This is a genomic window from Bradyrhizobium sp., assembly GCF_027451485.1.
Classification (GTDB): Bacteria; Pseudomonadota; Alphaproteobacteria; order Rhizobiales; family Xanthobacteraceae; genus Bradyrhizobium.
Genome location: NZ_DAIDJE010000019.1, coordinates 1 through 52,270, shown reverse-complemented (window position 1 = coordinate 52,270; position 52,270 = coordinate 1). Strand labels below are relative to the sequence as shown.

At 62.0% G+C, this 52,270-nt stretch carries 61 protein-coding genes; 34 read left to right on the top strand and 27 right to left on the bottom strand.

The genetic code is table 11. The features are described from left to right. The 7 genes from NEZ08_RS02850 to pqqA form a co-directional block, all read right to left on the bottom strand. Positions 1–563, bottom strand: a 563-nt coding sequence (locus NEZ08_RS02850) for a DUF4286 family protein (RefSeq protein ID WP_298103127.1), incomplete at its 3' end; no start/stop codon positions are given. Positions 564–704: 141 nt separating this feature from the next. Continuing rightward, positions 705–1,688, bottom strand: a complete 984-nt coding sequence (gene pip / locus NEZ08_RS02845; protein ID WP_298103124.1) for a prolyl aminopeptidase — start codon at positions 1,686–1,688, stop codon at positions 705–707. Continuing rightward, on the bottom strand, positions 1,678–2,877 hold the full coding sequence (pqqE, locus tag NEZ08_RS02840) for a pyrroloquinoline quinone biosynthesis protein PqqE (protein ID WP_298103122.1): 1,200 nt from the start codon (positions 2,875–2,877) through the stop codon (positions 1,678–1,680). Before pqqE ends, pip begins: the two co-directional genes overlap by 11 nt. Beyond that, a complete protein-coding gene (gene pqqD / locus NEZ08_RS02835; protein WP_298103119.1) occupies positions 2,874–3,185 on the bottom strand; it encodes a pyrroloquinoline quinone biosynthesis peptide chaperone PqqD in 312 nt (103 codons plus the stop codon). Before pqqD ends, pqqE begins: the two co-directional genes overlap by 4 nt. Before the next feature lie 9 nt (positions 3,186–3,194). Continuing rightward, on the bottom strand, positions 3,195–3,968 hold the full coding sequence (pqqC, locus tag NEZ08_RS02830) for a pyrroloquinoline-quinone synthase PqqC (RefSeq protein ID WP_298103117.1): 774 nt from the start codon (positions 3,966–3,968) through the stop codon (positions 3,195–3,197). 171 nt (positions 3,969–4,139) lie between these two features. Further along, positions 4,140–5,060 carry a pyrroloquinoline quinone biosynthesis protein PqqB gene (pqqB, locus tag NEZ08_RS02825; RefSeq protein WP_298103115.1) on the bottom strand — a complete coding sequence of 307 codons (921 nt, stop codon included), beginning with the start codon at positions 5,058–5,060 and terminating at the stop codon, positions 4,140–4,142. A 149-nt stretch (positions 5,061–5,209) separates the two neighbouring features. After that, positions 5,210–5,290 (bottom strand): pyrroloquinoline quinone precursor peptide PqqA, encoded by an 81-nt coding sequence (gene pqqA, locus NEZ08_RS02820; RefSeq protein WP_012029362.1) that lies wholly within the window; start codon positions 5,288–5,290, stop codon positions 5,210–5,212. A gap of 283 nt (positions 5,291–5,573) precedes the next feature. On the opposite strand from pqqA, the gene NEZ08_RS02815 reads away from it, so the two are divergent. The 9 genes from NEZ08_RS02815 (at position 5,574) to NEZ08_RS02775 (ending at position 14,242) form a co-directional block, all read left to right on the top strand. Beyond that, positions 5,574–5,846, top strand: a complete 273-nt coding sequence (locus tag NEZ08_RS02815) for a hypothetical protein (RefSeq protein ID WP_298103113.1) — start codon at positions 5,574–5,576, stop codon at positions 5,844–5,846. A 234-nt stretch (positions 5,847–6,080) separates the two neighbouring features. Further along, positions 6,081–7,349 carry a PQQ-dependent sugar dehydrogenase gene (locus NEZ08_RS02810; protein WP_298103109.1) on the top strand — a complete coding sequence of 423 codons (1,269 nt, stop codon included), beginning with the start codon at positions 6,081–6,083 and terminating at the stop codon, positions 7,347–7,349. Positions 7,350–7,429: 80 nt separating this feature from the next. Then, positions 7,430–8,008 (top strand): c-type cytochrome, encoded by a 579-nt coding sequence (locus NEZ08_RS02805; RefSeq protein WP_298103106.1) that lies wholly within the window; start codon positions 7,430–7,432, stop codon positions 8,006–8,008. Between the two features lie 62 nt (positions 8,009–8,070). Further along, positions 8,071–9,474: an amidase family protein gene (locus NEZ08_RS02800; protein ID WP_298103104.1), complete on the top strand. Its 1,404-nt coding sequence runs from the start codon at positions 8,071–8,073 to the stop codon at positions 9,472–9,474. A gap of 2 nt (positions 9,475–9,476) precedes the next feature. After that, positions 9,477–9,953 (top strand): glutathione peroxidase, encoded by a 477-nt coding sequence (locus NEZ08_RS02795; RefSeq protein WP_298103102.1) that lies wholly within the window; start codon positions 9,477–9,479, stop codon positions 9,951–9,953. Then, positions 9,950–10,213 (top strand): DUF3297 family protein, encoded by a 264-nt coding sequence (locus NEZ08_RS02790; RefSeq protein WP_298103099.1) that lies wholly within the window; start codon positions 9,950–9,952, stop codon positions 10,211–10,213. Before NEZ08_RS02795 ends, NEZ08_RS02790 begins: the two co-directional genes overlap by 4 nt. 321 nt (positions 10,214–10,534) lie before the next feature. After that, positions 10,535–10,774 carry a hypothetical protein gene (locus tag NEZ08_RS02785; RefSeq protein ID WP_298103097.1) on the top strand — a complete coding sequence of 80 codons (240 nt, stop codon included), beginning with the start codon at positions 10,535–10,537 and terminating at the stop codon, positions 10,772–10,774. 207 nt (positions 10,775–10,981) lie between these two features. Continuing rightward, positions 10,982–13,546, top strand: a complete 2,565-nt coding sequence (locus tag NEZ08_RS02780) for a TonB-dependent siderophore receptor (RefSeq protein ID WP_298103094.1) — start codon at positions 10,982–10,984, stop codon at positions 13,544–13,546. Positions 13,547–13,552: 6 nt separating this feature from the next. After that, positions 13,553–14,242, top strand: a complete 690-nt coding sequence (locus NEZ08_RS02775; protein ID WP_298103092.1) for a Fe2+-dependent dioxygenase — start codon at positions 13,553–13,555, stop codon at positions 14,240–14,242. Positions 14,243–14,245: 3 nt separating this feature from the next. Here NEZ08_RS02775 and NEZ08_RS02770 read toward each other — a convergent pair whose 3' ends face one another. Both NEZ08_RS02770 and NEZ08_RS25725 read right to left on the bottom strand, forming a co-directional pair. Then, positions 14,246–15,463 (bottom strand): malonyl-CoA decarboxylase, encoded by a 1,218-nt coding sequence (locus NEZ08_RS02770; RefSeq protein ID WP_367278361.1) that lies wholly within the window; start codon positions 15,461–15,463, stop codon positions 14,246–14,248. Beyond that, positions 15,453–16,187, bottom strand: a complete 735-nt coding sequence (locus NEZ08_RS25725; RefSeq protein ID WP_367278362.1) for a helix-turn-helix domain-containing protein — start codon at positions 16,185–16,187, stop codon at positions 15,453–15,455. Before NEZ08_RS25725 ends, NEZ08_RS02770 begins: the two co-directional genes overlap by 11 nt. A gap of 76 nt (positions 16,188–16,263) precedes the next feature. Between NEZ08_RS25725 and NEZ08_RS02760 the strand changes: the two genes are divergently transcribed. The 3 genes from NEZ08_RS02760 to NEZ08_RS02750 all read left to right on the top strand — a co-directional run bounded on the left by NEZ08_RS02760 (position 16,264) and on the right by NEZ08_RS02750 (position 19,126). After that, the gene (locus tag NEZ08_RS02760) at positions 16,264–17,571 is read left to right on the top strand and encodes an MFS transporter (protein WP_298103087.1); all 1,308 of its coding nucleotides are present in this window, start codon (positions 16,264–16,266) and stop codon (positions 17,569–17,571) included. A gap of 7 nt (positions 17,572–17,578) precedes the next feature. Continuing rightward, on the top strand, positions 17,579–18,226 hold the full coding sequence (locus tag NEZ08_RS02755) for a DJ-1/PfpI family protein (protein WP_298103084.1): 648 nt from the start codon (positions 17,579–17,581) through the stop codon (positions 18,224–18,226). Positions 18,227–18,385: 159 nt separating this feature from the next. Next, complete coding sequence (locus NEZ08_RS02750; RefSeq protein WP_298103133.1) at positions 18,386–19,126, top strand: transporter substrate-binding domain-containing protein; 741 nt, start codon at positions 18,386–18,388, stop codon at positions 19,124–19,126. Positions 19,127–19,204: 78 nt separating this feature from the next. Here the strand turns inward: NEZ08_RS02750 and NEZ08_RS02745 are convergent, their stop codons facing one another. Next, the gene (locus tag NEZ08_RS02745) at positions 19,205–19,996 is read right to left on the bottom strand and encodes a substrate-binding domain-containing protein (protein WP_298103081.1); all 792 of its coding nucleotides are present in this window, start codon (positions 19,994–19,996) and stop codon (positions 19,205–19,207) included. A gap of 299 nt (positions 19,997–20,295) precedes the next feature. Further along, positions 20,296–20,502 (bottom strand): hypothetical protein, encoded by a 207-nt coding sequence (locus NEZ08_RS02740; RefSeq protein ID WP_298103078.1) that lies wholly within the window; start codon positions 20,500–20,502, stop codon positions 20,296–20,298. Positions 20,503–20,659: 157 nt separating this feature from the next. Here NEZ08_RS02740 and NEZ08_RS02735 point away from each other — a divergent pair, with 157 nt between their 5' ends. The 5 genes from NEZ08_RS02735 to NEZ08_RS02715 all read left to right on the top strand — a co-directional run bounded on the left by NEZ08_RS02735 (position 20,660) and on the right by NEZ08_RS02715 (position 25,518). Further along, entirely contained in the window at positions 20,660–21,049 is a 390-nt protein-coding gene (locus NEZ08_RS02735) for a hypothetical protein (protein ID WP_298103076.1), read from the top strand. A gap of 134 nt (positions 21,050–21,183) precedes the next feature. Then, a complete protein-coding gene (locus NEZ08_RS02730; RefSeq protein WP_298103073.1) occupies positions 21,184–22,059 on the top strand; it encodes an AraC family transcriptional regulator in 876 nt (291 codons plus the stop codon). 71 nt (positions 22,060–22,130) lie between these two features. After that, entirely contained in the window at positions 22,131–23,057 is a 927-nt protein-coding gene (locus NEZ08_RS02725) for an SMP-30/gluconolactonase/LRE family protein (protein WP_298103071.1), read from the top strand. A 130-nt stretch (positions 23,058–23,187) separates the two neighbouring features. Then, entirely contained in the window at positions 23,188–23,781 is a 594-nt protein-coding gene (locus NEZ08_RS02720; protein ID WP_298103068.1) for a GNAT family protein, read from the top strand. 105 nt (positions 23,782–23,886) lie between these two features. Then, positions 23,887–25,518 carry a GMC family oxidoreductase gene (locus NEZ08_RS02715; RefSeq protein WP_298103066.1) on the top strand — a complete coding sequence of 544 codons (1,632 nt, stop codon included), beginning with the start codon at positions 23,887–23,889 and terminating at the stop codon, positions 25,516–25,518. Here the strand turns inward: NEZ08_RS02715 and NEZ08_RS02710 are convergent. Next, positions 25,515–26,357 (bottom strand): MoxR family ATPase, encoded by an 843-nt coding sequence (locus NEZ08_RS02710; RefSeq protein WP_298103063.1) that lies wholly within the window; start codon positions 26,355–26,357, stop codon positions 25,515–25,517. The genes NEZ08_RS02715 and NEZ08_RS02710 overlap by 4 nt on opposite strands. 189 nt (positions 26,358–26,546) lie before the next feature. Here NEZ08_RS02710 and NEZ08_RS02705 point away from each other — a divergent pair, with 189 nt between their 5' ends. The 3 genes from NEZ08_RS02705 to sseA all read left to right on the top strand — a co-directional run bounded on the left by NEZ08_RS02705 (position 26,547) and on the right by sseA (position 29,286). Beyond that, positions 26,547–27,722 (top strand): VWA domain-containing protein, encoded by a 1,176-nt coding sequence (locus NEZ08_RS02705; RefSeq protein ID WP_298103061.1) that lies wholly within the window; start codon positions 26,547–26,549, stop codon positions 27,720–27,722. Between the two features lie 182 nt (positions 27,723–27,904). Then, a complete protein-coding gene (locus NEZ08_RS02700) occupies positions 27,905–28,321 on the top strand; it encodes a rhodanese-like domain-containing protein (protein ID WP_298103058.1) in 417 nt (138 codons plus the stop codon). Positions 28,322–28,431: 110 nt separating this feature from the next. Continuing rightward, positions 28,432–29,286, top strand: a complete 855-nt coding sequence (gene sseA, locus NEZ08_RS02695; RefSeq protein WP_298103055.1) for a 3-mercaptopyruvate sulfurtransferase — start codon at positions 28,432–28,434, stop codon at positions 29,284–29,286. A gap of 5 nt (positions 29,287–29,291) precedes the next feature. Here the strand turns inward: sseA and NEZ08_RS02690 are convergent, their stop codons facing one another. Then, positions 29,292–30,257 carry a hypothetical protein gene (locus tag NEZ08_RS02690; protein WP_298103052.1) on the bottom strand — a complete coding sequence of 322 codons (966 nt, stop codon included), beginning with the start codon at positions 30,255–30,257 and terminating at the stop codon, positions 29,292–29,294. A 565-nt stretch (positions 30,258–30,822) separates the two neighbouring features. On the opposite strand from NEZ08_RS02690, the gene NEZ08_RS02685 reads away from it, so the two are divergent. The 3 genes from NEZ08_RS02685 (at position 30,823) to NEZ08_RS02675 (ending at position 33,806) form a co-directional block, all read left to right on the top strand. Further along, positions 30,823–32,076, top strand: a complete 1,254-nt coding sequence (locus NEZ08_RS02685) for a L,D-transpeptidase (RefSeq protein WP_298103048.1) — start codon at positions 30,823–30,825, stop codon at positions 32,074–32,076. A gap of 210 nt (positions 32,077–32,286) precedes the next feature. Beyond that, on the top strand, positions 32,287–32,922 hold the full coding sequence (locus tag NEZ08_RS02680; protein WP_298103045.1) for a hypothetical protein: 636 nt from the start codon (positions 32,287–32,289) through the stop codon (positions 32,920–32,922). Positions 32,923–33,053: 131 nt separating this feature from the next. Then, positions 33,054–33,806, top strand: a complete 753-nt coding sequence (locus NEZ08_RS02675; RefSeq protein ID WP_298103042.1) for a DUF4336 domain-containing protein — start codon at positions 33,054–33,056, stop codon at positions 33,804–33,806. Between the two features lie 47 nt (positions 33,807–33,853). On the opposite strand, the gene NEZ08_RS02670 is transcribed toward NEZ08_RS02675, so the two are convergent. Next, a complete protein-coding gene (locus NEZ08_RS02670) occupies positions 33,854–34,813 on the bottom strand; it encodes a D-2-hydroxyacid dehydrogenase family protein (RefSeq protein ID WP_298103039.1) in 960 nt (319 codons plus the stop codon). A gap of 158 nt (positions 34,814–34,971) precedes the next feature. Then, entirely contained in the window at positions 34,972–35,175 is a 204-nt protein-coding gene (locus NEZ08_RS02665; protein WP_298103036.1) for a hypothetical protein, read from the bottom strand. Between the two features lie 272 nt (positions 35,176–35,447). Between NEZ08_RS02665 and ettA the strand changes: the two genes are divergently transcribed. Both ettA and NEZ08_RS02655 read left to right on the top strand, forming a co-directional pair. Continuing rightward, positions 35,448–37,100 carry an energy-dependent translational throttle protein EttA gene (gene ettA / locus NEZ08_RS02660; RefSeq protein WP_298103033.1) on the top strand — a complete coding sequence of 551 codons (1,653 nt, stop codon included), beginning with the start codon at positions 35,448–35,450 and terminating at the stop codon, positions 37,098–37,100. 114 nt (positions 37,101–37,214) lie between these two features. Further along, positions 37,215–38,426, top strand: coding sequence for a lytic murein transglycosylase (locus tag NEZ08_RS02655; protein WP_298103130.1), 1,212 nt, complete (start codon positions 37,215–37,217; stop codon positions 38,424–38,426). 66 nt (positions 38,427–38,492) lie between these two features. Here the strand turns inward: NEZ08_RS02655 and NEZ08_RS02650 are convergent, their stop codons facing one another. Continuing rightward, entirely contained in the window at positions 38,493–38,759 is a 267-nt protein-coding gene (locus NEZ08_RS02650) for a hypothetical protein (protein ID WP_298103031.1), read from the bottom strand. A 267-nt stretch (positions 38,760–39,026) separates the two neighbouring features. Next, entirely contained in the window at positions 39,027–39,326 is a 300-nt protein-coding gene (locus NEZ08_RS02645) for a hypothetical protein (protein WP_298103029.1), read from the bottom strand. Between the two features lie 443 nt (positions 39,327–39,769). On the opposite strand from NEZ08_RS02645, the gene NEZ08_RS02640 reads away from it, so the two are divergent. Together NEZ08_RS02640 and bfr are read left to right on the top strand one after the other, a co-directional pair. After that, positions 39,770–40,036 (top strand): (2Fe-2S)-binding protein, encoded by a 267-nt coding sequence (locus NEZ08_RS02640; protein WP_298103026.1) that lies wholly within the window; start codon positions 39,770–39,772, stop codon positions 40,034–40,036. 142 nt (positions 40,037–40,178) lie between these two features. Then, positions 40,179–40,667 carry a bacterioferritin gene (bfr, locus tag NEZ08_RS02635; RefSeq protein WP_298103023.1) on the top strand — a complete coding sequence of 163 codons (489 nt, stop codon included), beginning with the start codon at positions 40,179–40,181 and terminating at the stop codon, positions 40,665–40,667. A 111-nt stretch (positions 40,668–40,778) separates the two neighbouring features. On the opposite strand, the gene NEZ08_RS02630 is transcribed toward bfr, so the two are convergent. The 4 genes from NEZ08_RS02630 to NEZ08_RS02615 form a co-directional block, all read right to left on the bottom strand. After that, positions 40,779–41,384: a pyridoxamine 5'-phosphate oxidase family protein gene (locus NEZ08_RS02630; RefSeq protein WP_298103020.1), complete on the bottom strand. Its 606-nt coding sequence runs from the start codon at positions 41,382–41,384 to the stop codon at positions 40,779–40,781. A gap of 245 nt (positions 41,385–41,629) precedes the next feature. Then, a complete protein-coding gene (locus tag NEZ08_RS02625; RefSeq protein WP_298103017.1) occupies positions 41,630–41,983 on the bottom strand; it encodes a hypothetical protein in 354 nt (117 codons plus the stop codon). A gap of 120 nt (positions 41,984–42,103) precedes the next feature. Then, positions 42,104–42,559, bottom strand: a complete 456-nt coding sequence (locus NEZ08_RS25720) for an MmcQ/YjbR family DNA-binding protein (protein WP_367278360.1) — start codon at positions 42,557–42,559, stop codon at positions 42,104–42,106. A gap of 51 nt (positions 42,560–42,610) precedes the next feature. Further along, positions 42,611–43,672: an alpha/beta fold hydrolase gene (locus tag NEZ08_RS02615; RefSeq protein ID WP_298103014.1), complete on the bottom strand. Its 1,062-nt coding sequence runs from the start codon at positions 43,670–43,672 to the stop codon at positions 42,611–42,613. An 82-nt stretch (positions 43,673–43,754) separates the two neighbouring features. Here NEZ08_RS02615 and NEZ08_RS02610 point away from each other — a divergent pair, with 82 nt between their 5' ends. Both NEZ08_RS02610 and NEZ08_RS02605 read left to right on the top strand, forming a co-directional pair. Next, positions 43,755–44,021, top strand: coding sequence for a DUF2277 domain-containing protein (locus tag NEZ08_RS02610; RefSeq protein WP_298103011.1), 267 nt, complete (start codon positions 43,755–43,757; stop codon positions 44,019–44,021). 14 nt (positions 44,022–44,035) lie between these two features. Further along, a complete protein-coding gene (locus tag NEZ08_RS02605; RefSeq protein ID WP_298103009.1) occupies positions 44,036–44,359 on the top strand; it encodes a hypothetical protein in 324 nt (107 codons plus the stop codon). Positions 44,360–44,530: 171 nt separating this feature from the next. Here the strand turns inward: NEZ08_RS02605 and NEZ08_RS02600 are convergent, their stop codons facing one another. Beyond that, positions 44,531–45,301, bottom strand: coding sequence for an SDR family oxidoreductase (locus NEZ08_RS02600; RefSeq protein WP_298103006.1), 771 nt, complete (start codon positions 45,299–45,301; stop codon positions 44,531–44,533). Between the two features lie 150 nt (positions 45,302–45,451). On the opposite strand from NEZ08_RS02600, the gene NEZ08_RS02595 reads away from it, so the two are divergent. Next, positions 45,452–45,943 (top strand): J domain-containing protein, encoded by a 492-nt coding sequence (locus NEZ08_RS02595; RefSeq protein WP_298103003.1) that lies wholly within the window; start codon positions 45,452–45,454, stop codon positions 45,941–45,943. 15 nt (positions 45,944–45,958) lie between these two features. Here the strand turns inward: NEZ08_RS02595 and NEZ08_RS02590 are convergent, their stop codons facing one another. Next, the gene (locus NEZ08_RS02590) at positions 45,959–46,309 is read right to left on the bottom strand and encodes an enhanced serine sensitivity protein SseB C-terminal domain-containing protein (protein ID WP_298103000.1); all 351 of its coding nucleotides are present in this window, start codon (positions 46,307–46,309) and stop codon (positions 45,959–45,961) included. A gap of 263 nt (positions 46,310–46,572) precedes the next feature. Here NEZ08_RS02590 and NEZ08_RS02585 point away from each other — a divergent pair, with 263 nt between their 5' ends. Then, a complete protein-coding gene (locus NEZ08_RS02585) occupies positions 46,573–46,992 on the top strand; it encodes a hypothetical protein (protein WP_298102997.1) in 420 nt (139 codons plus the stop codon). Between the two features lie 56 nt (positions 46,993–47,048). On the opposite strand, the gene NEZ08_RS02580 is transcribed toward NEZ08_RS02585, so the two are convergent. Together NEZ08_RS02580 and NEZ08_RS02575 are read right to left on the bottom strand one after the other, a co-directional pair. Further along, the gene (locus tag NEZ08_RS02580) at positions 47,049–47,516 is read right to left on the bottom strand and encodes a DUF6691 family protein (RefSeq protein WP_298102994.1); all 468 of its coding nucleotides are present in this window, start codon (positions 47,514–47,516) and stop codon (positions 47,049–47,051) included. A 21-nt stretch (positions 47,517–47,537) separates the two neighbouring features. Beyond that, positions 47,538–47,954 carry a YeeE/YedE thiosulfate transporter family protein gene (locus NEZ08_RS02575; protein ID WP_298102991.1) on the bottom strand — a complete coding sequence of 139 codons (417 nt, stop codon included), beginning with the start codon at positions 47,952–47,954 and terminating at the stop codon, positions 47,538–47,540. 156 nt (positions 47,955–48,110) lie between these two features. Here NEZ08_RS02575 and NEZ08_RS02570 point away from each other — a divergent pair, with 156 nt between their 5' ends. Next, positions 48,111–48,545, top strand: coding sequence for a hypothetical protein (locus tag NEZ08_RS02570; RefSeq protein WP_298102988.1), 435 nt, complete (start codon positions 48,111–48,113; stop codon positions 48,543–48,545). Between the two features lie 60 nt (positions 48,546–48,605). On the opposite strand, the gene NEZ08_RS02565 is transcribed toward NEZ08_RS02570, so the two are convergent. Together NEZ08_RS02565 and NEZ08_RS02560 are read right to left on the bottom strand one after the other, a co-directional pair. Further along, the gene (locus NEZ08_RS02565; protein WP_298102985.1) at positions 48,606–49,421 is read right to left on the bottom strand and encodes an arylamine N-acetyltransferase; all 816 of its coding nucleotides are present in this window, start codon (positions 49,419–49,421) and stop codon (positions 48,606–48,608) included. 101 nt (positions 49,422–49,522) lie between these two features. Next, positions 49,523–49,786 (bottom strand): hypothetical protein, encoded by a 264-nt coding sequence (locus tag NEZ08_RS02560; protein WP_298102982.1) that lies wholly within the window; start codon positions 49,784–49,786, stop codon positions 49,523–49,525. A 211-nt stretch (positions 49,787–49,997) separates the two neighbouring features. Here NEZ08_RS02560 and NEZ08_RS02555 point away from each other — a divergent pair, with 211 nt between their 5' ends. Next, a complete protein-coding gene (locus NEZ08_RS02555) occupies positions 49,998–50,513 on the top strand; it encodes a DUF2380 domain-containing protein (RefSeq protein ID WP_298102979.1) in 516 nt (171 codons plus the stop codon). A gap of 95 nt (positions 50,514–50,608) precedes the next feature. Beyond that, positions 50,609–51,208: a hypothetical protein gene (locus NEZ08_RS02550; RefSeq protein WP_298102976.1), complete on the top strand. Its 600-nt coding sequence runs from the start codon at positions 50,609–50,611 to the stop codon at positions 51,206–51,208. Positions 51,209–52,270: the final 1,062 nt, after the last annotated feature.

Sequence of the window (52,270 nt, the reverse complement as noted above, 5' to 3'; positions counted from 1 at the left end):
GTCTCGGCCGGCGTGTCTTCGGTTGCATCGATCAGGACAAACCAGTCGCCTGCGCCCGCGCCTGCCGCCGCGGGAATTTCCGTCGTCGGCCCGGACAGTCCCGGATCGCTCTCGATCACGTGCATCGAAATGATGCCGTCGGCCGATTGCGGATCGAGCGCGGTGCGTAGCGCCTTGCGCAAGGTGTCGTGCCCGCCGTTTGGGGGACGAATACGGACAATGCCGAGGAATGCGCCGCGGCCCTTGCCGTGGCTTATGGTGATGCGCGCGACGCTGCGAATCATGTTCTTGAAGCGCGCCATCGTCGTCTTCGACCACTCGGTCGGACTGGCGAGGCGGGCTCTGTAGGCAGGACTGTCGAGGACGTCGATCTTTTCCGTCGAGTACAGGCAAAGATATTTTGGCGCGCCGTCTTCGGCAACGTAGCGCCGCGCCTCGATGAAGCCTTCGATCGCGACACGCTCTTCCAGATGTTGGCGGTCATACCAGCGGTTGAAGTCGGCCTCGTGCTCGGGATCGACGTCCATTGACGTCAGCAGCATGCCCTTACCGGCGATCGGCATAGTCGAGCCTCCTTCAGAGTTCTCAACGCTTAAAGTCGGCTGTCGTTGCCCGGCTTGACGCGGCAACCCGTCCGCTTCGAAAAAGTTCTTTTTGGAACGATTTATGCGCGGGTCGAAGCCCACGCGTCACGCGGATGCCGATCACATCTCAATCCTCGACGCCACATCCGCAATTCCGCGCATCACCGCATCGCGTATGCCGGGATCATACAGCGTGTGGCCGGCGCCCTCGACGATGCGAAGCTGAGCATCGGGCCATTTCGCCGCGAGCGCATGCGACGTCGCCGGCGGGCACAACAGATCATAGCGGCCCTGCACGATGATCGCAGGAATGCCCTTGAGCTTGGCTGTCTCGTCCAGAAGCTGGTTGGGACGCATGAAGCAATCGTTGGCAAAATAGTGGGCTTCCATGAATGGCGTTGCGGGCAGAGGGCCGGTCGATCCCAGCGACGCGAGATCGAGCCGCGTGCGCGACGGCGAAACTTCCGACAGGATCCGCTCGGTATCATGCCAGGCACGGGCGAAGGGCCCATGCACGGCAGCATCCGGATCGAGAATGCGCCGCCAATATGCCGTCAGGGGCCGCCCGCGCTCGTCCTCCGGCAGTGCCCCGATGAAGTCCTCGCTCAGTCCGGGGTAAAAGCGCGGCAGCGTCTTCAGGAAGGCGGCGTCGAGTTCCTCGCGCGTACCGAGAAATGTCGCTCGCAGCACAATGCCTGAGACGCGGTTCGGATGGGCTTGCGCGTAAGCCAGTGCCAGCGTGGCGCCCCAGGAACCCCCGACCACCATCCAGCGCTCCAAGCAGAACTTCTCTCTGATCAGTTCCATATCCGCGATCAGGTGTTGCAGCGTGTTGTGCTCGCGGAGGCCCTTTGGGCGGCTGCGTCCTGAACCGCGCTGGTCGAAAAGTACCGCGTGGAAGCGCTCGGGGTCAAACAGCCTGCGGTGATCGGGCTGACAGCCGCTGCCGGGTCCGCCATGCAGATAGACGGCGGGAATGCCGTCTTTGCGGCCGACGCTCTCGACATGGATGCTATGGCCGTCGCCGACCGGCAGCAGTTCCGCGGTCAGCGGCGCGAAGGGATCAGCGCGTTGGACGATCGATTGGCCGGCATCAGGTGCCACTTTCCGTCTCCGGCGTGCCGCCCGCAAAATTTCGATAGATGAAGCGGCTGTGGTTGCCGGCGGCTTCCTCAGCCGCGACCTTGAAAATCCGATCGTGGTGCGGCGACAACGTGCAGGCCGGATCGGTGTTGCCGGCATCCCCCGTCAGCGCGAACGCCTGGCAGCGGCAGCCGCCGAAGTCGATTTCGCGGAATTCGCAGCTCCTGCAGGGCTCACTCATCCAGCTGGTGCCCCGATAGCGGTTGAAGGCTTCGGAGTTTTGCCAGATCCAGGCGATGGAATGGTTGGAGCGCACGGATTCGAACTCGAGACCGGTGATGCTCTCGGCCGCGTGGCACGGCAGGATCTTGCCGCTCGGCGAAATGTTGAAGAACTGCCGCCCCCAGCCGCCCATGCACTTCTTCGGCCGCAGCGCGTAGTAATCCGGCACGACGTAGTCGATGGCGAGGACGCCCTTCAGCCGCGCCTGCGCGTCCTCGACGATGCGGGTCGTTTCCTCGAGCTGCTCCAGCGTCGGCATCAAGGCCGCGCGGTTCTTCAGCGCCCAGCCATAATATTGCACGTTGGCGACTTCGAGCCGGTCGGCGTCGAGATCGACCGCCATCTGGATGATGTCGGGCAATTGATGCAGGTTCTGCCGGTGCATCACTGCGTTCACCGTCAGCGGCAGTTCGAGTTCGCGCGTCCAGCGGGCGACTTCGAGCTTCTTCGCGTGCCCCTTGAAGCCGGCGACGCGATCGGCCACCACCGGTTCGTTACCCTGAAAACTGATCTGCACATGACAAAGTCCGGCATCCGCCAGCGCTGCGAGTTTTTCGCGCGTCAGTAAAACCGCTGAGGTGATCAGGTTGGAATAAAGGCCGACGTCGCTTGCATGCTGGACCAGTTCGACCAGGTCCTTGCGCGCGGTCGGTTCGCCGCCGGAGAAGTGAATCTGCAACACGCCTATCTCGGCGAGTTCGGACAAGACCTTCTTCCATTCCCCGGTCGTCAATTCACTGCCGGCGCGGTCGAGTTCGACCGGGTTCGAGCAATATGGACATTGCAGCGGGCAGCGATGCGTGACTTCGGCGAGCACGGCCAGCGGGATGCCGTACGTCTCCGCCGTTGAACGGCGGGATTCCAGCGTCGCCAGCCCGTCAGCGGGATGGGCGACCGCCTGGCCGGCGTCGGTCAGCGTTGGACTCATGGCGTCTTCTCCCGTGCTTCGGTGAGAAAGCCCTTGTCGGCAAGATCTTGAAGCATGGCGATCACGTCGCTTGAGATCGCATCACGCGGTGCGGCATATTTGGCAGCGAGCTGATCGGCCATCTCTGCGACGCTGCGAATGCCATCGCACAGATGCAGCACTTCCACCGCAATCTCGTCGGGTGCCAGTACGCGCTCGGGGGCGAGGATGACCCAGACCTGCCGCGTCGCATCGAATTTCAATTTGGTGTGGCGCGGCAATTTCGGCCGACTCGCCTCGCTGACGGTGATGTTGCGGCCTGCTGGCATTACTTCTCTCTAGTTGCCACCCTTCGGTACAAAGGCGCCGGGGGGAATATGACCCTCAACATAGGCATGATACAGCGCATCGAGCTGGACCCATAGCACGTTGGTCTTGAAGATCAGCGCGTTGCAGACCGCCTCGCGTTGTTCCGGCGTATTGGCATGGGCCTTGACGTAGTCAAGCGCAAAGCCGGCGTCGCGTGGCGCCTGGGTCAGCCGGCGGCTGAAGTAGCTCATGATGTCGGGATTGACGAAATCGTAGTGCGCCAGCATGCCGGAGATGCGCTCTTCGTGCAGGTTCGGTGCGAACAGTTCCGTCAGTGAGGAGGCGATGGCCTCCAGTGGGCTTTTGTCGCGCACAAAATGCACATAAGCCTCGACCGCAAAACGTGTCGCCGGAAGAATCCCTTCCGTGGATTCGACGTAGGCCGTGTCCAGCCCCAGGCCTTCGGTCAGTTTCAGCCAGCGCTCGATGCCGCCCTCCTTGCCGGTATCGCCGTCATGGTCTTCGATCCGGTGCCGCCATTCCAGGCGCGTGTTGCGGTCGCGGAAGCGCGAGATCACGACCGCATCCTTGATCGGGATGGTGCTCTGATAATAGTAGCGGTTAAGCGCCCATGCCTGCACCTGGCCCTTGTTGAGCTTGCCGCCGTGCAGGAGCCGGTGGAAGGGGTGCAGGCTGTGGTAGCGCGTCTCGCCGATGTAGCGGAGCGCCGCTTCGAGTTCCTCGGCATTATTCAGCACGGTCCTGCCGCCGAGCGAAAGCGCCGTCATGCCTTCCAGCTTCATCTCTAGTGCCCACCTTCCGAAGCTCGTATACACCTCAGCGCCCACTTTCACGAACTTCGGAAAGTCCGTGGGCACCAGCAAACCTATCGCGTCTTATGCCGCATTCCTATTTGAAGTTCCTGGATCGAACCCGCCGCGTGTCGTGCAGGAACTTCAATTGGGCGGCCCCAGTCACAGGGCAATCTCCGTTCCGTCCGCGGGGATCTGCCATCCGGCTCGCTCAGCGGCCTTGCGTTCTGCGGAATCGTGCAGCCACACCGGGTTCGAGTTGTTGATATGCAAGAATATCTTTCGCTCGATGCCAAGACTTTCAAGGGCTGCGATCACGCCTCGTTCGCCCGACATCGAGATATGTCCCATGCTTTGTCCGGTCTTGGTCGAAAGGCCGGCGAGGATCATCTCGTCGTCCCGCCATACGGTGCCATCGAAGAACACAAGCGGCGCTCCCTTGAGCCTCGATTTGAGGTCCTCGGTGATCTCGGCGCAAGCGGCCAGAAAGTAAAAGAACTTGTCCGTGGCCTTTTCGCGGATGCGAAGGCCGAGCGTGTCGCCGGCGCGGTCGCTTTGCCGCTCGCCTTCAAGATACCACGCACTTTTGCCGGTAACCTCAAAGGGGACGATTTCGATGCCTGAAGGCGATCCGTCAGGGAGCGCCGGTTCGAACGATTCATCGATCGCGATTGGTCGCCGCTTGACGTTCTTTTCGCTCAGTACATTGAACACGCTGTTTGCATTCAAGGTCGCGAGCACCTTGGGGTGGGCATAGATCGTAAATGGCCAGCCTTCGCGCATCGACAGCAGGCCGGTAATCGCATCGATCTCGCCATTGGTCAGGATCACGCCTGATATCGGGGAGTGACGAAGCTTGCCAGCTGCAGGGTGAAGCTGGGGTGCCCTGATCAGCTGCTGGCGCAGGTCCGGGGAGGCGTTGATCAAAAACCAGTGGCGGCTGTCGGCGCTGACCGCGAGAGAGGCCTGCGTGCTTTGGAGTTCCGGATGGCTCGTCCGTGCAGCCTGACACACCCGACAACCGCAATTCCATTGCGGAACGCCACCGCCCGCCGCGGCGCCCAGGACGACGACATGCAACATGATCCGTCTCCCGGAAACTCTGAATCGGAATATCTGGAGAGAGATTATCTTGAAAACAACGAAGGTGGACGTTGGGGTGACAAACATCCCGAGGGACGCATCACACCCAGCGATCCACCTTGGTCAGACTAAAGCTTACGCGGTGCCGCTTACTTGCGGGCGGCGCAGGCATACATATTGATTTCCATGCCAACCGGCACTTCGACGATCTTCGGTGCTTTCCAGGCCATTTTGGCTCTCCTCGGGTGAAACCGGACGAAATCCGCCCTCGCTACAAGTTAATACAGATCGAAAAGTTCGCCAGCGGAATCTTGGCTGGACGCGATTCGCGCTCCAGATATTGCATCGCACAATATTTTCGGACCTTATAAGCGACGGCGCGTCAAACCAATGACGCATCAACGGGTTCATCTACCGGAATCTGCGTCGGGGATCGGTCGGTCCGCTCCGGCCGTTTGCGGATAAAGCAACTGTGAAAGACGGCGGGCACCCCCGCCGGTAACGGGTTCGATCATGCCGCGATACTTCTTCAATACGCGAATCGGCGACGAAGTGATCGCCGACCCTGAGGGCGAAGAACTGCGTAACCCCGACCGTGCCTGGGAAGTCGCGCGCGCCATGATCCACGAGCTTCTGCGGATCGAGGGCGTGGAGAACCTGATGCGTGCGGTTCTCGAGGTCACTGACGACGAGGGTGAGATCGTGCTGGAATTCCCGTTCGCCGAGGCCGTCCTCGACGACGAAATTGATGCAGATGACGGCGAGATACCCGTCACCAGGCATTGATGGACCGCGATAGCCCGGATCACGCCGGAGCCGAGCAAATACAAAAAAAATACAAAAAAGTGTCGCACCCGTGTCCGCCTCTCCACGTGGCGCTTCCACCGCGACCGCTCGAAAGATGTTTCCGATTGCATCCCTGCTTGGAAATATTCCACACTGTGGCATGAAGTCCGCCGTCGCCGGCCACGGGTTTGCCGCGCGCACGGATCGAAGACTTCCACAAAGGGAGAAGATTATATGAGGATCAGTTCATCGGCGTCGCGCAGCCTGTTGCTTGCGGGCGCCTTTATCGGCGTACTGAGTTATGGCGCGGCCGCGCAGACGGCCAGCCCCCCGGCCGCGGCGCCTGCCGCCGCCCCGGCGCTTCCGCCGGGTTCGCCGCTGATCGGCCGTCCTGACAATGAGGCGGCACAAAAGCTGGCGCCCGTTGCGGCCCCGCCGATCGCCGCCGCACCGGACAAGCTGCCCATGGACAAGCTGAAGGTGCCGGCCGGCTTCCACCTTGAGGTTTACGCCGCCGGAATGCCGAATGCGCGCTCCCTCGCGCTCGGCGACAAGGGCACGGTCTTCGTCGGCAGCCGCACGGTCGACAAGGTCTATGCCATTATCAACAAGGACGGCAAACGCGAGGTCAAGGTGATCGCTTCCGGCCTGTACCGGCCGAACGGCGTAGCCTTCAAGAACGGCACGCTCTACATCGCCGAACTCTCGAAAATATCCAAGATCGATAATATCGAGGACCACCTCGACAATCCGCCAAAGCCCACGGTGATTTACGACAACCTGCCGAAAGACGAAGCCCACGGCTGGAAGTTCATTGCGATCGGGCCGGACAACAAGCTCTACATTCCGGTCGGCCAGCCCGGCAACAACGTGCTGCATGACAAGGACCATGGCCAGATCCGCCGCATCAACCTGGACGGCTCCGGCGCGGAAGTCGTTGCGCTCGGCGTTCGCAACTCGGTCGGTTTCGACTGGAACCCGCAGACCAAGCAGCTCTACTTCACGGACAACGGCCGCGACTGGCTGTCCGAAGACGTACCGAATGATGAACTCAACCGTGTCACCAAGGTCGGCGAAGACTTCGGCGCACCCTATTGCTATCAGGGCAACATTCCGGATCCGGAGTTCGGCTGGGGTCACTCGTGCAGCGAATTCACCCCTCCCGTGGCTCTGATGGGGCCGCACGCGGCCTCACTCGGCATGCGCTTCTATACCGGCAAGATGTTCCCGGCGAGCTTCAAGGACCAGATCATCGTGGCGCGCCACGGCTCCTGGAACCGGACCCACAAGTTCGGCGGCGATGTCGTCGTGGTGCACCTCAATAAAGACGGCACGGTCAAGAACATCGAGCCGATCGTCACTGGCTTCCTTCAGGATAACAAGTATGTCGGCCGGCCGGTCGACGTGATGCAGCTGAAGGACGGCTCGATGCTGATCTCCGATGACTGGAACGGTGCGGTCTATCGTCTGAGCTACGGCAAGTCGAAGGTCGCCGCGCAATAAGCGCGAGCATTGCAATCGGGGGCGGCCGAACGGTTCGCCCCCGATTTTCGTTTTTAAAGGTGGCTCTGAAGGCAAGATTGATGCGGGCAATAACAAAGATAATGGCCGCGGTGGCGGTGGGATCGCTGGCTTCTTCGGTACAAGCGGCCGAAACCATTGAGCAGCGCGCGGCCGCCTGCTTCGGTTGTCACGGCGAGCACGGCCAATCGGAGACGGCGTACACTCCTTCGTTGGGCGCCCAACAGTCGCCCTATGCGCTGATCCAGCTGTTCATGTTTCGCGAAAAACTGCGCACCTTCGAGCCGATGAACGACATGACGAAATCATTCACCGATGATGATCTGCAAAAATTCGCCGATTTCGTCTCCAGGCTGCCGAAGCCGCAGCCACCGACTGATGTCGGCGATCCCGCGCGAATGCAGAAGGGACTGGCGCTGGCGCAAGCCAACCATTGCAACTCGTGCCACAACGCGGATTTCTCCGGCAAGGAGAACGTGCCGCGACTTGCCAATCAGCGCGAGGACTATTTGAACAAGACGCTCAATGAATACAAGGACAACACCCGTCATGGCTATGACGGCACCATGGCGGACGTGATGGGGTCGGTCTCTAAGGAGCAGATCGCGGCCCTCGCCTATTACATCTCGCATTACCGCTGAGCTCATGCGGCTGGTGCGGCAGTCCTGCTGCCGCTACAACATCTGGCAAGAAGGGGCTTAACATGAACGATATTTGGCGCCTGCCGGCCGAAGAGTTGGCCGGTCTGATCAAGTCGAGGAAGGTTTCGGCAAGGGAAGCCGCCACGGCGGCGCTCGAGCGGCTTGACGCCGTCAACCCCGCAATCAATGCGGTGATCGATCATCGCCCCGACGAAGTGATGTCGCAGGCAGCCGAGGTCGATGCCGCGATCGCGCGCGGCGAAGACCCGGGGCCGCTCGCCGGCGTGCCCGTGACCATCAAGGCCAATATCGACCAGGCCGGCTACGCCAACACCAACGGCCTCAAGATGCAGCGCGATCTCATCGCGCGCGACAACAGTCCCGTCGTGGACAATCTCCGCAAGGCGGGCGCCGTCATGCTTGGGCGAACCAATTGCCCCGCGTTCTGCTACCGCTGGTTCACCACCAACCTGGTCCATGGCAACACCAGGAATCCGCGCGACCCTTCCATCACGCCGGGCGGCTCGTCCGGTGGCGCGGGGGCAGCGGTCGCGGCCGGCATCGGTCACATTGCCCACGGCACCGACATTGCTGGCTCGATCCGTTACCCTGCCTATGCCAATGGCGTCCATGGGCTGCGCACGACGACGGGCCGCATTGCCGCTTTCAATGCCGCGCTGCCCGAGCGGGCCATCGGCCCGCAGATCGCCGCCGTTTCAGGACCGCTGGCTCGGACCATCGGCGACTTGCGGCTCTCACTCGCCGCGATGTCGGCGCCTGATGCGCGCGACCCCTGGTGGGTGCCGGCGCCGCTTGAAGGCCCGCCAATGCCGAAGCGCGCCGCCGTGTGCGTGAATCCGGACGGGCTCGATCCGGTCGCTGAAGTGAAAGCCGCGGTCGTCGATGCCGCCAAACGCCTGGAGCGCGCCGGGTGGATGGTGGAAGAGGTCACGTCGCTGCCTCCGCTGAAGGAAGCGGCCGAACATCAAACCAAGCTCTGGCTCGGCGACAATTATGAAGCGCAGCTTGCCGCCGCCGAGCGCGAGGGAGATCCCGGCGCGCTCGCCTGCCTGCGCGGCAACCGGTCGAAGGTCTATCCGTTCGATCATCTGACGCTGTCAAAGATCCTGACGCGGCGCGCGACGCTGGTGCGCGACTGGTCGCTGTTCCTGGAAAAATACCCGGTGCTGGTGATGCCGGTGTCGGGCGAGTTGCCGTTCGCTGACGAACTCGACACCAAGGATGACGTCTCCTTTGCGCGGGTCTGGCATGCTCAGTTGCCGCAGATCGCTATCCCCTTCATGGGCCTGCCGGGCCTGACAGTCACGACGGACCTGGTTGGCCGCGTGCCGGTTGGCGTGCATGTCGTGGCCGGTCGCTACCGCGAGGATCTCTGCCTCCTCGCGGGCGAGGCGATCGAGGCCGGCGGGGTACCACCGATGCCCGTCGATCCCTATCGGGGTTGAGCATGGGTTCGATCTACGATTTCAGCGCCAAGTCGCTTGCAGGCGAAGAAACGCCGCTCAAGCAGTTCGAAGGCAAGGTGCTCCTGGTCGTCAATACCGCTAGTGCCTGCGGTTTCACGCCGCAATACAAGGGACTCGAAGCCCTGCAGCAGAAATATGCGGAGCGCGGCTTTTCCGTGCTCGGCTTTCCCTGCAACCAGTTCGGACGCCAGGAGCCGGGGACTGCGGTGGAGATTGAAGAGTTCTGCGCGACGAACTATGCGGTGAGCTTTCCGATGTTCGACAAGATCGAAGTCAACGGAAGCAGCGCCCATCCGCTGTATCAATATCTCCGACGCGAAAAATCCGGATTGCTCGGCTCGGCGATCAAGTGGAATTTCACCAAATTCCTGGTCGACCGTTCAGGCAAGGTGGTCGGGCGCTATGCGCCGACTACGACGCCGGAGCAGCTTACCAGGGACATCGAGGCATTGCTGTGAACGAGAAGAACGAAACCCAATCCGATCAATTGCCGGACCGGCTCTCCGTCGATCCCAAGAGTCCCTATTACAATGAGGCGGTCCTGTCGCGCGATGTCGGCATTCGCTTCAAGGGCGTCGAGAAAAACAACGTCGAGGAATATTGCGTCAGCGAAGGCTGGATACGAGTCACCGCCGGCAACGCAAAGGACCGCCATGGCAATCCGCTGACCATCAAGGTGCACGGCCCGGTCGAACCGTACTTCCGGGACAAAAAGTAGCAACCTGTTGCCCTCGGCGGGGCCTGGCGTCCGGCGTCCGTGTAAGGGGCGCGGCTTGGGGGCTTATGCCGGACCCAAGCAAGCGACTACAAGGCGGCGCCCCGAGTGGCCTTCGGCAGAGTCATGCAAGGCCTCGTTCTCAAGGACGACTGCGATTCAAAGCCGCCCGTGCACCCTCCCGTGTTTTGCAGCGCGGGCGCGGTGCTCGCCTTTAGAATCCCTCGAAGAGTAAGCATTCCTCGATAGCGTATCCGCCTCGCCATGTTCTAAGGCGGAGCCACTGCACGCAAACACACGTGCAATGGTCGAGGTCGGCGCGCAATGGAAGAACTGAATGGACGCATGATCGCATGCCAGCTTCTGCTTGCCGGCCTGATTGCGCGTGTCGCCAATGATTCGAAAGATCCCCTGCGGTTTCTGACGGATTTTCGCGACGAGATCCGGGCCGTTGTGAACGGAATCAATATTGCGGGGACGAAAGATTCCGAACGCGCACGCCAGGTCGCAAAGTCGACCATCGACGAACTCTTCTCGCTGATGAAGCCGCCGAGCAGCGATTGAAGTCGCGCCGAACCACCGCAGGTGTTTTGTCGGTGCGCGCGCTTAGAACGACTCTTAGATCGATTCGAATTCAACATTAGAATTGGTTTGATCTAGGGAAGTTCAAATCGCCGTCGTGTTGACCGCAAATTCTTCACTCGGTAGCAACCGTCATCCGCTCACGCAGACGGACCGCGTGAGCAACACGATTGATGATGGGACGATGAGATGAATCCGGTGAGGGCACCGCGCTCGCTGCGAACGAATGCAGCGATCAATTCTGTCGACGAGAGGTCGAACGGCTACTCCGGCGGCAAGGTCTCAGCGGTGGCGGGCCTTGTGGCCGTTGCGTCATTCTCGAGCGCCGAAGCGCAGCAGACGGATTTGCCGCCAGTTTCGGTCGATGCTCCGGTGGCGCGTCCGAAGCCGGCAGCCAGCGCGCCGTCGCCGGATCAGATCAAGGCACGTAACGCGCTCCGCCGTGCGGCGAGGCGTCAACAGGCCAAGCCCGCGGCACCCGCGGCGCCTGCTCTGGCCGCGGATCGGGACCGCTATGCCGACCCGGCTGCGCCCTACAAGGTCGATCATTTGCAGGCTTCGGGCAAATTTCCGGAGCCCTTGCTGAACACGCCCAAGACAGTCACCGCGATTTCCAGGGAGGTGCTGGCGGACGAGAACGCCACTTCGCTAAAGCAGGCGGTTCTGAACGCCGCCGGCGTGACGCTTGGTACCGGCGAGGGCGGTAACGCCTTCGGCGACCGGTTTTTTATTCGCGGTTTCGACACCCGTAATGACGTCTTCATCGACGGCGTGCGCGATTCCGGCGTCAGTGTTCGCGAGAATTTCTTCACGGAGCAGATCGAGATCCTGCGCGGACCCGGCTCGTCATTTGCCGGTCGCGGCACGACCGGAGGTGCGATCAATATCGTCACCAAGCAGGCCAACACCGATCAGAGCTTTTACAATATGGATACGACGTTCGGGACGGACGACACCAAGCGCGTCGTCCTCGATGTCAACCAAGTGGTCAGCCCGACATTTGCGATTCGCGCCGGTGGGCTGTTTCAGGACGCCGATGTTGCTGGCCGGAATTATACCACAGACGATCGCGGTGGTGGTTTCGTCGCGATGAAATGGACTCCGTCCGATGCGGTCAAGGTCACCACCGATTACGTGCACACCGACATCCATGGACTGCCGGATTTCGGTGTGCCGTATTATCGTCCTGGGGAGAACGGAAGCAGCAGCCAGGTGTTTAGGAGTACGGTCGGCGGCCCGTGGCCGAGTTATGGCGCCAACAGCAGCAATTTCTATGGCTTCGTCAACCGCGATTTCTTCTCGGTCCAGCAGGATATCGGCACGGTCAATACCGAAGTCCAAATCACTCCTGACCTGACCCTGAGCGACAAGGCGAGAGCGTCGCATTCGCTCTTGAACTACATCGGGACGATTCCGGAGCGGCCGAGTGTCGTGGGTGCCACGGCGGGTACGCTGACCGCCAATCCGGTCAGCCGGTACCAACCGACCGATGTCATCGATAACCAGTCCGAGGCCACCTACAAGTTCGATACCGGCGGTTGGCATCACACCGCGGTCGGAGGGATCGAAATATCCCGGGAGAGGTCGAGTATTGATAGCTATACGGGTTTGAGTTCGGAGGGAACCGCCAGCATCGGGTCTTTCAGCAGTTCCGGCTCGGCGAGCGGCGTCAGCATTCTCAATCCGCAAGATACGTTTGTAGCGTTTCCGGGCAGCCGGTCGCTCACGGGAAAGCCCACGGATATCTCGATCGACACCACCAGTGCCTACCTGATCGATACCACCAACTATCGCGACCTCCTGATCCTAAACGGCGGCGTTCGCGTGGACGATTACAAGATCAAAACCGCCGGCTTCGGTACGGTGAACGGAACCTCGACCTGGGGATCGCAGGCCGCCGAATCTGTGATGCCGAACTTCAATGTGGGCCTCACACTGAAACCTTTGCCGATCACCAGCTTCTATGCCTCCTATGCGACGTCATCGGATCCGGTAGGTTCAGAATTTGACGGCACAAGCGCAAACTATGGAGGGTTGGCGCCCGTCGTCAACGGCAACTCGAACCAGGTGTTCGGCCCGATGAAGAATTCGGCAATCGAACTCGGCAATAAATGGGAACTGTTTAGGCGTCACTTGCTCCTGAGCGGCGCATTGTTCGAGACCCAGGTCACCAATGCGCGAGAATCGGTCAATGTTACCTCGGCCGCGAACCAAACCCCGGCCTGCCCTTACAACGCCACCGCGGGGTCGGTGCCTTGCATCAGCGCAGGCGCGGCCTATGAAATCCACGGCATAGATCTCGAAGCGTCCGGCAAGATCACTGACAAATGGAGTGTCTTTGGCGGTCTGGTCCTGATGAAATCGGAGGTGACCAGGTCGCTGGTTCCCCCGGCCAACACCACATTGTACAGCACGAACGTCGGACTGCCGCTTGCCAACGTCGCCCATCAATCCTTCAGCCTGCTCAGTAAATATCAGATAGACGACATGTGGGAAGTTGGCGGGCAGGCGGTCTATCGCTCCAAGATCTACGGCGGCACAATGCTCGCGGCCAATCAGGGCACTTCACTGCCGAGTTTCTGGCGCTTTGACGCGTTCGCGGAAGCCAGGATCGACAAGCATTGGACGCTGAAGCTGTTCGTCAACAATATCTTCGACACGCTCTATTACACGGCGCTTTATCAAAGCGCGACGCCGTTCGTGCTGGAAGCGCCGGGACGCACGGCGCAAGTGATGCTTTCGGCAAGGTTCTGAGCGGCGATGCTGATCTGTGTTCCCAGCGTGCTGCGCAAGGACGAGGTCGCGGATTTCCGCCGCCTGATGGATGCGAGCGTGTGGGAAGACGGACGCTCGACCGCCGGCGCACAGTCGGCGATGGTGAAGAGCAACGAGCAGTTGCCGCCGGACAGCGAGATCGCGCGCAGGCTCGGAAACCGCATCGTTTCCGCGCTGACGTCGAATCCGCGCTTCATCTCGGCGGCGATTCCGCGACAGATCTTTCCGCCGCTGTTCAATCGCTACCGGGCGGCCGGAGCCCATCATTTCGGCATACATGTCGACAACGCGGTTCGCGGCGACCGCTTGACGGGGGCGCGCATCCGCACGGATCTGTCGGTGACGCTGTTCCTGTCCGAGCCCGGCGAATATGACGGCGGCGAGCTGGTGGTCGAAGACCTCTACGGCTCACACGAAATCAAGCTCCCAGCGGGCGACCTTGTGCTCTATCCGGCCTCGAGCTTGCACATGGTCACGCCCGTGACGCGAGGTGCGCGCGTCGCCTCGTTCTTCTGGCTGCAAAGCATGATCCGCGATACCCATGCGCGAACGCTGGTTTTCGACCTGGACAATACGATCCAGGCACTGGTGGAACGGCTCGGGCGCGACGATCCCGAGACGGTGCGGCTCACCGGGCTCTATCACAACCTGATCCGGCTCTGGGCTGACGTATAGGCTTTATGCCTGCTTGGGCAGCGCGACGATGTCAAGCAGGCGGCGGCCTTCGCCCTTGAGCATTTTCTTCACCGTGCTGGACGCAACCACCGTGCCGTCGTTGGCATAGGCTTCGTGGTTCTTCTCGATGTCGTCGAGACGGTAGAGATAGTTGACCATGATACCGGCGGATTCACGCATGCCCTTTGACGAGACGTCGCCGAGCCAGTTGATCCGCTCCAGCCGCGCGCCGTTGCCGAGATGGAAGCGCGCGACCGAATCGATCAGGCGCCCCTTGGGCGTGCGCGCTTTCAGGAAATAGTAGGCCGCCAGGGTCTCGACGATCGGACGCAGCTGGCCTTCCAGCTCGGGATTCCGCCACCAATCGGGCTCATCGAGATGTTTGAGAAGGGAACGCTCGTCCTCGGTGACGGGAAGGTAGGCCGTCGTTTTCAGCCATTTCATAAATCCCGGCACCGGCGACAGCGTCACGAAGTTTTCGAGCTTCGGCAATTCGCGCCGCAGCTCCTCGACCACCTGCTTGATGAGGAAATTGCCGAACGAAATGCCGCCCAGGCCGCGCTGTGTGTTGGAGATCGAGTAGAACACGGCGGTGCGCGCGCGTTCGACCGGAACGGCCTCGCGGTCTTCCGCGAGCAGCGGAGCAATCGCGTGCGGAATTTCTTCTGTCAGTGCCACCTCGACGAAAATCAATGGTTCGTCGACCAGTGCGGGATGGAAGAAAGCGTAGCAGCGCCGGTCGACCGGATCGATGCGGCGGCGCAGATCGTTCCAGCCGCCGATTTCGTGCACGGCTTCATAGCGAATGATCTTTTCCAGAATGTTGGCCGGCGTCGACCAGTCTATTCTGCGCAGCACGAGAAATCCCCTGTTGAACCAGGACGCGAGCAGGTGCACGACGTCGCGGTCGAGCGCGGCAAGGTCCCTGTCTTCGCCCTGCTTGTTGTTGCCCATCAAAGTGAGCAAGTCGGCGCGCATGGCGACCAGATTGGCGGTGCCGCCGGGCGCCCGGTTCAGCCGCCGGATCAATTCCTGCCGCCTTGGCTCGGAGGCAAAGTGGAGGGCGCCGCCATTGCCGTCGCGAGGCTCAGCCATCCAGGCTTCGATGGCCTTGTTGACCTTGTCCCGGTCTGGACCGAAATCGCGCGCCAGCGCATGGAAGAAGGCAAGCCTCTGCTCGGCATCGAGATCGTGGTAGCGGTCGAGAACTTCACTGGCCATCGCGGTGCCGGAGGCCTCGCCACGGCCGGATAAGACCGCCTCGCAGAGCCCGATCAGACCGTCGGCGTCTTCCTTGCCGTCGTCCGGCTTGCCGCGATTGAGCAGGGTGCGCCCGCGTTCCGAGATAGTTGCTAGCAAATCGCTGAAAAACGCGTTGGCCATTGCTGATTGGTCGAATCCATTTTGACTGCGGGTGAATGTTACATCGATTTAAAGCGAAGTGCGCCCCAATCAAGCACAACAATTTGTCATGGCGGTTACGACGGACGGCCGTCAAAAGATCGCGCGACGTTCGGCCGGTAACCTGCCGGAAGGCATGCGAAAATGCAGGAAGGCTGGCGTATCCGAGCTCGCTGCGACCTGTTTGATTGAGACGTTGTTCTCGGTTGACAGCCGCTCGACGGCCGCCGCAATCCGCAGCCCGCTGGCACCAGCTCTTGAATCTCAACTGTGTTTCGGAGGTGAACAGCCGCGACAACGTGCGCGCCGAAGTCCCGATCTTTTCCGCCACGACCTCGCTTTCATGCCAGCGGGATCGGCCGGTGCCAGCTCGGCGGCGCGGCCGGTCTCTGCCTGCTGACCATTGCCGCTGCCCTGATCCTGCCCGTGGAAATCCGCACCCCGGCCCTCTGGCCGCGCTGAATTCGGCTCCGACCCGCCAAAAGGCGCCGCCGATGGCAGTATAGGCGCCGGGTTGTCCTGAACTGGGACTTCGGTCCGGCATGCTGCTTGCATTCATATCGGCCGACGCCCTGTTGTGTCGCATTTGGACAGGGCATTCGCAGACGAGCGGAGGGCCGATGACCATTGCAACCACAGCGCCGATGGCCGGCGGCGAGCACTCGAAAATGAACTCGATCGTGTTCGCGAGCTGCTTCGGTACGATTATCGAATGGTACGATTTTCTGATCTACGCGACCGCTGCGACGCTCGTGTTCAACAGGGCCTTTTTCCCGACTTTCGATCCGTTGGCCAGCACGCTTGCCGCGCTTGGCACCTACGCGGTCGGCTTTCTGGCGAGACCGCTCGGCGGGGCCCTGTTCGGCCATTTCGGCGACCGGCTGGGCCGCAAATCCATGCTGGTGCTGACCCTCTTCATCATGGGCTTGAGCACCTTCTGCATCGGGTTGTTGCCGACCTACCAAACCATCGGGGTATTCGCGCCGATCCTCCTGATGATCCTGCGGATCGTCCAGGGCATAGGCCTCGGTGGGGAATGGGGCGGCGCCTCGCTGATGGTGCTGGAGCACGCGCCCGCCGACAAGCGCGGCTTCTATACCAGCTTCGTGCAGATCGGCTTTCCGATCGGTCTCGTGCTGGCGACACTGGTGTTCTCACTTGTGGCCAAGCTGCCGGATGCGGATTTCGCCAGCTATGGCTGGCGGATTCCGTTCCTGGCCAGCATCCTCCTGCTGGGCATCGGCACTTTCGTGCGTTCGCGCGTGCCGGAAACGCCGGTGTTTGAAGGTTTGAAGCGGCGCGATGGCCTGTCCGGCAATCCGGTGGCCGAAGTCGTCGGCAGAAACACCAGGACATTTTTGATCGCAGTAGGCCTGAAACTTTCCGAAGTGTCCTGGGTCTACATGCTCTCCGTCTTCATCGTCGGCTATGCCACGGGCAAGCTCGGCGTGCCGAAGGCGATGTTGTTGGATGCCGTGCTTTACGCCGCGCTGTTCGAACTCATCACCCTGCCGCTGTTCGGATGGCTGTCCGACAAGATCGGCCGGCGCCCGCTTTATATTATGGGTGCGCTGTTCTCGATTGCCTTTGCGTTTCCGCTGTTCTGGATGGTCGACAGCAAGAGCGCGGTATTGATCTTCACCGCCGTGACGATTGCGATGAATTTCGGTCATGGCATGATGTTCGGGCCGGAGTCCTGCTACTTCCCGGAACTGTTCGGCGCGCGCATTCGCTATAGCGGCGCCTCCTTCGGCTTCCAGGCGTCGGCCGCGATCGGCGGCGGTTTCGCACCGATCCTCGCGACCGTGATGGTCGGCTATTTCGGCGGAACCAGCGGTGTCTCGATCATGATGATCGTGCTGGCCCTGATCACGCTTGCGGCGGCGCTGGCGGCGCATGAGACCCGCGGCGCGGCGCTGAGGGATTGATCGCGCTATGCGGTTCGGCATCTTCATTTATGACGGTGTCGAACCGATCGATCTTGCGACCTACGGCGTGCTGTCGATGGCGCAGCGGATCGTGCCGGAAATCTCGATTTGCACAATAGCGCCTTCTCGCGGTCCTGTTGCGCTCGCCAACGGACTGAAGGTAACTGCCGACTACGACATTGATGACGCGCCCGGTTGCGACGTCGTCATCTTCACCGGCGGCCCCGGCTGGGCAGCGCAGGCGAAAGCGCCCGCAACGCTCGACTATGTTCGCCGCGTGCACGCCTCATCCCGTATCGCGTCTGTCTGCACCGGAGGCATGATCCTCGCCGTCAGCGGCGTGCTCGATGGCGAACCTGCCACGACAAAAATCGAAGTCGTGCCGCCGGAGACGTCGCCTGTTGCCATCATGCGCGAGAGATATCCCGAGATCGACGTGCGCGAGGCGATGCTGGTCGAGCGGCCAGACAAAGTGGTGACTGGCGGCGGCGTCACGCTCTGCATCGACACCACGCTGCATTTACTATCGCAGATGTTTGGCGAGCACGTCGCCAACGAGACTGCGCGCATCCTCGAATATCGGCGTGCCTGGCGTGTCAACCGTGAGGCGTTTGGACCGATCCTCTCAGGGCGGCCCGCCGCCCAAGGCGGATAGAAGCTGAGTTTTTATGGCAGGCGCGGTGTTGCGCTTTCCGCCGATCGGCCATAATGGGCTTCAAAGGTCCAATGCTTCACGAAGGGCCAACGGGAGCCGGACATGCGCCAAATTTTCCAGCCGCGGATTGGCGGTCTTATTCTGGGAGTTGCGTTCATGATGACCGGGACGGCCAATGCCGACGCCCTGAAGAATGAGATCGCGCCGACCGGCAAGTTACGGGTGGCGATCGGGATCAGCGCCGCGGGCGGCGCCTATTGGTCCAGGAAAACGGAGAACGGTTACGCCGGCGTGCCCGTCGAGCTCGGCAAGGCGATGGCCGATCAACTCGGTCTGCCCGTCGAATATGTCCCGTTTCCGAATTCGGGACAGATCACGGATGCGGCCGCCAAGGGCGCCTGGGACGTCAGCTTCCTGCCGGAAGATGCCGAGCGCGCCAAGAAGATATCGTTCGGCCCTATCTATGAAGTCGCAGAGGCCACCTACATCGTCAAGGCGGGTTCGACGATCAAGGATTACGCCAGTCTCGATCAGCCGGGCGTCAACGTCGCGGCCGTCAACAATACCACCACCATGCGCGGCGCGGTGGCGCATCTGAAGAACGCCAAGGTCACGGGCTATCAGACCTTCGATGAAATCTTCAATCTGCTGAAAGACGGCAAGATCGATGCCTTCGCGCTGTCGCGCGATCAGCTCAACGCGCTGGCTAAAAAAATTCCCGGTACGCGCGTGCTGGATGAAACCTTCAAGCAGACGATCACCGCGGTCGCGGTGCCGCTCAATCATCCGCTGTCGCTGCAATATGCCAGCAAGTTCCTGACGGACGCCAAGACCAACGGCCTGTTGCGCAAGGCGTTCGACGATAACGGTCTGAAGGACACGCCGTTGCCGACGAAGTAGTCGTTTCCTTCACCTCTCCCCCTTTTCGGGGCCCGCAAGGGCAAGGGGAGAGGTGTTTCACCTTTCGTGCGGACGCAACTACTTCCCGCCCTCGATCGGCTCGAGACCGCTGTTGATGATCGTCTCCCTAGCCGCAGGCGAAGCAAGGAACTTGATCAGCGCCTTGCCGGCTTCCGGCTCCTTCGCGCCGGTGGCGATACCGGCGGAAAACACGGTGATCTTCTGCAAGCTATCCGGCAGCGGACCGACGATGTCGACGCCGTGAACCGGCTTCAGCTCGCTGATCTGCTGAAGACCGAGTTCGGCTTCGCCCTTCGCCACGATCTCCGCAACGGGCGTAGCAGGGATTTTCTTCGCCTTGTCCTTCATCTCGGCGGCGATACCGAGCTTGTCGAACATCACGGTCGAGACATAGACGCCACTGGCGCTGTCGGAATAGGCGACGGATTTGGCCGCGAGCAGCGCGTGCTTGACGGCGTCCGCCGTCGAGATGTCAGGCTTCGGCGCGCCGGCCTTTACCGCGACGCCGATCTTGGAGTTGACGAGATCGACCTTGCTGCCCGCGATCGCCTTGCCCTGCTTGATCAGGTCGTCGAGTGCATAGCCCACCAAAATCAGAACGTCGGCGGGTTCGCCGCGCCCGAGCCGCACCGGGATCGCGTTGACCGTGGTGCCCATCGACGGGCCATAGGCCGTGATCACCTTGTTGCCCGTGGCTTTCTCGAACGCCGGCACCAGCGCGTTATAGGCCGCCGAGAATCCGCCCGAGATCATGACATGGATTTCGGCCGCTTGCGTCGAGGCGGTCAACCAAAGCGCGGCGGCGACGCCCAGAGTCAGATAGCGAAAATGGATGGCTGGAAAGCGCATGAAAAATCCTCCCCGGGGACGGCCTTGTTTTGCCGATCTCTATTAGCGGGGTGGCGAGCGCGTGCAAAGGCGGAAACGGCGCGGTTAACCTTTGAGAAGCAAGTCTATCACCCTGTGAAAATGCGGCGGTCGTTATCTAGTGTCCGCCGCGTGGCTCGTCACGACATCTAGCCGTGAACATCGGCGTACACGGCGATTCGGCCGATTCGGGCGCGGTTCGTTCCGCGCGCGTTCCGTTTCTTAACGGCAAGGCACGTTCGCGTCGCATTTTGAGACAGCTCATGACCTTGCGCGGCGATTCAGTTTCGGCGCCGACGCCATGCGACCACATTGGCCTCCAGCGTGCCGCCGGACTCATGATTGTGCCACGCCCCGTCAACAAAGCGGCAGGCGAACGGCAGCTCATAGGTGCCGCTCTGATCCTCACACAACACCTGGACCGGCAGATCCGGCGGCGGCGCTCCCTCACCATCGAATTGGGCCAACCGTTTTTCGCGCGTTGCCATGTCTAATCCCGCTTCAAGTTGAATTTTGGCGGGCGAGGGCCCGCGCAATGGCGATCAAGGTCAACGCCCGATTGGGGTGGCAGTGTGGTAGCATCCACAGCCGGAAGGCTCGCTCGCAAGAAGTTTACCGCAAGACATCAACAGAAACGAGGGTTTGATGATCGGCCGTTTGGTTGGCGGACTTTGCCTTTGCTCTTGCCTCGCGGCGCTGCTCGCACCCGGCGTGCGCCCCGCCCGCGCGCAGGATGTTCCCGGTATCGAAGTCTGCACCGTCGAAAAGACGATGGAGCGTCGCACCAGTTGCCTGCAAAGCAATGTCGAGTTCCTTCAGAAGACCGTCGCCAAATTGACTTTGGACCATCAGCAGAAACTGAACGCCACAAACCGGGCAGTCGAGGCGCTGAAAGCGAACGTCGCGACGCTTCAGAAGGCTGTCGATGACCTGAAAGTCGCACAGGGCAAGACCGCCGACGGCGCGACCGCTGCCAAAGACGCGGCCGCCAAGGATGGAACTGGAAAGGACGCGGCGAAGCAGGGCGATAAATAGGTCCTTCGCGCGCGGGCCGAAGCGCAATGGCGATCAAATGCGGCGTGCGACGCCTGCGCATGATGGCACAGCTTGCATGGGGCAGTCGCCCGACCAAACTCCCCCGAGTGAATGATCTCCGAGAACCTGATCTCATGAATCCCGCCCAAAAAGCGCTCTGGTTCATCGAAAGTCATTTGGCCGGTGAACTCTCGCTCGACGACATTTCTGGCGTAGCCGGGGTGTCGCGGTTTCATATGGTCCGGGCGTTTGCCGCAGCGACAGGCTTTTCGGTGATGCGGTATGTGCGCGCGCGCCGTCTCAGCGAGGCGGCGCGGGCGCTTGCGGCCGGTGCGCCGGATATCCTCACGCTGGCGCTGGAGGCGGATTACGGCTCCCACGAAGCGTTTACCCGCGCGTTCCGCGACCATTTCGGGCTCACACCCGAGACCGTTCGCAGCCTCTCTTGCGTCGGTGATCTCAAGCTTCAGGAGCCGATCCAGATGGACTCTTCATTCATCAAAAACCTCGAACCTCCGCGCTTCGAAACCTCAAAGCCCTTGCTGATTGCCGGGATCGGCGAGCGTTACAATCACGAAAACGGCGCCGGCATTCCCGGCCAGTGGCAGCGCTTTCACCAGGTGGAAGACGATATTCCCCGTCGTGTCGGCAAGATCGCCTATGGCGTCTGCTGCAACGGCGACGATGCCGGCAATTTCGACTATGTCGCCGGCGTCGAAGTCTCCGACTTCTCCGGACTGCCGCGACCGTTCTTTCGTGTGCGGATTCCCGAACAGCGCTTTGCCGTGTTCACCGATCGCGAACACATCTCGACCATTCGCCGCACCGTCAACACGATCTGGAACCACTGGCTGCCGGCCTCGGGCCTGAAGGTTGCCGACGCGCCGAATTTCGAGCGCTACGACGAAAATTTCGATCCCCTCACCGGCAATGGCGGTTTCGAGATCTGGGTGCCCGTGCAGAACCAGACCGCCACGCCTGCCGGCAGTCCTGCTTTGCGTTGCCGATGAGTTGCAGCTGCTTGCATGCTGCTGCTGCTTTGCCCTAACGTTGTTCGAAAGAAGCGTTGGGGAGGGAATTGATGGCTGAACTTCGCGTGCTCGCTACGGATCTCGAATTTCCGGAAGGTCCGGTGGCAATGCCCGACGGCTCGGTTGTCCTGGTCGAAATCCGCGGCCGGCGGCTGACGCGGGTCTATCCCGACGGGCGCAAGGAAGTGATCGCGCAAATTCCCGGCGGACCAAACGGTGCAGCGCTCGGTCCGGACGGCAAGATCTACATCTGCAACAACGGCGGTTTCTCCTGGATCCCGACGCGCAACACCGTGATGCCGGGGGCGCAGCCGGACGATTATCTCGGCGGCTCGATCCAGCGCATAGATTTGCAGAGCGGCAGGGTCGAGACTGTCGTGACGAAATGCGGCGAACATGATCTGCGCGGGCCGAATGATCTGGTCTTCGACCGGCACGGCGGGCTCTGGTTTTCCGATCTCGGCAAGCGGCGCGCGCGCGAGATGGATGTCGGCGCGTTCTATTATCTCAAGCCCGGCATGAAAGAGATCGTCGAGGGCGTACACGGCGTGTTGCCCGCCAATGGCATCGGTCTGTCGCCGGACGAAAGGACGCTCTACATCGCCGAGACGCCCACGGCGCGGCTGTGGGCCTATGAAATTCCGGAGCCAGGCGTGGTGAAGCCGCGCGACGTGATCTATCGTGGCGAGCGCGGAAAACCGATCGCAGGGCTCGGCGGTTATCAGATGTTCGATTCGCTGGCGGTCGAGGCCAACGGCAATATCTGCGTTGCAACCCTGATCTCCGGCTGCATCTCGGTGATCGCTCCGGATGGTACGCTGGTCGAGCAGGTGCCGACCGGCGACCGTGTGACGACCAATATCGCCTTTGGCGGCCCGGAGCTGAAAACCGCCTACATTACCTTGTCCGGCAAGGGTGAGCTCGTGGCGATGGATTGGCCGCGGCCCGGCCTGCCGCTGAATTTCCTGAATCGATGACGACTCTTACGTCATGCGGGATGGTCCGAAGGACCAGGTCCGGAGTTTCGAGATTCTCAAGGTGCGCAAGGGCGTACCACAGTTCGATGCTTCGCATCGCGCCTGAATGATGAAGTTGTAAGGAGATAAGATGCCTTGGCCCGAACCGGTAACTTTGAGTGGCCCGCATGCGCGGCTCGAGCCGCTATCGCATGCCCATCTTGCCGGCCTCACCGACGCCGTGAAGGACGGCGATCTGTGGAAGATCTGGTATACCTCGATTCCAAAGCCGGACGACATGGCAAAGGAGATCGACCGGCGCATCGGCCTGCAGGCGAAAGGCTCGATGCTGCCGTTCACGGTGTTCGATGCCGATGGCCGGATCGCCGGCATGTCGACCTATATGAACATCGATGCCGCGAACCGGCGTGTCGAGATCGGCTCGACCTGGTATGCCAAACGCGTGCAACGCACGGCGCTCAACACCCAGTGCAAGTTGTTGCTGTTGACCCATGCATTCGAAAAGCTGGATTGCATCGCGGTCGAATTCCGTACGCATTTCTTCAATCATCAGAGCCGGCGCGGCATCGAGCGATTGGGCGCCAAGCAGGACGGCATCCTGCGCAACCACCAGCTCGCGCCGAACGGAACGCTGCGCGACACCGTGGTGTTCAGCATCATCGCCTCGGAATGGCCAACGGCGAAGGCGCATCTGGGTTATCAATTGAACGAAAGGCTGCGGTAAGCATCATGGGAACGAGACGAACTTTGCCAACCGGGCGGTGGGCTCTGTCTTTCCCAAGGAGAGATGAAGACCGGAATCCAGGGACGCATTTGGCGTAACAGAAAAATGGATACGTTCGATTATGTGATCATCGGCGCGGGTTCGGCCGGTTGCGTGCTGGCCAATCGCCTGAGCGAGGATTCGGCCACAAAAATCTGTGTGCTCGAAGCAGGGCCGCGCGACTGGCATCCGTACATCCATCTGCCGGCGGGGTTCATCAAAACCTTCCACATGCGCAGCGTCAACTGGGCCTATCAGCAGGAAGTCGGTCCCTGGACCGGTGGCCGCAGCATCTATGCGCCGCGTGGCAAGACGCTCGGCGGATCATCCTCGATCAACGGTCACATCTACAACCGCGGCCAGCGCCAGGACTTCAACACCTGGGCGCAACTCGGCAATCGCGGCTGGGGCTATTCGGACGTGCTGCCGTATTTCAAGCGCCTGGAAACCCGCATTGGCCCCGGCGACGACACCTATCGCGGACGCGATGGCAATCTCACCGTCACCACGATGGACTGGAAGGATCCGCTCTGCGAGGCCTTCATGGAAGGCGCGATCTCGCTCGGCATTCCGCGCAATCCCGACTACAACGGCGCGATCCAGGAAGGCGTGTCCTACGCGCAGCGCACCATCAAGAATGGCCTTCGCGTCAGTGCAGCCACCGCCTTCCTGCATCCGGCGCTCAAACGCGGCAACATCGATGTGCGCACTCATGCGCATGCCACCGAAATCGTCTTCGAGGGCAGGCGCGCGGTTGGCGTGCGTTACCGGCGCGGCGGCCAGAACGGCACGTTACATGAGGTGCGCGCGGCCAGGGAGGTCATTCTCTCCGGCGGCGCCTACAACTCGCCGCAGCTCCTGCAATTGTCCGGCGTCGGCTCACCCGAACTGCTGAAATCGCATGGCATCGAGGTGCGTCATGCGCTGGCTGGGGTCGGCGAAGGATTGCAGGACCACTACGCGCCGCGCTCGGTGGCGCGGGTCAAGAACATCAAGACCATCAACGAGCGCCGGCGCGGCCTTAGCCTGGTGGGAGAAGTCATCAAGTGGGCGACGACGCGGCGCGGGCTGCTGTCGCTGTCGCCGACCATGGTCTACTGCTTCTGGCATTCCGGCGAGACCACCGAGAGCTCCGACCTGCAACTGACCTTCACGCCGGCGAGTTACAAGGAAGGCGTGCAGGGCGCGCTCGAGGATTTGCCCGGCATGACGGTCACTTCCTGGCAGCAGCGCCCCGAGAGCCGCGGTTATGTCCGCATCCGCTCGTCCGATCCGTTCGCAGCGCCGATCATCCAGACCAATTATCTCACCGCCGAACTCGATCGCCGCGTCGTGGTCGCCGGCATGAAGCTGGCGCGCAAGCTTTTGAAATCGGACCCGCTCAAACCTTATTACGACTACGAGGATTTTCCAGGACCCGAGGTGCAGACCGACGAGGAGTTTTTGCAGGCCGCCACCAAGCGCGGCACCACCACGTTCCATCCCGGTTGCACCTGCCGGATGGGGCCGGCAAATGCGCCGTGGGCCGTGGTGGACGACCAGTTGCGCGTGCATGGCCTGGACGGTCTGCGGGTGATCGATGCCTCGATCATGCCGCGGATGATTTCGGCCAACCTCAACGCGTCGACCCAGATGATCGCCGACAAGGCGAGCGACATGATCCGCGGCAAGACGCCGCCGGAGGCTGTGGTGCTCTAGACTTCTCTTCGGCTCAGGAATGCCAGCCGTTCGAACAGGTGCACGTCCTGCTCGTTCTTGAGCAGCGCGCCATGCAGCGGCGGGATCAGCTTGCGCGGGTCGCGCTCCCTCAACATTTCCGGCGTGATGTCTTCGTTGAGCAGCAGCTTCAGCCAGTCGAGCAGTTCCGAGGTCGACGGCTTTTTCTTGAGGCCCGGCACTTCGCGTACCTCGAAGAAGATGCGCAAGGCTTCTTCGACAAGCCGCTTCTTGATGTCCGGGAAATGCACGTCGACGATCCGGCCCATGGTGTCGGCATCGGGAAACTTGATGTAGTGGAAGAAGCAGCGGCGCAGGAACGCGTCCGGCAATTCCTTCTCGTTGTTCGAGGTGATCATCACGATCGGGCGCAGTTTCGCCTTGATGGTCTCGCCGGTCTCGTAGACATGGAATTCCATGCGGTCGAGTTCGAGCAACAGGTCGTTGGGGAATTCGATGTCGGCCTTGTCGATCTCGTCGATCAGGAGCACCGGGCGCTGTTCGGAGGAAAAGGCCTCCCAGAGCTTGCCGCGCTTGATGTAGTTCTTGATGTCGGACACGCGCGCATCGCCAAGCTGGCTGTCGCGCAGCCGCGACACGGCGTCGTATTCATAGAGACCCTGCTGCGCCTTGGTGGTGGATTTAATGTGCCAGGTCAGCAGCGGAGCCTTCAGGGCTTTGGCCACTTCTTCAGCCAGCACCGTCTTGCCGGTACCAGGCTCGCCCTTGATCAGCAGCGGCCGCTCGAGCACAATCGAGGCATTGACTGCGACCTTGAGGTCTTCGGTGGCGACGTAGTCCTTGGTGCCGGTAAATTTCATGGAAAATGACGTGCCTTGGTTCTCGAGACGAAGAAGCCTCTGTAACAGGAAAAGACCGCCTGGGGGCGGTCGCTTGCCACAGTGTAATTGAAAAAGCCTGCAGGTCCAGACCGATGCCGGCCCGCGATGCTACCCAGATAAGCATCGCGGGCTCTTGACGACCGCAACCCGACGGGCAATCTGAAGGGCATGTTTCTTCAGTTCTTCACATCTCTGCGCGAGGCGCAGGTCCCGGTGACCTTGCGTGAATACCTGACGCTGATGGAGGCGATCGACGCCGATCTTGCCGAGCAGTCGGTGGAGAATTTCTATTATCTTTCTCGTGCCGCGCTGGTGAAGGACGAGCGCAACCTTGACAAGTTCGACCGCGTGTTCGGCACGGTATTCAAGGGGCTGGAAAGCCTCCTCGACGCGATGCAGAAGGCGGACATCCCGGAGGAATGGCTGAAGAAGCTCGCCGAGAAATACTTAACCGAGGAAGAGAAGAAGCAGATCGAGGCGATGGGCTGGGACAAGCTCATGGAGACCTTGCGCAAGCGCCTTGAAGAGCAAAAGGGTCGCCACCAGGGCGGCAATAAGTGGATCGGCACGGCCGGCACCTCGCCGTTCGGCGCGCACGGCTATAACCCAGAGGGCATCCGCATCGGCCAGGAGAAGAACCGGAATTTCCGTGCGGTGAAAGTGTGGGATCGCCGCGAGTTCAAAGACCTCGACGGCAACGTCGAACTCGGCATTCGTAACATCAAGGTCGCGCTCAGGCGTCTGCGCAAATTTGCCCGCACCGGTGCGCCGGACGAACTCGATCTCGATACCACCATCAAGGAAACCGCCAATCACGGCTATCTCGACCTGCATATGCGGCCCGAACGGCGCAATGCAGTGAAGGTGCTGGTATTCTTCGACATCGGCGGCTCGATGGATTCCCATGTCGAGCAGGTCGAAGAACTGTTCTCGGCGGCGAAAAGCGAATTCAAGCACATGGAATATTTCTACTTCCACAACTGCCTCTATGAAGGCGTGTGGAAGGAGAACCGCCGCCGTTTCACCGACCGCACCCCGACCTGGGACGTGCTGCACAAATATCCGCACGATTACAAGGTGGTGTTTGTCGGTGATGCCTCGATGTCGCCTTACGAGATCATGGTGCCGGGCGGCTCGGTCGAGCACGTCAACGAAGAGGCCGGCTCGGTCTGGCTTGATCGCATCACGCGTACCTATCCGCACGCGGTCTGGCTCAATCCGGTGGCACAGCGGCACTGGGACTATTCGGAATCGACCACCATCATTCGTCGCATCTTTGCAGACCGCATGTTCCCGATCACGATCGAGGGTCTCGAGAATGCGATGAAGGAATTGGTTCGCTAGACGGGAGTTCGTGCCCCGGATGCAGCGCAGCGCGTGAGCGCCAGCGCCGAGGAGGGGGCTGTTGAAGGGCTATGCGGGTATCCAGGCTCTCTCGCGCATCGGTACCGGAGACGCTTCGCGTCGCAGGGAAAAGCGCTGCAGTGGCTCCTGGAACCGGGCCACAAAACGTGAGGTAACGATCGATGCCCCAGACCATTCATCGCGGGATCAAGGCCCTGGTCGACGAAGCCAATGCGGCAATCGAAACATTGAGCGCCGCAGACGCAATCAAGGCGGCACAAAGCGAAGACGTGGTCATCGTGGATATCCGCGATCCCCGTGAGCTCGAGCGCGACGGCCGGGTCCCGGGCTCGTTCTCCTGCACCCGAGGCATGCTGGAATTCTGGATCGACCCTGCAAGCCCTTACGCCAAGCCGATCTTTCAGCAGGACAAGAAATTCATCTTCTACTGCGCGGGCGGCCTGCGCTCGGCGCTGGCGGCCAAAGCCGCCCAGGACATGGGGCTCAAACCGGTGGCGCATATTGCCGGCGGCTATGCCGCCTGGCGCGAGGCCGGCGGCCCGATCGAGAAATGGGAACCGAAGAAGCCGAAGGGTTGATAGCCTGCCACACGCGGGCCTGACGCGCCTTTCCATCATCGAGAAGATGGATCGCCGATCAATTACGGCCTGAAAAAATACGGCCTGAAGAAACCGGAGAGTTTTGATCCATGATTCCCAACGACCCGCTCGTCTCCACCGAATGGTTGGCTGAGCACCTGAGCGATGCCAACGTCAGACTCCTCGACGCGACCTTCAAATTGCCGGGCATCCTTCCTCTGCCGAAGGACGATTACCTCGCCTCACACATTCCGGGCGCGGTCTATTTCGACGTCGATGCAGTGTCGGACCATTCCAATCCGCTGCCGCACATGTTTCCGAGCGCCGAACAGTTTGGCCGGGACATAGGTGGCCTCGGCATCTCAAACGGCGATACGGTGGTGATCTATGATTCTGGCAGCTGGGTCGCGGCACCGCGCGTTTGGTGGATGTTCTTGTCCTATGGTCACCGGGACGTTCGCATTCTCAACGGCGGCTTGAAGAAGTGGCGCGCCGAAGGGCGCCCTGTCGAGAGCGGTGAGGTGAAGGCCAGGGCCGCTACGTTCCACGCGAGCTATGACGAAAGGCGCGTCCGTTCGATCGAGCAGATGATCGCCAATGTCAAAAGCCGCGCCGAACAGGTGGTCGATGCGCGTGCGGCGGATCGCTTCGAGGGCCGCGCAGCGGAGCCGCGGCCGGGCATTCGATCCGGCCACATTCCGGGGGCGCTCAACCTGCCCTACAACAACCTGTTCGATGCCGCGACCGGCACGATGAAGCCGCTCGATGAGTTGCGCAAAGCCTTTGCGGTCGCCGGCGTGGACACGGCAAAGCCCATCGTCACAAGCTGCGGCTCCGGCGTATCGGCGGCGGTGCTGACGCTTGCGCTTTATCGGCTCGGCGTCGAAAACGCCGCGCTCTATGACGGTTCGTGGTCGGAATGGGGCAAGGCTGACGGCCCGGCGATCGCGACGGGGCCAGCGTAATCGAATTACTGCCGCGGCGCAGCCGTTGTGAGGCTCTGCTGCGGCTGCGCAAAGGGCTGCTGCGCGAACGGGTTGGCCTGGAATTGCTGTTGGGCCAGGAGATGCGCACGCGCGGCGAGCCTGCGCCGGCGTAGCCGCGCCTGCTCGCGTTTCTTGATCGCGCTCTGATCTTCCTTGGCCTGCTCGTGTTTCGCCGTCGCGTTTGTCTTGGCCGTCGTGTCCGGGGCGATATCGACGGGCGGGCCGCCGAGGGTCGCGATCCTCTTTTCAGCCTCGCTGGTCTCGGGTGAGGTCATCGGCGCCGCTGACGTTGCCACGACGGTTGACGTCGCGGGCTCAGCTGACACTGCCGTGGTGGGCGAAACCGCGGGCGGAGCTGATGCTGCATCGCTTGCTGATGCGGCGGACGTGACAGATGATGGATTTGGCATCGGCGCGGGGGCGGGCTGCGGCTGGACCGTGGCCGGTCCGCTGGAGGTGGAGGCGCCATCTGATGCCCCGACCGTCGCGGTCTTTGTCTCGGTGGCCGGGGCGGTCGGCTCCGCGTCCACAGAAGCGGGCGCGGTTACATCGGCCGCCGGCGGGTTTTGCGCCGCCGGCAAGGTGACCGGCGCCTCGGCCGGCACATGATCGGGCTTTGTGAGCTCAATTGGCAGGTGCGTGGGCTCGGCCGCGGCCACCCGATCGGTCTTCGCCGGTTCGCTGACTGCCGGCACCGGCTCCGGTTGCGCGGTCGTGATCGCGGGCGCTGGAGGCCTCGCTGGCTCTGCCGGAGCCGCGATCGCGGCCGAGGCGGTCGGCCTTTCCGCCGCCGGCTCGACGCTCAAGGTCGCCAGCATCGGAAGCATTGTCTCGGGCGGCTGGGCGAAAGCGGTTTCCGGCGCCGCGCGCCAGGATGAATTGCTGGCAAATGATTCATGGGCGGCGCGCAGCAGCGCTGCGGCGCCGAGTCCGAAAACGAGGAGCGACATCGACAGCATGATCGCTGCGAACAGAAAGCGAAAACCGGGAAGCATGGCGCGCGGAAAACTTGCAAAAACGAGCGGACAGGAACGCGGTGGCCACTGAAGTCGGACGGTGCCAACGGTTTGATCTTCCGACGCCCGCCGGGATGTGGGCGTTCAAAAATCAAGGCCGCTGGTGAGGCAGATTTGCCGCGCGCCAGTGTTCCCGGTTCTGACATTCGCTCAGCTTCGCAGCGGGTTCGTTCACGAATGTCAAATCCACCACGGCAGGGCAGCGAATCATGCTGCCAGAAGCATAGCGCAACGGATTCGCACCGCTCGTTAAATCTCGTTCGCAAGTTGAAATCTGAAAGTCCTTGTTACTTCGCTGCCGCAGGTTGCAGCCGCTCTGGTCGATCCGATGCCGCAACGGGAACGTCGCTGGCCGGGCTCAATCCGGGAAAAAACGGGTATTCGGGGTATCACAATTGGCCTTATGCAGTGTTGGAACGGTATTTTGTCTTGAATGCGCCGCGATCTTCGGTCATCTGCCGTTAACGATCCGGTGTCGCCTTGGGGCTATACAAGAGGAATGATGACCAATCGCATTCTGACGATTTGCGCCGCGGCTTCTGCTGTTCTGGCGGCAGAGGCCGTGGGAACCTCCCTTGCGTTGGCGCAGACCTATCCGCCGTCGGGGGCGGTCTACGCACCCGCACCGGAGCCGTATCCGGCCTATCCGAGTGACCCCCGCGCCCCACGGCCGGCCGATTTCGATACGCTGGGGGACGATGAGGGACCAAACGGGCCGGGTTCGACCGCGTTGCCGCCCCCGGGTCCGGCCAGCCGGCCGCTTTATTCGGAGCGGGGCCCGGTGATGTCGCCGGATGATCCGCGATATGGCCGTCCCATGCCGCCCCCCGGCGGCTATTCCGGCCCGGTAATGTCGCCCGATGATCCGCGCTATGGCCGTCCGATGCCGCCGCCCGGCGGCTATTCCGGCCCGGTGATGTCGCCTGATGACCCGCGTTATGGCCGCACCGATCCGCCGCCGGTGATCTATGCCGATCGGCCTGCTGGCGCGATGCCGCAGCCTTATGGTTCGCCGCCCGCCGATGAGCAGGCTCGGCCGCCCGGTGCGGTCGGATCGGCCAATGTCACCGGCGCCGTGCAGCCGCCGCAAGGGCCCGATGGCAAATCAGTCATGTTGCTGCCGCCGGAGGAGCAACCGGAGTCCGGCCCGGTCAGCCTGCCGCCGAACCTGCGCCGGCAGGAGGTGGCGTTCGCTACCAAGGAACCGGCGGGAACGATCATCGTCGATACGCCCCACACCTATCTCTATTACGTGCTCGGCAATGGCCGCGCGATCCGGTATGGCGTCCGCGTCGGCCGCGACGGTTTCACCTGGGCCGGCGTGCAGAAGATCACGCGCAAGGCGGAATGGCCGGACTGGCATCCGCCGCCGGAAATGATCGACCGCCAGCCATACCTGCCGCGCTTCATGGCCGGTGGCCCCGGAAATCCGCTCGGCGCGCGCGCGATGTATCTCGGCAGTACGGTCTATCGTATCCACGGCACCAATCAGCCGTCCACGATCGGAAAATTCGTCTCCTCGGGCTGCATTGGCATGCTGAACGAGGACGTGTCGGACCTGTTCGATCGCGTCAAGGTCGGCACCCGCGTGGTCGTGTGGCCCGGCAAGCCCCCGGCTTCCACCACCACGACGGCCTCCGCGGCGCCCGTTCCCGGATCGACCGCCGGACAGGGGATGCCGCCGTCGAGCGTCCCAGGCACCACCGCGCCGGCGAGCGTGCCGCCGTTGCCGCCTGCAGTGACGGTGCGCTAAAGCCGAAGCGGTCGGGAGACTTACGAAAAGCGCGCCACAAAACGGCGCGCTTTTTTACGTCGTGAGCTGCCAGGCGGCGCCCGCGGGCCGTAACGCACCGTTTACGATTTCTTCATAACAATGGCGCGTCATTTCAGTCTGCTGCTGCCGGTGACCATGCCTGACCGCTTCACGGTGGTGCGGTCCCGGTCAGGCGAGAGGAAATAAGCGGTGAGCGCAATTTCTGCGACAATCCCGGCTGGCAACCAGATTTCGCCGGCCAATGAGAGGGTCTGGCACCAGAGCAATTTGCTCGGCGACTGGAAAGGCACGATCAAGCAAAATCACCAGCCGGTCGAATTCAAGGTCCTCAGCATCCACGGCGCTTCGGCGCAGGTCCTATATACGCATAACGGACGTACCGAACGGGGCACGGCCACCGTCGATAAGGACTCCATCACCTTCGGCAACGTCACAATCGCTACACGCAACGGGCAGCAGGCGGCGTTTGAATTCTCGTATCAGCCGCAGGGACAGCTTGCTTCTACGGGAACGCAGACTGCGATCCTTACCAAGTCCGCAGATCCCGCGGCCAATGCCAATCCGCTGCAGGGCAGTTGGACCGGTGCGACCGCCGGGCATAGCGTCTCCTTTCAGGTCACATCGATCAACGGTCGCGACGCGCAGGTCAAATACAACATCGATGGTACGAGCGGGACGGGCGTCGGCGACATCGTCGGGAATGCGGTGCTGCTCGGCAAAATCCAGTTCTCGAACACCGACGGGAAGAACGGCAAGGTGACCTTTCAGTCCGGTCATCAGACGATCCAGCTCGCGGTTCAGAAGTTCGTATCCAAGACCGCCTGACCGTCCACCCCATATCGGTGCGCCATATTTGATTCCGGGAGATTTGGCGTGGACCGATCATCCGGCGTTTTTTACATCGTCCGCAAACGCCTCGCGGTCTTGAACGTTGAGGTGATATCGAGGCCTCGGCGATGCACGCTGAAGATAAATCGACTTATCCGCCGCTCAACACACTGAAGGCAGTTGCCGAAGATGTCTGGATCATCGACGGCCCATCGATCCGGTTTGGTTGGGGCTGTATCAAGTTTCCGTTTTCAACGCGGGCGACCATCTTGCGGCTTGCGGGCGACGCTCTGCTTGTTCACTCCCCGACGCCCCTTGTACCGACACTCGCGGCGGCGATTGGAAAGATCGGCACTCCGAGATGGATTGTTGGCCCCAATCGGCTGCATTACTGGTGGATAGGAGAATGGCACGCCGCATATCCGGATGCCGCGATCTATCTGGCGCCGAAGGTACAACGGCAAGCCGGAGCCCGTCTCGATTTCGCGTGGCAGCCGCTTGAGCGGGACCGCGGCTATCCCTGGGACGACCGGATCGCAACCCTTCCGGTCTCAGGCGGCTTCATGACCGAAGTCGAACTCTTTCACCGGCCTTCCCGCACCCTGGTGCTGACCGATTTGATCGAGAATTTCGAGACCGGCAAGCTTGAAACACGTGCGATGCGGTTCTGGACGCGCCTCGGCGGTGTTCGCGACCCCGACGGCGGCATGCCGCGCGACATGCGCTGGAGCTTCGTAAAGCACAGGCGCGAACTGAAAGCCGCAATCCTGCGGATGATCGACTGGAATCCGGAACGGATTATCCTTGCGCACGGCCGCTGGTACGATGCCAACGGCCGAGCCGAACTGCGGCGGGCGTTTCGGTGGATTCTGGATGAGTAACGATATCGCCAAGCCCGAAGCCCGTCATTGCTCCCGGGCAATAACGACTACGTTAGCCGTCGCACCGGCTCGCCCTTGAACCACCCGTCGATGCCTTCGACCATCTGGTTATAGTGAGCGACGAAGGTTTCCTGCGTCGCGTAGCCGAGGTGTGGCGTCAGCACGAGGTTGTCGAGCTTGCGGAAGGGATGGTCGACGGGCAGCGGTTCGACCGAAAACACGTCGACCGCGGCACCGGCAATCTTTCGCGCCATCAGCGTTTCCAAGAGCGCCATCTCGTCGATGATCGGTCCGCGGGCGGTGTTGACGATAAAGCCGGTCGGCTTCATGCGCGCGAGGTCGGCGGCGCCGACCAGGCCGCGCGAACGGTCGCTCAGCACCACGTGAATGGTGATGATGTCGGCGGTCGAGAACAGGTCTTCCCTGGTGGCGTAGGTGACGCCGACCTCCTTGCAGCGCTCCACCGTCAGGTTTGGACTCCAGGCGATCACGTTCATGCCGAACGCCTTCGCCAGACCCGCAACCTTGGCGCCGAGTTTGCCCAGGCCGACCACGCCGAGCGTTTTGCCCTCGATCTCGATGCCGACGTGCTTCTGCCAGAATTCGCCGGCGTGCATGCGGGCGCTCTCGCGCCCGATATTGCGCGTCAGTTCCAGGATCAGGCCCATGGTGAGCGGCGCCGTGGGGTCGCGCGGCCAATGCGTGCCGCACACGGTAACCCCGCGGTCCTTGGCGGCCGCCAGATCGATCGAGTTGTTGCGCATACCGGAGGTGATCAAGAGCTTCAACTTGGGCAGGCGTTCGAACATGGTGCGTGGAAACGGCGTCCGCTCGCGCATGGCGCAGATGATCTCGAAATCCTTCAGCGCGCTGGCCGTGGCATCCGGCGAGGCGAACGGCTCCCGGAAGACGGTGACATCGACGCGATCCTCGACCCTGGACCAGTCCGCGACCGCCAGCGAGAGATTGAGATAGTCGTCGAGAATTGCACAGCGCAGCCGCGTCATGGGAGCATCCGTTTCTGTCGATTACGAACGGCGCTCCGTCGACGCCGCCCTCTGGGTAGGGGACGCATGGTTACGCGCCGCGCCTTCTCAGGCAAGCGGCTCGCCATCAAAATTTGCGGGGGATGGGTGTCGTCCGGAACGACGAAGAACAGAAAAAATCAGCTGGTGTGCCGAAGGCGCGCCGCCTGTTTGGCGCGGCAGGCCGGACCGGGCCCGCGCATATAGTGCAGTTCCGGGCGGTAGGGGTCGAACGCCCTGGCGAAGAACGCGATGAAGAAGGCACGGATTCCGGCGAAGACAAGGCGAGGTCCGTTGCAGCGGTCTGCCGGGGAGGAGAGGGAAGCCGAATCGGTGACCGCCATGACGAATCCTGTCTTTTTCGGCACCTTCTGGCACGCGAAGCACTTTTTGGGGTGCTGACGGGAGTTTCGGGCGCAACTTATTAAAAGAAGGTTTCAATTGTCGTGATCTGCTGCCCACATGGTGTCGATCCCGTATTCGTCCCTGGTGAACGGAGGGAAAACGCGGCGAACTTCCGATTCGGGGAGGCAGGTGCGGTTGCCCTTTAGGCCCCGCGCGGCTACATCACCCGCAAGCTTTCATCCTTAAAAATCTCTTCATTCCAGGGACGTCGATGGCGCGCCAGTTCGTCTATTTCATGCAGGGTCTGTCCAAGACCTATCCGCCCAACCGCAAGGTATTGGATAACATCCACCTGTCGTTCTACCCGGACGCCAAGATCGGCGTGCTCGGTGTCAACGGCTCGGGCAAATCGACCCTGCTCAAGATCATGGCCGGGCTCGACAAGGAATATACCGGCGAGGCCTGGGTCGCTGAGGGCGCCCGCGTCGGCTACCTCGAGCAGGAGCCGCAGCTCGATGCCTCGAAGACCGTCCGCGAAAACGTCATGATGGGCGTCGCCAAGCAGAAGGCGATCCTCGACCGCTACAACGAACTCGCGGTCAATTACTCGGACGAGACCGCCGATGAAATGACCAGGCTGCAGGACGAGATCGAGGCCGCCGGTCTCTGGGATCTCGACAGCAAGGTCGACCAGGCGATGGACGCGCTGCGCTGTCCGCCTGACGATGCCGATGTGACCAAACTCTCCGGCGGCGAGCGCCGCCGCGTCGCGCTGTGCCGGCTTCTGCTCGACCAGCCGGACCTGTTGCTGCTGGACGAACCGACCAACCATCTCGACGCGGAATCCGTGTCGTGGCTCGAAGGCCATCTGCGCAATTATCCCGGTGCGATCCTGATCGTCACCCATGACCGCTACTTCCTCGACAACGTCACGGGCTGGATCCTTGAACTCGACCGCGGCCGCGGCATTCCCTATGAAGGCAATTATTCCTCCTGGCTGGTGCAGAAACAGAAGCGGCTCGAACAGGAGAGCCGCGAGGAGGCGGCACATCAGCGCACGCTTGCCCGCGAGCAGGAATGGATCGCTGCGTCTCCCAAGGCGCGCCAGGCCAAGTCGAAGGCGCGTTACCAGAGCTACGAGGACCTGCTGAAGAAGGCGAGCGAGAAGCAGACGCAGACCGCGCAGATCACGATCCCGGTCGCCGAGCGGCTTGGTCAGAACGTGATCGATTTCGAGGGGCTCACCAAGGCCTATGGCGACCGCGTCCTGATCGACAATCTTACCTTCAAGCTGCCGCCGGGCGGCATCGTCGGGGTGATCGGCCCGAACGGCGCCGGCAAGACCACCCTGTTTCGCATGATCACCGGCCAGGAAAAGCCGGATTCCGGCACGATCACGATCGGGGAAAGCGTGCATCTCGGCTATGTCGATCAGTCGCGCGACGATCTCGACGGCAAGAAGACGGTGTGGGAGGAAATTTCCGGCGGCAACGAACTGATCCTGCTGGGCAAGCGCGAGGTCAATTCGCGCGGCTATTGCTCGTCGTTCAACTTCAAGGGCGCGGACCAGCAGAAGAAGGTCGGCGCGTTGTCGGGCGGTGAACGGAACCGCGTGCATCTCGCCAAGATGCTGAAGTCCGGTGCCAACGTGCTGCTGCTCGACGAACCGACCAATGACCTCGACGTCGATACGCTACGCGCGCTCGAAGAGGCGCTGGAGGATTTTGCGGGTTGTGCCGTGATCATCAGCCACGACCGCTGGTTCCTCGACCGCATCGCCACGCACATGCTGGCCTTCGAGGGCGACAGCCATGTCGAATGGTTCGAAGGCAACTTCCAGGACTATGAAAAGGACAAGATGCGCCGCCTGGGGCAGGATTCCGTCATACCTCATCGGCTGAAGTACAAGAAGCTGACGAGGTAATCCTTGTCATTGCGAGCGCTTGCGAAGCAATCCGGTCGGCTTGCCGTCAAATCGGCCTGGATTGCCTCGTCGCTTGCGTGTCCTTGCGCAAACGCCTTGCGTTTGTCGCAGGCAATGGTGATTGTCGCTATTCTATGGATAGGCTTTTCCCCGGCCCGCGCCGCGTCTGATGCCGCCTTCACGCAATTCATCGCCTCGCTCTGGCCCGAGGCGAAGGCCGCAGGCGTCTCGCGCGCGACGTTCGAGCGCGAGACCGCAAACCTCGAGCCCGACTACAAGCTGCCCGACCTGATCCTGCCCGGACGTCCCGCGACCGGCGCGCCGTCGCAGGCCGAGTTCGTGCAGGTGCCGGCCGACTACATCAACGAAGCCTCGATCGCGCGGCTGGCAGCCGAAGGCCAAAAGCTGATGGCGAAGTATCGCGCCGCCCTCGATGGCATCGAAAAGCGGTTCGGCGTGCCTGCCCCGATCGTGCTCGCGATCTGGGGTCGCGAGACTGATTACGGGCGCTATACGCTGCCTTATGACGGGGTACGCGTGCTGGCGACGCAGGCCTATGTCGGTCGGCGCAAGGATCAGTACCGCAACGAGTTCGTGCTGGCGCTGAAGCTGATCAACGACGGCGAGGTGACGCGCAAGGAACTGCGGGTTTCGTGGGCAGGAGCGACCGGGCTCACGCAGTTCCTGCCATCCGAGTTTTACCAGCATGCGGTCGATTTCGATGGCGACGGCCGCAGGGACATCTGGCATTCGGTGCCGGACGCACTGGCTTCGGCCGCGGAGCAGCTCGTCAACAAGGGCTGGCAGAAAGGCGTACGCTGGGCTTATGAAGTCACGCCGCCGGCGAATGTCGACTGCACGTCAGGCGTGCCGGAGGTGACCAAGCCGCTTGGTGAATGGCTGCGCGAAGGCTTTGTGCCGGTGCGCGGGCGGCGCTTGAGCGCAGCCGAGCAGGCGCAACAGGCCTCGCTGTTGCAGCCCGAGGGAATTTACGGACCGTCGTTCCTCGCCACGAAGAACTACTTCGTGATCAAGGAATATAATTTCTCCGATCTCTATGTGCTGTTCGTCGGCCATTTAGCCGATCGCATGGTCAGCCCGCTTCCGTTTGCGACGCCATGGTCGGCCGCGAAGCAGTTGCGCACCAGGGATGTCGAAGCCATGCAGCGCGGGCTGATGCGTATCGGTCTCTACGCCGACAAGGTCGATGGTAAGGCCGGCATGAAGACGCGTGCTGCGCTCGGCGCCTATCAGAAGAAGGCCGGGCTCAAGGTGGATTGCTGGCCGAGCGAAGCCTTGCTGCACTCGATCGAGCAGGCGCACTAAATTGGATCGCAGCAACAAAAAACCCGGCTGCAAGGCCGGGTTCTTCTTAAGTCAACAAGCCCGCGATCAGTCGCAGTACTGAACCCGCCGGAAGCGCCACTCATAGCCATCCCAGAAGCGCTCACGCACCCAGCGGCACGGACCCGGGCCGGGCGCGACGTAAACCGGCGGCGGAGGAGCCTGGCTTGCGGCTACCGCGCCGCCGACGATCGCACCACCGATAATGCCGCCGGCGATCGCCGCGCCGAGCGCGCGCTGGGCGCTGGCCGGGGTCGTGGCGGCCATGCCGGCTACCATTGCCAGCGCAAGGAGCGCAGCAAATGTCTTGTTCATGTGTTCAACTCTCCTGGAGATGCGGCGCTTGCGAGCGCCAGGGGATCAGTTCGATTCGCACGCTGAGCTTGGAATTCACCTACTGGCCAAAAAGCTCACGATGGTCAATTCCAGGTTAACGTCACGAGGACCTTGGCTCGAAAAGCGGTTTTTTCGGGCCAATTTTCCCGTGGCATTACGGAAAACAGGCGAGATGCGGGTCCATCTCGCCTGATTTAATGCACATGAACGAACTCAGCTGAGTGAAACTCGAGCTGGACCGCTTTTTTAGTCGCAAACCTGCACGCGCCGGAAGCGCCAGGCGTAGCCATCCCAGAAGCGCTGACGCTGCCAATAGCAGCCATAGGGATCAGCGGCGGCATAGCCCGGTCCGTAATACGGGCCGGGGCCATAATAAGGACCGGGGCCATAATAATAGGGGCTCGCGGCAACCGCGCCGCCAACAATAGCGCCGCCGATCAGGCCGCCGGCAATCGCAGCGCCCAAGGCGCGCTGGGCGTGGGCCGGGCCCGCGGCCGAGAAGGCCAAGGTGGCGACAGTGGCCACTGCCACCAGTGTTTTCCTCATGACATCACCTTTCTGATTGAACACGCTATCCAAGCGGTCCGTTCGTGAATAGGTTCCACATTTCCCTTGAATGATCAATGAACGGCGGCGTCATAATGCCGGCTAAATCCAGCCGAATCTGGACGCAATTGTGCGTCGCACAAGGCGATCTTGCATCGGAGCACGGCGCCGGGACCCTCGGAATGACCATCGCTGGTTCGACCGTTACGGCCATTCCGGCGATCAGGTCGGCTTCAATGAATCCAGCGGCGAGGCCGACACGAAGGCGAGGGCGATCGGTTTTCGACGGCGCCATTTGATCTGCCGCAAAGCGCCATTTTAGATCCATTCCAGAGTGCATCTTCTATCAGTTTGGAATTGCTTCAAAACTCCGCTTTTCTCTTTGCATTCGGGTCTCTCCCTCAATATCGAAAGCTCTGCATCACAATGGGCCTGCCGCTTTAATGATCGTCTGCTCCTGTAACGTGCTGAGCGACCACGACGTCCGCAGTGCCGTCGAGAGCGCGCTAGACCTTCCCCGCAACGCCAAGCAGCTCTATGGCTGCCTTGGTTGCAGCGCGGAGTGCGGCCGCTGCGCGCGCACCATCAAGACCATCATCGAAGATGCGCTCGGCGCCTGCGCCAAGGCGTGCTGCGCCGGCTGTCCACACAGCAGCTCAGCACAGCATCAGCATAACGAAACCGTCCCTCCGCGCGAAACCGTCGCCTGAACTCCGGAACTGCCCTCGGGTTTCGGCCGCTTGCCGCGACAATTGCCCGTTGCCGAGCCGCCAAACCGCTTAAACTTCGGCGGATGATAAGCTACAGCATCACAAGCTCACCTGAGAGGGGTTGTCCCCCAAGAGAGGCACCATGCAAGGCGACGCCAAGGTCATCGACTATCTCAACAAGGGGTTGCGCCACGAGCTCACGGCCATCAACCAGTACTGGCTGCATTACCGGCTGCTGAACAATTGGGGCCTGCTCGAGATGGCCAAGACCTGGCGCAAGGAGTCCATCGAGGAGATGGAACATGCCGACCGCCTGGTCGATCGTATCATCTTCCTCGATGGCTTTCCCAACATGCAGGTACTCGATCCCTTGCGGATCGGCCAGAACGTCAAGGAAGTCATCGAATGCGATCTCGCCGCCGAGATCAGCGCACGGCTGCTCTATCAGGAAGCGGCAACCCACTGCCACAGCGTCAAGGACTATGTCTCGCGCGATCTGTTCGAGAAGCTGATGAAGGACGAGGAGCATCACATCGATTTCCTCGAAACCCAGATTGACCTGATCGGCCGGATTGGCCTCGAACTCTACACCCAGAAGCATGTCGGCGGCCTCGAGGGCGAGGGGCCCTAGCGCACCTCACTCGTCCCTCCTGCGCATGGGTCCTCGGCTGGGCGCGAGACCCTTATGGCTAGGCGTCCACGTTCTTTTTGCGTGGCGTCTCGATGAGGTCCTCGGCTGGAGTCACAACTGCGTCTTGTAGCGCGCCTCGACCTCGGCCTGGCTTTCGGGCTCGCCCAGACTGGTCTGATCGTGGATCACCTGGCTGATCGACGGAAACCTCGCGCGCTCGACCTGCGTCTCCTTCGACCACAGTTTCGATCGCATCAGCGCCTTGCCGCAGTGGAAATAGGTCTCTTTGACCTCGATGCGCAGCACCGCGCGCGGCAATTTCCCGAACTCTTCCATCGCCGCTAGCAGGGCTGGATCCGTGGTGACCGCGCCGCTCCCGCCAACGCGTAGCGTCTCATCAAGGCCGGGCACGAAGAAGATCAGCTGCAAGAGACCCGTGCCCTCGACGATGTTCTTGAAACTGTCGATGCGGTTGTTGCCGGGACGATCGGGCATCAACAGTCGGTTGGGTCCGTCGACATGAACAAAGCCGGAATAACCGCCGCGTGGCGAGGCGTCGACGCTGCCGTCGGTGCCTGACGTGGCGAGCACGCAGAACGGCGACATTTCAATGAATTTCCGGGCGTGAATGTCGATCGCCGGCCGCGCCTTCGCGAGCACGCGCGCAGTCGGTTTGGCGTAGATGGTGGCGAGGTCTTCTGAGGTGGCGTCGGTCATGGCACGGGCTCCGGCAGCTTCGCAGGAGACTAGAGTTTCGATTCCGAGGCTCGCAAGCAATTGCGGCGATCCCCGATACGAACTTTGGACTCAAAGGAGCTCCAGCTAATTAGTGTCTCTGGTGCGGCTATTGAATTGTTAGTTGCTACCACGGACTTGCAGCAATACCGAACTTCAAATTCGCCGCACCGGCGGCCTGCCATCCTGTCAGATTTCGCACAGCGATCTCGCTCGCAAATATCACGCTACACCGCGTCCGCGGGCACGAAACAGCTGATGATGATGCTGCCGCGGTGACGAACATACCACACCACCGCCTCGCCGAGCGGGTTGCCGCGCTCGCGGATGACAGCATGCGGTGGAACCTGCATCCATTGGCCTTCGATCGGCACCCAATAGGCGCCGTCGTGAAAATTATATTCGGTGCGATGGCCGTCGGCGATGTCGCAGCAAGGCACGCCGTTGGGTGCGACCACGCCCTTGAACCAGGCTCGGATATCGGGAGAAACGCTTTCATATTGTCCGTCATCGAAGGCGAGCGCCGCGCCGCTGAGGGCACAACAGGCGGCGACCCAGGCGACGGGCGCGAGCTTTCGCATTCGATCCTCCAGATGCTGATCGGGGAATCAAACCTGAAGACGATTAGGCCCGAGACGTTCTTGCGATGCACGCTCAAATAATAAGCGCTGATGGCCAGGCTAAAATGATGCGCTGCGAAATCAGCGCGGTGCCTGAGCTCTCGCCCTGCGAGCTTTGCTGCCGGTCGTTCCCGCGTTGACCTTCTTGGCGTTGGTCTTCTTCCCCGGCAGCGCGGATGGCCGCTTCAGAGCAGTCTCATTCGATGCGGCTTGCTTGACGCCGCCTTTGGCCAGGCGATTGGCCCATGCCATTGTGAGTGCGCTCCTCAGCGTGGTCGGGTCGGCGGCGGCGAGATTGACGCTCGTGCTGCCGCGCTTGCCCCATGCACCTGCGACGGGCCGGAAGACATCCGGTTCTGCTTCCACCAGGATCGTCTGCTGGTCGCGAGTGAGCACCACCATGCCCCAATGCTCGTCGGGATAGCCAATAGTCGCGAAAATCCGCCCGTTGACCCGAAAGTCCGGGTGACCTCCGTGCGCGCCTTCGATAGCGCCGGTGAGCTTCAGTGCAATTTGTCGAAAGCGGGTCGATGACATCGGGTTAGCTCCCCTCGCGCGGCACGGGCAGCTCTGCAAAGCTGAAAGTATCTAACGCAGCAGCTCCTCGAGCTGCTGCTTGTAGAATTTTGCGTTCGCTGTCGTGCCATGCCCGCGCGTCTCATTGCTCGCGGGGATCAGATAAAGCTTGCCATGCCTGACCTGCTTCAGTGCATCAGTCATGACGCCGGTTTCGGGCGGGTTGCGCTCGTCATCGGCGGAATTGATCGCCAGCAATCTGGCCATGATCCGCGAAAGCCCGCTCGACGCATCGTAGTCGTGCGAAGCTTCCCACTGATAGATGAAGTCGTTGGCGTCCGATGTGAGCGGCGTCGCCAACCGCTGATCGACCATCTGATCGGCCTTCTCGGCTGTCGGCGCCCGGCTCTGATAAGCGAGCGTACCGCCGGAGGTTGCGAAACCGAAAGCTGCGATGGCATATTTCATCATGCGCGGCTGGCGCGTGTAGTTGCCGTTATTGTAGTCGGGATCGTTTCGAATGGTCTCGATCATCATCCGCCGCAGGATCCAGTTGCGGGCCGCCATCGCAGTGGGTTGCGAGGCCATCGGAACCGCCAAGTCGATCATGTCGGGGTATTTTTCTGCCCATAGCCAGGTCTGCATGCCGCCCATGGAATTGCCGATTACAAGCCGCAGGTGGTTGATCTTAAGGCCTTCCGTCACAAGCCTGTGCTGCGCTTCGACCATGTCATCATAGTCATATTTGGAAAAGGCGGCCTTCATCCCGTCGGATGGTTTGGACGATTTGCCATGGCCGATGCCGTCGGGGATGATGATGTAATATTTCGAGGCGTCGAGCGGCTCGCCGGCGCCGAACAGCTCTCCGGCAAACGCCGGCGTCAGCATACTGGCCGCCGAGCCGCCGGAGCCGTGCAGCACCAGTATTGGTTGGCCCGTCGGCTCGCCCACCGTCGTATAATGCAGTTTCAGCTCCGGCATCACCTCGCCGCCGTGAAACTTGAAATTGTGGGCGATGAATTCGCCTTGGGACGGCGACGGATAGTCCGCCGCGATGGCGTCAGCTCCCGACAGCGCTGAAATTGCCGCCGCCAGGATCGCCGGGAGCGGGGAGATGGAGAGAAAACGGCGCATCGGAAACGTGCCTTTTCGGTTTTTGCCGGCTTACCGAAGATGAATGCCCGCATTATTCTAACCGTGTTTGATGGAGATCCAAATGTGCCGAAACATCAAGACGCTGTTCAATTTCGAGCCTCCGGCGAGCGACGAGGAAATCCACGCTTCGGCCTTGCAGTTCGTGCGCAAGTTGTCCGGCTTCAACAAGCCCTCGCAAGCCAATGAGGCGGCCTTCAACCGCGCGGTCGAGGAGGTATCTTCCGCCGCGCATCGGCTGCTCACCTCTCTGCATACCCATGCGCCGGCGCGCGATCGCGTGCTGGAGGCCGAGAAGGCAAAGGAGCGCTCACGGCAGCGCTTCGGTTGAGGAAAGGATCGCGAATGGTGTGGTATGTCTATGTTGGATGGTTTTTTGCCGGGTTGTTCCTGACGAATGCCATTCCCCACCTCGTGCAGGGCATGTGCGGCAACCGTTTTCAGACGCCGTTCGCTTCGCCGCCCGGCGTCGGGGAATCCTCGGCGGTGATCAACGTGCTCTGGGGATTTTGCAATCTGGCGATCGGTTTCGCGCTGCTCTACATCTTCCTGCCGCAGCTGCCACCACCCTGGCCGCTCTGCGCGGCGGCGCTGCTCGGAGGCCTGGTCATCGCGCTTTATCTGGCGTGGCATTTTGGCAGGGTTCGCAACGCCGCGCCGCACCCGTGATCTGTTAGTTCCTGCCCTTCTTGCTTGCTGTCCCTTTTGCCCTTCTTCTTGCGGTTCCTGCGGCGGTCTTCGTCGCATGAGCAGCAAGCGAAGCTAACGCCGAGGTTGGACGATGAAAGGGAGCCGGAAGTATCCTGGCTGCTGAGGCGCAGGCACCCTTGAAGGCTTTGCTCAAATCGCCCGGTAGCCGCCGTCGGCCATCACGATCGACCCCGTAACGTAGGACGACAGGTCGGAGGCGAGAAAGATCGCCGGCCCCACGATGTCTTCCGGCTTGCCGGCGCGTCCGAGCGGCGTATGGTCGATGAAAATTTTGACCAGCTCCGGATCGTTGGCACGCACGGCGGCATTCAGTGGTGTTTCGATCAGGCCTGGGCCGATCGCGTTGACGCGGACGCCATATTTGCCGAGTTCGGCAGCGAGCGCCCGGGTGAAGCCGAGCACGCCGTGCTTTGAGGTGGTGTAGGCCGGTGAGTTCGGCGTGCGTACGTGTACGAACGACTGGATGGAGGCGATGTTGACGATGCGGCCCTTGCCGGCGCGCAAGGGCTCGAGAAAAGCATGCGTCACATTGAAGACGCCGTTGAGATTGATCGAGATGATGTCTTCCCAATCCTTGATCACGGCGGAAGCGTCGCCGGCAAAGCCGTTCCGGCGGTTGATGCCGGCATTGTTGACCAGGATCGAAACCTGTCCGACCTGCTCACGGACGAGCGTTGCGACTTTCACGCAGTCCTCGCGCCTGACGACGTCGAGGCGGTAACTGGAAGCACGTCCGCCGGAGCGGCGGATTTCTTCCGCGGCCTGCTCCGCTGCCTGTTCGTCGATGTCGAGCAGGACCACCTGCGCGCCTTCGCGGGCATAGCCGGCCGCGATCGCACGGCCGATTCCTGAGGCTGCGCCCGTGACGGCGGCGATATGGTTCTCGAGAAGGCCGGGCATTGTTCTCTCCACGATTGAATTTTTCCGGAAAGCTTAACAATTCTGCTACTGCGGCTACAGCGCTTTCTCGAGGAATCGATTCAAATTGGCGGCAACAGGAACGGAAAAGCGTTACCCGGCATGGTGTTTTATGGCTTGTGGTGTTTGGTCATGAATCAACGACCTGTCGAATGGAAGCTTGAACTCGATCGCCTGTGGTCGGCGCATGCGCCCGACTATTGCGAAGCAGTGCGGCTTGTGCAGCAGATCGCATCGGCAGGCGATGAGGAGGCGCTGCGTCAGGCGGCTGCTCAGGCTCTCCCGATTTTGCGATGCGCGGCGCAGGTCGGCGCCGATCACGCGACCTGCGTTGCGGCCCGCCGGCGGCTTGGCGTCATTCGTGAGGTGCTGGCGGCGCTCACCGCGCCGCATTTCGGCAGGCGAACAGCGCTGCCCAAGGCCTTGACGGCGGAAGAGCGCTGCCGCGAGCTTCTGGGGCTGCCGTTCGGCCGCAATCTCTCCGAACGCGAAATCCATCGCGCCTACAAGCTGCTTGCCAAGCGGGCGCACCCGGACGCCGGCGGCAGCGCGGAAGCCTTTCGGGAGTTGGCGGCTGCGCACGACGCGCTGCTGCAGGAGCGGCGAATATCGCCCCGGCACTGATTGCCGCGTTCGGCGCTAATGATAGCGGGCGCTGTAGCTGTAGAATGGCCGGCAGCTCTGACGGATCCTGGCCTCGCCGTCGTCGTCGAGAAAAATCACGTCGAGATGCGCGTTGGTATTGAACAGCGCCCCGAAAGCGCGGTCCATCTGAAGGGCGAGCGTGCCGTTCTCCCTCTTGTCCCGAGTCAGAAGGCCGAGCAGCACGCTGCTGACGGTGCCTTCGTAACGCACCCGCGCGAGGTACGCCCGCGCCACGCCGGCGTTGAGATCGAGCAGCACGGTGATCGCTTCCTTCAGCCGTCGCTCGTGCGCGCCATCCTGTTCGCCAAGGAAGGTGATGTCAGATACGCAGAACCGGTGCAGCAAAGCGAGCCTCCCGCCCCAGAATGGGCAACCCGTATCAACGCGCCCAAATGCGCATCGTTCCATCCTTCGACCAGGTTAGGGGGCGATCAAGGCAGGGCTTGGGCCTTGAGCGGTTTCCGATGCGGCGACCCGCGGGCGGGCTGGCGAGGGGCGTGACGGCGTAATCAATCGGGCGAAAAGGCCGAATTGAGCGGGTTGCAAAGCAGCTTCCGTTGGAGCAAAAGCGGCTTCCGCCGCCGCACAGGCGGACTTCGGAGGATGAGATGAGTGCTGCGACTGAAGAAAAGGTGGAGGCCGTGCAGCCTGAGCGGCTGCATCAGGCGCTCGGCATCTATCAGTCGGCACTGGTCGCGGGCGCGCCGGATGCAGAGGGGGATGAATCGGCGGAAGATCAGGAGCCGGCGAGCCTGCGCGGCATGCAGGCGGTGAAACGCGAATTTCCTGACGCGAAGGAATTCCTGAGCCTGAGCCTTCGGCTCAGGCGATTTGCGGAAGTCGTCAGCGACAGGAAGCTGATCAAGTGGGGCATGGTCAAACATTCGGAAGGCGGCCTTGAGATTCACGATGCGGTCGTCAATGCGCTTGCGGCCGCGCCATTCCGCAAATCCGGCGTGCTCGACAAGGACGTCTTCCACGAGCTGGTCAAGGCCGAATACAACCGCTTGGAAGCGGTAGAGAAGTAAGCAGCCTTTCCGTTCTTCGCTGTCATTCCGAAGCGCATCGATGGAATGACGAAGGCCTAGCCGTCCGATGGCATGGCCAACGCCCCGCTCGTCGTCGTTTCCGATGCAGCACCGCGCCGCTGCCACAGCTCAAAGCCGGACATGCCGACGGCCATCGCTGCGACAAACACGATGATCGGCGCGGTCAGGCCTTCGAGATTCAGGAGCGCCGGTCCCGGACAAATTCCGGTAAGACCCCAGCCGATCCCGAACAGCACCGAGCCGATCAGTAGCTGAGCATCGATATCGCGGCGCGAGGGCCAGGCAAACGCGGGGGTGAGCAGGGGCGCATGTCGCCGCCGCGCCAGCGCAAAGCCGGCACAGCCGACGGCAACCGCGCCCGCCATCACGAATGCCAGCGTGGCGTCCCAGGCGCCGAACAGGTCGAGGAAGCCGAGCACCTTTTCCGGTTCGCTCATCCCGGAAATCAAAAGTCCCAGTCCAAAGATGAGACCACAGCCAAAGCTCGCGAAGATGAGTGGCACGAAGGAACTCCCCGATTGTCGTCAGAAGCGGTGGCGCAGCAGCGCGACCGTGACGATCGCCGCACCCATGAAAACCAGCGTCGCCGTGATCGAGCGCGCCGAAAGCCGCGCAAAGCCGCAGACGCCATGGCCCGAGGTGCAGCCGTTGCCCATCCGGCTGCCGAACCCGACCAGCAGACCGGCCGCGGCATAGAGCGCGAGATCCGGCGAGGCGAGGCGCGCCGCTCCCGGTGTGCCGAACAGCGGCCCGATCAGTGCGGCGGCCATGAGCCCTGCGATGAAGGCAAGCCGCCAGGCGCGGTCACGGCTTGCGGTCAACAGCCCGCCGAGAATTCCGGAAACGCCGGCAAGACGCCCCGCCGACAGCATCAACAAGGCAGAAGCAAGCCCGATGAGCGCGCCGCCCAGCAATCCGCTCAAGGGGGTGAAATTGTGCATTCTATGTTCTCCTATGGCCTGCAGGTGCCAAATTGCCACGATAGGGGCCCATCCGGCAGGGGCCAATGCCTTTTTCTCGGCTTCTTCGATCGGCTAAAGTCCGGCCGCCTATAGATTCGATTCTTTTGAAAACGCAAACTCCCGGGGGGAAAGCTTATGAGATTGTCATCCGTCCTTCGCGCCGCCGTTCTGGCGGTGGCTGCCCTGCTCAGCCTTTCGGCCGCTGCCCGTGCCGATGACGGCTATGTGCAGCTGACGATCTACAAGGGCGGATGGATCATCGGCGGCAACGGCGGCAGCGGCGTGCTGGACTTCCACGGCCGCCGCTACTGGCTCTCGATCGGCGGCATCGATTACGGGTTCGTATTCGGCGGATCGCGCGCCGTGCTGCGCGGCCGCGTCCACAATATCTGGCGGCCGTCGGATATCGTCGGGCCCTATGCAGCCGGCGGCGCGGGAATTGTGGTCGGCGCCGGGGTGCGCGGCATCGTGCTGACCAACGCGCGGGGCGTCGTGCTCGAACTCGCAGGCAGCCAGGTCGGCCTGATGGCGAATGCGGACCTCAGCGGGCTTGCGATCAGCCTCAGGTGAGAGCTTCTCTGACCCCTCCTACGCGTTCCGCGGGGGAGGGATCAGGAGATGCGCAGGGCCTCATCCGCCGATCCTGGCGAAAATCTCCTCAGCCGGCACCGGCGGCGTGACCTTGAATGTGTCACGCAGTACGTCGCTCAAGTCGCGCGGGCTTTCAAGCGCGCGCTCGGCGAGGACTTCACCATCGCGCGCCTCGGTGGAGAACGTGCGATCGACCAGCCGGTAGCGCCGCTCGCCTGACAGCCGTTCCATGATCAGGTGGGTGGTGAGCGGGATGGTCGGGTTGGTCGACGCAAACCAGTTGCCGAGTTCGTAATCGGCCTGCAGCTGCGGTTGCAGGTCGAAGACGTACATCGTGCGCCAGCCGCCCTGCCGTTTCGCATCCAGCCAAAGCAGTCCGTCCCGTTCCGTGAGCCGGTACGTTCCCATTGCCGTGGTCTGCTCGATATCTGTTTTGAGCTGCAGCGGCGCATCGAGCAGGCAGGCGCCAAAGCCGGCGTCGGCGAGATAAGAGCCGTCGGGGAGATCGACCTTCAGCAGCATATGCGTCTTCGCCCCCAGCGGACTTTCCGGCGGCGACATCCAGCGCACGCGACCGCCAAGGCCGGTGACCTGAAAACCGATTGCGGCCAGTGCCGCCCGCAACAGGAAATTATGCTCGTAGCAATAGCCGCCGCGGCGCCCGTCGACGAGCTTGGCCTGCAGGGCGGCGGCATCGAGCCTGACCGGGCGTCCGAGCCACGGATCGATCGTCTCGAAGGGAAGCGCGTCGAGATGTGCAAGCTGAAGCGCTTTCAGCGTGGCGAGATCGGCAGCGACCGGGCCGCGATACCCGATCCGCGCCAGATAATCCTGCAGCCGAAATTCGCCGTCCATGATGCGCCCTCCCTGCGTGAGGCCGATATTATTTCATGAAGGGCGTCAAAACCAGAAGGCCGGGCGAAGCGCCCGGCCCTCGTCTGCGGATGCCGCAGCACTTACAGCGTGCAGTGACGGCTCATCCGCATATCTTCCTGGATGGTGGCTGCGGCCGCAAAGGTCGGCACCGTCTTGCTGACGACCTTGTACTGCGAGAACAATTGCCACGGCTTCTGGGTCAGGTTGGTGTTCCAGATCTGGCAAACGCCGGTGTCGTCCCAGCGGATGACGTAATAGCCGGACTGCTGTGTCATCGGGCGGGCGATGGCCGCGCTCGAGGCGACGATGGCGGCAGCAGCACAAACGGCAGTAACGCGACGCATGATAAAGTATCTCCCCATGATTGATCCCCCGGCGCCCCGGGTGGCCGCTCCTGGCCGCAACCGTCGATGGCGCCGACCGGCCTCTCCTGCGGCAAAAGCGTGGCGCGCGCCAGTCGCAAGCGCGTGATTGCTGGGGATGGCGCGCAGGCGTGGCATTTCTGCTATCATCGCGGCTCTCGGGCGGCACACGGCGCAGCAGGAGGAGCCAATCATGAGCTGGTCGGATCGAGCGGCGATCGCATGCGCAGCACTGGCCGTCGCGGCAACGCTGTCGTTTCCCGGGCCGGCGCTGTCGGCGGCTCCGCCCACGGTCGCGGTCGCCGATTTCGACTATGTCGATACCTCGGGCGAGGTGAAGGACCAGAGCGCCGCGCACAAGGCGCGCGTGGCGCATTTTGTCGAACTGGTGCGCGCCGATCTCGGCAAGCAGGGCGACTTTCGCGTCATGCCGCTCGCCTGCGCCGAGCCGCCCTGTACGCCGATCAACATGCACCCGGACGATTTCATTGCCGCGGGCCGCCACTCCGGTGCGCGCTTCGTCGTCTATGGCGGCATTCACAAGATGAGCACGCTGATCCAGTGGGCCGATATCGAATTGCTCGACCTTCAGGACAACAAGGTTCTGCTCAAGCGCACCGTGACGTTTCGCGGCGACACCGACGAGGCCTTTTCCCGCGCCGCCGCCTTTGTCGGAGGGACCGTCAAGGACGCGATCGGGAAGCAATGAGCCCGTGTCGGCCTGACGAACGGCGAATTGGCTTTCGCGCCGTTTGAGACTATGAATCGCCTCGTCTCAGCCGCGGCAAGAAAGCGAGGTGCGGGATGAGAACCATCTTCGTCTGCTGCCTGCTTGCGGGGTTCGCACTCCCTGCGCTGGCCGAAACTCCCGACGCGAAGGCTTCCGACACAAAGCCCGCCGCTTCGGCGTTCACCTACAGCGCCTCCGGAACATGCCTGGTCTCGCCCGAGGGCTTCAACAACAAGCTGGAGCCCAGCTATAGCGGCGTCGCCTGGACCACCTCGCTGGCGACCAGCGGCAGTGTCGACGACCACGGCAAGGCGACCGAGACCGGCCAGGCGGTCGATACCGCCTCCTTCGGCGTCGGGCCGCGGATGCATGCGCCCGCCGCGCACGCCTATGACGATACGTTCAGCGTCGCCATCGACGACAAGGATCACGACAACAAGGATAGCGACAAGGGCGCCACCTTCCGCGCAGGCGAAATCAAGGGCACGTTCAGCGCCGGCACCTTTGCCGGAAAGAGCTTCAGCATCTCGGGCTTCGAGCTCAAGCGGTTTGCCCGCCACGAGGGATTCGACATGTACGGCACCTCGCCGGTCAAGCAGACGGTGTCGATCGACGGCGGGACCAAGTTCGAGCGCGTCTGCATTCTGACGGTTTCGACATTCCCGAACCGGTGAGAGGCGATATTGGGCGGCGCGATCCCGACGCCGGCGAGTTGCTGCTCCGGCGCATCGTGACGTTTCGTCGCGACGCTTGGCGATGTCCATCACCGCGCGGCCGCCTTTGCCGGCGCGACTGTCCGCGACGCGATGGCGAAACCGAGCCTCCCGCAACCGCCTGATCTTGCGGAGCGTCATGTTTTCCGATTCACATGTCAAACAGCTGCTTTTCGTCATTCCGGGGCGGCCCCAACGGGTCGCGCGAATGCGCGCCCGATGACAGGCTCCGGGCCGAGCCCGGAATCCATTTCTCATGGCATTCCCGCGGCCCGATGGATTCCGGGTCTGCGCCTTCCGCGCAAAATAGCTTCGCTATTTTGTCGCGACGGCACATCCCGGAATGACGGAAGCTTTTCAGACGCCTCTTCATTTCCGGCACACTTCCGCATTGCCGCGGCGCGAGTTGCGCCCGGGTGATGCACGAAACATGTCGCCCTGGATCGAGAGGGCGCAGGGAATGCCGGTGCGTCGGCGCACCCGCAGCCGCGTGCGCAAAGTGAGAGCGCACACGCGTTAGTCACCACAGGTCCACCGGAACGATCCGGCATTCCCTGCGCGATGGTTTTAACGGCTTCCTTCGTGATCTCCCTGGTGAACCGGGCTTTCTTGCCACCATCCGCAGCGCAATGCGTCAGCATTGTCGTTACGTTGACGCCAGCGTCGGGGCGTCAGGACCACACGACTTCGCAGTCCGCGAGCCCACGCCGTTCGTCTGTTGGCGCAGTCCGCGTCCACCGCATCTCACTCCACGTTCGTGACGATCGCGAGCTGCCCCTCTCATCGGGTGAGACGGGGCGAGCTGGTATCGCTGATTTGCCCGACGGGTTAAGCGAAATATTTTTCGCCGCAAGGCTGGACAGACCGGCAAATCAGCAAGCCGTCGTTCAGAGACGTGCTTCCCGGCCATGCCATATCCGTGTGATCAGGATATCCGGCAGCAACGCCGCATAACGAACAATGTATCCGGACGAACCAAAACGGACGACAAGTTGCCGAATGTCTGCATCCGTCGTCGGTGTG

Coding starts and splice junctions, on each gene's coding strand:
- pqqE (WP_298103122.1), bottom strand. CDS start 2,877: ATGAGTCCAACGCTGACCGACGCCGGCCAGGCGGTCGCCCATCCCGCT.
- pqqD (WP_298103119.1), bottom strand. CDS start 3,185: ATGCCAGCAGGCCGCAACATCACCGTCAGCGAGGCGAGTCGGCCGAAA.
- pqqC (WP_298103117.1), bottom strand. CDS start 3,968: ATGAAGCTGGAAGGCATGACGGCGCTTTCGCTCGGCGGCAGGACCGTG.
- pqqB (WP_298103115.1), bottom strand. CDS start 5,060: ATGTTGCATGTCGTCGTCCTGGGCGCCGCGGCGGGCGGTGGCGTTCCG.
- pqqA (WP_012029362.1), bottom strand. CDS start 5,290: ATGGCCTGGAAAGCACCGAAGATCGTCGAAGTGCCGGTTGGCATGGAA.
- NEZ08_RS02815 (WP_298103113.1), top strand. CDS start 5,574: ATGCCGCGATACTTCTTCAATACGCGAATCGGCGACGAAGTGATCGCC.
- NEZ08_RS02810 (WP_298103109.1), top strand. CDS start 6,081: ATGAGGATCAGTTCATCGGCGTCGCGCAGCCTGTTGCTTGCGGGCGCC.
- NEZ08_RS02805 (WP_298103106.1), top strand. CDS start 7,430: ATGCGGGCAATAACAAAGATAATGGCCGCGGTGGCGGTGGGATCGCTG.
- NEZ08_RS02800 (WP_298103104.1), top strand. CDS start 8,071: ATGAACGATATTTGGCGCCTGCCGGCCGAAGAGTTGGCCGGTCTGATC.
- NEZ08_RS02795 (WP_298103102.1), top strand. CDS start 9,477: ATGGGTTCGATCTACGATTTCAGCGCCAAGTCGCTTGCAGGCGAAGAA.
- NEZ08_RS02785 (WP_298103097.1), top strand. CDS start 10,535: ATGGAAGAACTGAATGGACGCATGATCGCATGCCAGCTTCTGCTTGCC.
- NEZ08_RS02780 (WP_298103094.1), top strand. CDS start 10,982: ATGAATCCGGTGAGGGCACCGCGCTCGCTGCGAACGAATGCAGCGATC.
- NEZ08_RS02775 (WP_298103092.1), top strand. CDS start 13,553: ATGCTGATCTGTGTTCCCAGCGTGCTGCGCAAGGACGAGGTCGCGGAT.
- NEZ08_RS02770 (WP_367278361.1), bottom strand. CDS start 15,463: ATGGCCAGTGAAGTTCTCGACCGCTACCACGATCTCGATGCCGAGCAG.
- NEZ08_RS25725 (WP_367278362.1), bottom strand. CDS start 16,187: ATGCCGGACCGAAGTCCCAGTTCAGGACAACCCGGCGCCTATACTGCC.
- NEZ08_RS02760 (WP_298103087.1), top strand. CDS start 16,264: ATGACCATTGCAACCACAGCGCCGATGGCCGGCGGCGAGCACTCGAAA.
- NEZ08_RS02755 (WP_298103084.1), top strand. CDS start 17,579: ATGCGGTTCGGCATCTTCATTTATGACGGTGTCGAACCGATCGATCTT.
- NEZ08_RS02750 (WP_298103133.1), top strand. CDS start 18,386: ATGACCGGGACGGCCAATGCCGACGCCCTGAAGAATGAGATCGCGCCG.
- NEZ08_RS02745 (WP_298103081.1), bottom strand. CDS start 19,996: ATGCGCTTTCCAGCCATCCATTTTCGCTATCTGACTCTGGGCGTCGCC.
- NEZ08_RS02740 (WP_298103078.1), bottom strand. CDS start 20,502: ATGGCAACGCGCGAAAAACGGTTGGCCCAATTCGATGGTGAGGGAGCG.
- NEZ08_RS02735 (WP_298103076.1), top strand. CDS start 20,660: ATGATCGGCCGTTTGGTTGGCGGACTTTGCCTTTGCTCTTGCCTCGCG.
- NEZ08_RS02730 (WP_298103073.1), top strand. CDS start 21,184: ATGAATCCCGCCCAAAAAGCGCTCTGGTTCATCGAAAGTCATTTGGCC.
- NEZ08_RS02725 (WP_298103071.1), top strand. CDS start 22,131: ATGGCTGAACTTCGCGTGCTCGCTACGGATCTCGAATTTCCGGAAGGT.
- NEZ08_RS02720 (WP_298103068.1), top strand. CDS start 23,188: ATGCCTTGGCCCGAACCGGTAACTTTGAGTGGCCCGCATGCGCGGCTC.
- NEZ08_RS02715 (WP_298103066.1), top strand. CDS start 23,887: ATGGATACGTTCGATTATGTGATCATCGGCGCGGGTTCGGCCGGTTGC.
- NEZ08_RS02710 (WP_298103063.1), bottom strand. CDS start 26,357: ATGAAATTTACCGGCACCAAGGACTACGTCGCCACCGAAGACCTCAAG.
- NEZ08_RS02705 (WP_298103061.1), top strand. CDS start 26,547: ATGTTTCTTCAGTTCTTCACATCTCTGCGCGAGGCGCAGGTCCCGGTG.
- NEZ08_RS02700 (WP_298103058.1), top strand. CDS start 27,905: ATGCCCCAGACCATTCATCGCGGGATCAAGGCCCTGGTCGACGAAGCC.
- sseA (WP_298103055.1), top strand. CDS start 28,432: ATGATTCCCAACGACCCGCTCGTCTCCACCGAATGGTTGGCTGAGCAC.
- NEZ08_RS02690 (WP_298103052.1), bottom strand. CDS start 30,257: ATGTCGCTCCTCGTTTTCGGACTCGGCGCCGCAGCGCTGCTGCGCGCC.
- NEZ08_RS02685 (WP_298103048.1), top strand. CDS start 30,823: ATGATGACCAATCGCATTCTGACGATTTGCGCCGCGGCTTCTGCTGTT.
- NEZ08_RS02675 (WP_298103042.1), top strand. CDS start 33,054: ATGCACGCTGAAGATAAATCGACTTATCCGCCGCTCAACACACTGAAG.
- NEZ08_RS02670 (WP_298103039.1), bottom strand. CDS start 34,813: ATGACGCGGCTGCGCTGTGCAATTCTCGACGACTATCTCAATCTCTCG.
- NEZ08_RS02665 (WP_298103036.1), bottom strand. CDS start 35,175: ATGGCGGTCACCGATTCGGCTTCCCTCTCCTCCCCGGCAGACCGCTGC.
- ettA (WP_298103033.1), top strand. CDS start 35,448: ATGGCGCGCCAGTTCGTCTATTTCATGCAGGGTCTGTCCAAGACCTAT.
- NEZ08_RS02655 (WP_298103130.1), top strand. CDS start 37,215: ATGGTGATTGTCGCTATTCTATGGATAGGCTTTTCCCCGGCCCGCGCC.
- NEZ08_RS02650 (WP_298103031.1), bottom strand. CDS start 38,759: ATGAACAAGACATTTGCTGCGCTCCTTGCGCTGGCAATGGTAGCCGGC.
- NEZ08_RS02645 (WP_298103029.1), bottom strand. CDS start 39,326: ATGAGGAAAACACTGGTGGCAGTGGCCACTGTCGCCACCTTGGCCTTC.
- NEZ08_RS02640 (WP_298103026.1), top strand. CDS start 39,770: ATGATCGTCTGCTCCTGTAACGTGCTGAGCGACCACGACGTCCGCAGT.
- bfr (WP_298103023.1), top strand. CDS start 40,179: ATGCAAGGCGACGCCAAGGTCATCGACTATCTCAACAAGGGGTTGCGC.
- NEZ08_RS02630 (WP_298103020.1), bottom strand. CDS start 41,384: ATGACCGACGCCACCTCAGAAGACCTCGCCACCATCTACGCCAAACCG.
- NEZ08_RS02625 (WP_298103017.1), bottom strand. CDS start 41,983: ATGCGAAAGCTCGCGCCCGTCGCCTGGGTCGCCGCCTGTTGTGCCCTC.
- NEZ08_RS25720 (WP_367278360.1), bottom strand. CDS start 42,559: ATGTCATCGACCCGCTTTCGACAAATTGCACTGAAGCTCACCGGCGCT.
- NEZ08_RS02615 (WP_298103014.1), bottom strand. CDS start 43,672: ATGCGCCGTTTTCTCTCCATCTCCCCGCTCCCGGCGATCCTGGCGGCG.
- NEZ08_RS02610 (WP_298103011.1), top strand. CDS start 43,755: ATGTGCCGAAACATCAAGACGCTGTTCAATTTCGAGCCTCCGGCGAGC.
- NEZ08_RS02605 (WP_298103009.1), top strand. CDS start 44,036: ATGGTGTGGTATGTCTATGTTGGATGGTTTTTTGCCGGGTTGTTCCTG.
- NEZ08_RS02600 (WP_298103006.1), bottom strand. CDS start 45,301: ATGCCCGGCCTTCTCGAGAACCATATCGCCGCCGTCACGGGCGCAGCC.
- NEZ08_RS02595 (WP_298103003.1), top strand. CDS start 45,452: ATGAATCAACGACCTGTCGAATGGAAGCTTGAACTCGATCGCCTGTGG.
- NEZ08_RS02585 (WP_298102997.1), top strand. CDS start 46,573: ATGAGTGCTGCGACTGAAGAAAAGGTGGAGGCCGTGCAGCCTGAGCGG.
- NEZ08_RS02575 (WP_298102991.1), bottom strand. CDS start 47,954: ATGCACAATTTCACCCCCTTGAGCGGATTGCTGGGCGGCGCGCTCATC.
- NEZ08_RS02570 (WP_298102988.1), top strand. CDS start 48,111: ATGAGATTGTCATCCGTCCTTCGCGCCGCCGTTCTGGCGGTGGCTGCC.
- NEZ08_RS02565 (WP_298102985.1), bottom strand. CDS start 49,421: ATGGACGGCGAATTTCGGCTGCAGGATTATCTGGCGCGGATCGGGTAT.
- NEZ08_RS02560 (WP_298102982.1), bottom strand. CDS start 49,786: ATGCGTCGCGTTACTGCCGTTTGTGCTGCTGCCGCCATCGTCGCCTCG.
- NEZ08_RS02555 (WP_298102979.1), top strand. CDS start 49,998: ATGAGCTGGTCGGATCGAGCGGCGATCGCATGCGCAGCACTGGCCGTC.
- NEZ08_RS02550 (WP_298102976.1), top strand. CDS start 50,609: ATGAGAACCATCTTCGTCTGCTGCCTGCTTGCGGGGTTCGCACTCCCT.